General features: G+C 70.3%; 56 protein-coding genes (2 of these 56 cut by a window edge). 31 read left to right on the top strand and 25 right to left on the bottom strand.

The window, feature by feature from the left end:
* The 5 genes from ACIOEW_RS22295 to ccsB all read left to right on the top strand — a co-directional run.
* Window positions 1–577: the 3' end of a hypothetical protein gene (locus tag ACIOEW_RS22295; RefSeq protein ID WP_401965259.1), read on the top strand. It extends 686 nt beyond the left edge of the window; only the last 577 of its 1263 coding nucleotides appear in the window; the start codon falls outside the window, past its left edge; it ends in the stop codon at window positions 575–577.
* A gap of 67 nt (window positions 578–644) precedes the next feature.
* Window positions 645–1253 carry a TlpA family protein disulfide reductase gene (locus tag ACIOEW_RS22300; RefSeq protein ID WP_401965260.1) on the top strand — a complete coding sequence of 203 codons (609 nt, stop codon included), beginning with the start codon at window positions 645–647 and terminating at the stop codon, window positions 1251–1253.
* Between the two features lie 4 nt (window positions 1254–1257).
* Complete coding sequence (locus ACIOEW_RS22305) at window positions 1258–2019, top strand: cytochrome c biogenesis CcdA family protein (protein WP_401965261.1); 762 nt, start codon at window positions 1258–1260, stop codon at window positions 2017–2019.
* 6 nt (window positions 2020–2025) lie between these two features.
* The gene (locus ACIOEW_RS22310; protein ID WP_401965262.1) at window positions 2026–3813 is read left to right on the top strand and encodes a cytochrome c biogenesis protein ResB; all 1788 of its coding nucleotides are present in this window, start codon (window positions 2026–2028) and stop codon (window positions 3811–3813) included.
* Window positions 3810–4889: a c-type cytochrome biogenesis protein CcsB gene (gene ccsB, locus ACIOEW_RS22315; protein ID WP_401965264.1), complete on the top strand. Its 1080-nt coding sequence runs from the start codon at window positions 3810–3812 to the stop codon at window positions 4887–4889. Before ACIOEW_RS22310 ends, ccsB begins: the two co-directional genes overlap by 4 nt.
* Window positions 4890–4957: 68 nt before the next feature.
* Here ccsB and ACIOEW_RS22320 read toward each other — a convergent pair whose 3' ends face one another.
* From ACIOEW_RS22320 to ACIOEW_RS22335, 4 genes are all read right to left on the bottom strand, one after another.
* Window positions 4958–6526, bottom strand: a complete 1569-nt coding sequence (locus ACIOEW_RS22320; RefSeq protein WP_401965265.1) for an ABC transporter substrate-binding protein — start codon at window positions 6524–6526, stop codon at window positions 4958–4960.
* A complete protein-coding gene (locus ACIOEW_RS22325; RefSeq protein WP_401965267.1) occupies window positions 6519–8639 on the bottom strand; it encodes a hypothetical protein in 2121 nt (706 codons plus the stop codon). Before ACIOEW_RS22325 ends, ACIOEW_RS22320 begins: the two co-directional genes overlap by 8 nt.
* A gap of 127 nt (window positions 8640–8766) precedes the next feature.
* Window positions 8767–9222 carry a nucleoside deaminase gene (locus tag ACIOEW_RS22330; RefSeq protein WP_401965268.1) on the bottom strand — a complete coding sequence of 152 codons (456 nt, stop codon included), beginning with the start codon at window positions 9220–9222 and terminating at the stop codon, window positions 8767–8769.
* Window positions 9219–10526 carry an aldehyde dehydrogenase family protein gene (locus tag ACIOEW_RS22335; RefSeq protein ID WP_401965270.1) on the bottom strand — a complete coding sequence of 436 codons (1308 nt, stop codon included), beginning with the start codon at window positions 10524–10526 and terminating at the stop codon, window positions 9219–9221. The genes ACIOEW_RS22330 and ACIOEW_RS22335 overlap by 4 nt, the downstream gene beginning before the upstream one ends.
* 151 nt (window positions 10527–10677) lie before the next feature.
* On the opposite strand from ACIOEW_RS22335, the gene ACIOEW_RS22340 reads away from it, so the two are divergent.
* Complete coding sequence (locus ACIOEW_RS22340) at window positions 10678–11142, top strand: MarR family winged helix-turn-helix transcriptional regulator (RefSeq protein WP_401965271.1); 465 nt, start codon at window positions 10678–10680, stop codon at window positions 11140–11142.
* A 60-nt stretch (window positions 11143–11202) separates the two neighbouring features.
* On the opposite strand, the gene ACIOEW_RS22345 is transcribed toward ACIOEW_RS22340, so the two are convergent.
* Complete coding sequence (locus tag ACIOEW_RS22345; RefSeq protein WP_401965273.1) at window positions 11203–11601, bottom strand: PLD nuclease N-terminal domain-containing protein; 399 nt, start codon at window positions 11599–11601, stop codon at window positions 11203–11205.
* Between the two features lie 88 nt (window positions 11602–11689).
* On the opposite strand from ACIOEW_RS22345, the gene ACIOEW_RS22350 reads away from it, so the two are divergent.
* The 3 genes from ACIOEW_RS22350 (at window position 11690) to ACIOEW_RS22360 (ending at window position 14808) form a co-directional block, all read left to right on the top strand.
* The gene (locus ACIOEW_RS22350) at window positions 11690–13147 is read left to right on the top strand and encodes a menaquinone biosynthesis decarboxylase (RefSeq protein ID WP_401965276.1); all 1458 of its coding nucleotides are present in this window, start codon (window positions 11690–11692) and stop codon (window positions 13145–13147) included.
* Window positions 13144–14061: a menaquinone biosynthesis prenyltransferase MqnP gene (gene mqnP, locus ACIOEW_RS22355; protein ID WP_362553714.1), complete on the top strand. Its 918-nt coding sequence runs from the start codon at window positions 13144–13146 to the stop codon at window positions 14059–14061. Before ACIOEW_RS22350 ends, mqnP begins: the two co-directional genes overlap by 4 nt.
* Before the next feature lie 81 nt (window positions 14062–14142).
* Window positions 14143–14808, top strand: a complete 666-nt coding sequence (locus ACIOEW_RS22360) for a UbiX family flavin prenyltransferase (RefSeq protein WP_350991642.1) — start codon at window positions 14143–14145, stop codon at window positions 14806–14808.
* Between the two features lie 11 nt (window positions 14809–14819).
* Here the strand turns inward: ACIOEW_RS22360 and ACIOEW_RS22365 are convergent, their stop codons facing one another.
* Window positions 14820–14954, bottom strand: coding sequence for a hypothetical protein (locus tag ACIOEW_RS22365; protein ID WP_401965279.1), 135 nt, complete (start codon window positions 14952–14954; stop codon window positions 14820–14822).
* Between the two features lie 132 nt (window positions 14955–15086).
* Between ACIOEW_RS22365 and ACIOEW_RS22370 the strand changes: the two genes are divergently transcribed.
* The 5 genes from ACIOEW_RS22370 (at window position 15087) to ACIOEW_RS22390 (ending at window position 19607) form a co-directional block, all read left to right on the top strand.
* Window positions 15087–15542, top strand: coding sequence for an Lrp/AsnC family transcriptional regulator (locus tag ACIOEW_RS22370; RefSeq protein WP_311311891.1), 456 nt, complete (start codon window positions 15087–15089; stop codon window positions 15540–15542).
* A gap of 49 nt (window positions 15543–15591) precedes the next feature.
* The gene (gene mqnE / locus ACIOEW_RS22375) at window positions 15592–16755 is read left to right on the top strand and encodes an aminofutalosine synthase MqnE (protein ID WP_362553880.1); all 1164 of its coding nucleotides are present in this window, start codon (window positions 15592–15594) and stop codon (window positions 16753–16755) included.
* A 122-nt stretch (window positions 16756–16877) separates the two neighbouring features.
* Window positions 16878–17402: a GNAT family N-acetyltransferase gene (locus tag ACIOEW_RS22380; protein ID WP_401965283.1), complete on the top strand. Its 525-nt coding sequence runs from the start codon at window positions 16878–16880 to the stop codon at window positions 17400–17402.
* A 165-nt stretch (window positions 17403–17567) separates the two neighbouring features.
* A complete protein-coding gene (locus ACIOEW_RS22385; RefSeq protein WP_362553705.1) occupies window positions 17568–17825 on the top strand; it encodes a DUF4229 domain-containing protein in 258 nt (85 codons plus the stop codon).
* Window positions 17826–18260: 435 nt separating this feature from the next.
* The gene (locus ACIOEW_RS22390; protein WP_362553702.1) at window positions 18261–19607 is read left to right on the top strand and encodes a dicarboxylate/amino acid:cation symporter; all 1347 of its coding nucleotides are present in this window, start codon (window positions 18261–18263) and stop codon (window positions 19605–19607) included.
* Window positions 19608–19680: 73 nt separating this feature from the next.
* Here ACIOEW_RS22390 and ACIOEW_RS22395 read toward each other — a convergent pair whose 3' ends face one another.
* Window positions 19681–20880, bottom strand: coding sequence for an alpha/beta hydrolase family protein (locus ACIOEW_RS22395; protein WP_401965286.1), 1200 nt, complete (start codon window positions 20878–20880; stop codon window positions 19681–19683).
* Window positions 20881–21120: 240 nt separating this feature from the next.
* Between ACIOEW_RS22395 and ACIOEW_RS22400 the strand changes: the two genes are divergently transcribed.
* Complete coding sequence (locus ACIOEW_RS22400) at window positions 21121–21756, top strand: TetR/AcrR family transcriptional regulator (RefSeq protein WP_362553877.1); 636 nt, start codon at window positions 21121–21123, stop codon at window positions 21754–21756.
* Here ACIOEW_RS22400 and ACIOEW_RS22405 read toward each other — a convergent pair.
* Window positions 21704–22606: a MaoC/PaaZ C-terminal domain-containing protein gene (locus ACIOEW_RS22405; protein WP_401965289.1), complete on the bottom strand. Its 903-nt coding sequence runs from the start codon at window positions 22604–22606 to the stop codon at window positions 21704–21706. The genes ACIOEW_RS22400 and ACIOEW_RS22405 overlap by 53 nt on opposite strands.
* A gap of 5 nt (window positions 22607–22611) precedes the next feature.
* Window positions 22612–23931: a 3-oxoacyl-ACP reductase gene (locus tag ACIOEW_RS22410; protein WP_401965291.1), complete on the bottom strand. Its 1320-nt coding sequence runs from the start codon at window positions 23929–23931 to the stop codon at window positions 22612–22614.
* 76 nt (window positions 23932–24007) lie between these two features.
* Between ACIOEW_RS22410 and ACIOEW_RS22415 the strand changes: the two genes are divergently transcribed.
* The 8 genes from ACIOEW_RS22415 (at window position 24008) to ACIOEW_RS22450 (ending at window position 35385) form a co-directional block, all read left to right on the top strand.
* Window positions 24008–25285 carry an acetyl-CoA C-acetyltransferase gene (locus ACIOEW_RS22415; protein ID WP_401965293.1) on the top strand — a complete coding sequence of 426 codons (1278 nt, stop codon included), beginning with the start codon at window positions 24008–24010 and terminating at the stop codon, window positions 25283–25285.
* A 100-nt stretch (window positions 25286–25385) separates the two neighbouring features.
* The gene (locus ACIOEW_RS22420) at window positions 25386–27302 is read left to right on the top strand and encodes an AMP-dependent synthetase/ligase (protein WP_401965295.1); all 1917 of its coding nucleotides are present in this window, start codon (window positions 25386–25388) and stop codon (window positions 27300–27302) included.
* A gap of 151 nt (window positions 27303–27453) precedes the next feature.
* Window positions 27454–28416 carry an LLM class F420-dependent oxidoreductase gene (locus ACIOEW_RS22425; RefSeq protein ID WP_401965297.1) on the top strand — a complete coding sequence of 321 codons (963 nt, stop codon included), beginning with the start codon at window positions 27454–27456 and terminating at the stop codon, window positions 28414–28416.
* A 10-nt stretch (window positions 28417–28426) separates the two neighbouring features.
* On the top strand, window positions 28427–29212 hold the full coding sequence (locus tag ACIOEW_RS22430; protein ID WP_401965299.1) for an SDR family NAD(P)-dependent oxidoreductase: 786 nt from the start codon (window positions 28427–28429) through the stop codon (window positions 29210–29212).
* Window positions 29213–29337: 125 nt separating this feature from the next.
* Window positions 29338–30459, top strand: coding sequence for an LLM class flavin-dependent oxidoreductase (locus ACIOEW_RS22435; RefSeq protein ID WP_362553679.1), 1122 nt, complete (start codon window positions 29338–29340; stop codon window positions 30457–30459).
* A gap of 201 nt (window positions 30460–30660) precedes the next feature.
* Entirely contained in the window at window positions 30661–32400 is a 1740-nt protein-coding gene (locus tag ACIOEW_RS22440; RefSeq protein ID WP_362553676.1) for a D-aminoacylase, read from the top strand.
* Window positions 32397–33875 (top strand): aldehyde dehydrogenase family protein, encoded by a 1479-nt coding sequence (locus ACIOEW_RS22445; RefSeq protein ID WP_401965302.1) that lies wholly within the window; start codon window positions 32397–32399, stop codon window positions 33873–33875. Before ACIOEW_RS22440 ends, ACIOEW_RS22445 begins: the two co-directional genes overlap by 4 nt.
* Before the next feature lie 157 nt (window positions 33876–34032).
* On the top strand, window positions 34033–35385 hold the full coding sequence (locus ACIOEW_RS22450) for an MFS transporter (RefSeq protein WP_401965304.1): 1353 nt from the start codon (window positions 34033–34035) through the stop codon (window positions 35383–35385).
* Between the two features lie 213 nt (window positions 35386–35598).
* Here the strand turns inward: ACIOEW_RS22450 and ACIOEW_RS22455 are convergent, their stop codons facing one another.
* Window positions 35599–36534, bottom strand: coding sequence for an NADP-dependent oxidoreductase (locus ACIOEW_RS22455; protein WP_401965306.1), 936 nt, complete (start codon window positions 36532–36534; stop codon window positions 35599–35601).
* A gap of 80 nt (window positions 36535–36614) precedes the next feature.
* Window positions 36615–37529 (bottom strand): DODA-type extradiol aromatic ring-opening family dioxygenase, encoded by a 915-nt coding sequence (locus tag ACIOEW_RS22460; RefSeq protein ID WP_401965309.1) that lies wholly within the window; start codon window positions 37527–37529, stop codon window positions 36615–36617.
* A 105-nt stretch (window positions 37530–37634) separates the two neighbouring features.
* Between ACIOEW_RS22460 and ACIOEW_RS22465 the strand changes: the two genes are divergently transcribed.
* Complete coding sequence (locus ACIOEW_RS22465; RefSeq protein ID WP_401965311.1) at window positions 37635–38108, top strand: MarR family winged helix-turn-helix transcriptional regulator; 474 nt, start codon at window positions 37635–37637, stop codon at window positions 38106–38108.
* Window positions 38109–38143: 35 nt separating this feature from the next.
* Here the strand turns inward: ACIOEW_RS22465 and ACIOEW_RS22470 are convergent, their stop codons facing one another.
* Both ACIOEW_RS22470 and ACIOEW_RS22475 read right to left on the bottom strand, forming a co-directional pair.
* Entirely contained in the window at window positions 38144–38269 is a 126-nt protein-coding gene (locus tag ACIOEW_RS22470) for a hypothetical protein (RefSeq protein WP_401965313.1), read from the bottom strand.
* A 436-nt stretch (window positions 38270–38705) separates the two neighbouring features.
* On the bottom strand, window positions 38706–39056 hold the full coding sequence (locus ACIOEW_RS22475) for a hypothetical protein (RefSeq protein ID WP_401965316.1): 351 nt from the start codon (window positions 39054–39056) through the stop codon (window positions 38706–38708).
* Window positions 39057–39153: 97 nt separating this feature from the next.
* On the opposite strand from ACIOEW_RS22475, the gene ACIOEW_RS22480 reads away from it, so the two are divergent.
* Both ACIOEW_RS22480 and ACIOEW_RS22485 read left to right on the top strand, forming a co-directional pair.
* The gene (locus ACIOEW_RS22480) at window positions 39154–39999 is read left to right on the top strand and encodes an LLM class F420-dependent oxidoreductase (protein ID WP_401965319.1); all 846 of its coding nucleotides are present in this window, start codon (window positions 39154–39156) and stop codon (window positions 39997–39999) included.
* A gap of 180 nt (window positions 40000–40179) precedes the next feature.
* Entirely contained in the window at window positions 40180–43728 is a 3549-nt protein-coding gene (locus ACIOEW_RS22485) for a hypothetical protein (protein WP_401965321.1), read from the top strand.
* 371 nt (window positions 43729–44099) lie between these two features.
* Here the strand turns inward: ACIOEW_RS22485 and ACIOEW_RS22490 are convergent, their stop codons facing one another.
* Window positions 44100–44312 carry a DUF4287 domain-containing protein gene (locus tag ACIOEW_RS22490; RefSeq protein WP_401965323.1) on the bottom strand — a complete coding sequence of 71 codons (213 nt, stop codon included), beginning with the start codon at window positions 44310–44312 and terminating at the stop codon, window positions 44100–44102.
* A gap of 52 nt (window positions 44313–44364) precedes the next feature.
* Complete coding sequence (locus ACIOEW_RS22495; protein WP_401965326.1) at window positions 44365–45045, bottom strand: DUF998 domain-containing protein; 681 nt, start codon at window positions 45043–45045, stop codon at window positions 44365–44367.
* Between the two features lie 125 nt (window positions 45046–45170).
* On the opposite strand from ACIOEW_RS22495, the gene ACIOEW_RS22500 reads away from it, so the two are divergent.
* Window positions 45171–45791 carry a TetR/AcrR family transcriptional regulator gene (locus tag ACIOEW_RS22500; RefSeq protein WP_362557586.1) on the top strand — a complete coding sequence of 207 codons (621 nt, stop codon included), beginning with the start codon at window positions 45171–45173 and terminating at the stop codon, window positions 45789–45791.
* Here ACIOEW_RS22500 and ACIOEW_RS22505 read toward each other — a convergent pair.
* From ACIOEW_RS22505 to ACIOEW_RS22515, 3 genes are all read right to left on the bottom strand, one after another.
* On the bottom strand, window positions 45782–46288 hold the full coding sequence (locus ACIOEW_RS22505; RefSeq protein ID WP_401965329.1) for a cupin domain-containing protein: 507 nt from the start codon (window positions 46286–46288) through the stop codon (window positions 45782–45784). The genes ACIOEW_RS22500 and ACIOEW_RS22505 overlap by 10 nt on opposite strands.
* A 128-nt stretch (window positions 46289–46416) precedes the next feature.
* Complete coding sequence (locus tag ACIOEW_RS22510) at window positions 46417–47001, bottom strand: hypothetical protein (RefSeq protein WP_401965331.1); 585 nt, start codon at window positions 46999–47001, stop codon at window positions 46417–46419.
* Between the two features lie 32 nt (window positions 47002–47033).
* The gene (locus ACIOEW_RS22515; protein ID WP_362557592.1) at window positions 47034–47657 is read right to left on the bottom strand and encodes a hypothetical protein; all 624 of its coding nucleotides are present in this window, start codon (window positions 47655–47657) and stop codon (window positions 47034–47036) included.
* Window positions 47658–47775: 118 nt separating this feature from the next.
* Here ACIOEW_RS22515 and ACIOEW_RS22520 point away from each other — a divergent pair, with 118 nt between their 5' ends.
* Complete coding sequence (locus ACIOEW_RS22520) at window positions 47776–48042, top strand: hypothetical protein (RefSeq protein ID WP_362557593.1); 267 nt, start codon at window positions 47776–47778, stop codon at window positions 48040–48042.
* 121 nt (window positions 48043–48163) lie between these two features.
* Here ACIOEW_RS22520 and ACIOEW_RS22525 read toward each other — a convergent pair whose 3' ends face one another.
* The 4 genes from ACIOEW_RS22525 to ACIOEW_RS22540 all read right to left on the bottom strand — a co-directional run bounded on the left by ACIOEW_RS22525 (window position 48164) and on the right by ACIOEW_RS22540 (window position 50997).
* On the bottom strand, window positions 48164–48547 hold the full coding sequence (locus tag ACIOEW_RS22525; RefSeq protein ID WP_401965335.1) for a hypothetical protein: 384 nt from the start codon (window positions 48545–48547) through the stop codon (window positions 48164–48166).
* 137 nt (window positions 48548–48684) lie between these two features.
* Entirely contained in the window at window positions 48685–49584 is a 900-nt protein-coding gene (locus ACIOEW_RS22530) for a helix-turn-helix domain-containing protein (RefSeq protein WP_401965338.1), read from the bottom strand.
* 304 nt (window positions 49585–49888) lie between these two features.
* Window positions 49889–50134, bottom strand: coding sequence for a DUF397 domain-containing protein (locus ACIOEW_RS22535; protein ID WP_401965340.1), 246 nt, complete (start codon window positions 50132–50134; stop codon window positions 49889–49891).
* The gene (locus tag ACIOEW_RS22540) at window positions 50131–50997 is read right to left on the bottom strand and encodes a Scr1 family TA system antitoxin-like transcriptional regulator (protein ID WP_401965342.1); all 867 of its coding nucleotides are present in this window, start codon (window positions 50995–50997) and stop codon (window positions 50131–50133) included. The genes ACIOEW_RS22535 and ACIOEW_RS22540 overlap by 4 nt, the downstream gene beginning before the upstream one ends.
* 135 nt (window positions 50998–51132) lie before the next feature.
* Here ACIOEW_RS22540 and ACIOEW_RS22545 point away from each other — a divergent pair, with 135 nt between their 5' ends.
* From ACIOEW_RS22545 to ACIOEW_RS22555, 3 genes are all read left to right on the top strand, one after another.
* Window positions 51133–51561: an ATP-binding protein gene (locus tag ACIOEW_RS22545; protein ID WP_401965345.1), complete on the top strand. Its 429-nt coding sequence runs from the start codon at window positions 51133–51135 to the stop codon at window positions 51559–51561.
* A 146-nt stretch (window positions 51562–51707) separates the two neighbouring features.
* Window positions 51708–52748 carry a hypothetical protein gene (locus ACIOEW_RS22550; RefSeq protein ID WP_401965347.1) on the top strand — a complete coding sequence of 347 codons (1041 nt, stop codon included), beginning with the start codon at window positions 51708–51710 and terminating at the stop codon, window positions 52746–52748.
* A 123-nt stretch (window positions 52749–52871) separates the two neighbouring features.
* The gene (locus ACIOEW_RS22555) at window positions 52872–54143 is read left to right on the top strand and encodes a serine/threonine-protein kinase (RefSeq protein WP_401965349.1); all 1272 of its coding nucleotides are present in this window, start codon (window positions 52872–52874) and stop codon (window positions 54141–54143) included.
* A 7-nt stretch (window positions 54144–54150) separates the two neighbouring features.
* Here ACIOEW_RS22555 and ACIOEW_RS22560 read toward each other — a convergent pair whose 3' ends face one another.
* From ACIOEW_RS22560 to ACIOEW_RS22570, 3 genes are all read right to left on the bottom strand, one after another.
* Entirely contained in the window at window positions 54151–54513 is a 363-nt protein-coding gene (locus tag ACIOEW_RS22560) for a hypothetical protein (RefSeq protein WP_401965351.1), read from the bottom strand.
* A gap of 212 nt (window positions 54514–54725) precedes the next feature.
* On the bottom strand, window positions 54726–55124 hold the full coding sequence (locus tag ACIOEW_RS22565; protein ID WP_362557467.1) for a DUF6281 family protein: 399 nt from the start codon (window positions 55122–55124) through the stop codon (window positions 54726–54728).
* Window positions 55125–55344: 220 nt separating this feature from the next.
* Window positions 55345–55767 carry the 3' portion of a GntR family transcriptional regulator gene (locus tag ACIOEW_RS22570; RefSeq protein WP_401965354.1) on the bottom strand. The gene runs 321 nt beyond the window's last position, so the window shows 423 of its 744 coding nt (coding positions 322–744); the start codon falls outside the window, past its right edge; it ends in the stop codon at window positions 55345–55347.

Consider the following 55767-nt stretch of genomic DNA (forward strand, 5'->3'; position numbering starts at 1 on the left):
GCCTTTCGATTACCGCAAGGAACTCGTCGGAAGCCGCACCCCCTGTCTGCTCGGACAGGACAATCTGCTGCCCACCGCGAAGAAGAACGGCTGGCGCTACGACGCCAGCTCGCCCGGCGGCACCCAGGTCTGGCCCACCAAGCGCATGGACGTGTGGGATCTGCCGCTCCAGGGCATCCCGTTCCCCGGGCACACCTTCGAGGTCCTCTCCATGGACTACAACATCCTGGCCAACCAGTCGCAGAATTCGACCAGGGGAATGCCGTCCCGTTATCCGGGCTGGCGCGACCAGGCCACACAGTCGTACATCAGCGGTTTCCAGCGTGCGTACGAGACCAACCGCGCACCCTTCTACATCGGAAACCACTTCGAGGAGTGGAACGGCGGCATCTATATGGATGCGGTCGAGGACGCGCTCAAGCACATCGCGGGGAAGCCGGATGTGCGCCTCGTCTCCTTCCGGCAGTTCGTCGACTGGCTCGACGTCCAGGACCCGGTGGTGCTCGCGAAGCTCCGTACGCTGGAGGTCGGACAGGCACCCGACGGCGGCTGGAACGCCTTCTTTAAACAAGCCTGACAACGGGCTTTACGGGCACCGAGGGGGGGGCCCAAGATCCCCGAAACCGCCATGCGAAACTTTTCACATGAGCTATGGCCGCGCGTTCCGACGCCGCTTCACCCTGCTCGCCGCTCCCGCGGCGGCCGCCGCGCTCGCACTGACGCTGACCGCGTGCGGTTCGGGCAACGAGACCGGTGGCGGCGGTGACACGCACTTCGTCACCGGCAGTGGCGGAATCTCCACCGTCGCCAAGGGTGAGCGCGCAGACGCCCCGAAGCTCGACGGTGAGAGTCTGGACGGCAAGCCGCTCAACCTCGACGACTACAAGGGCAAGGTCGTCGTCCTGAACGCATGGGGCTCGTGGTGCGGCCCCTGCCGCCTGGAGGCCAAGCACTTCGCCAAGGTCGCGAACGAGACCGCCGACCAGGGCGTCCAGTTCCTCGGTATCAACACCAGGGACCCGCAGCGCGGCCCGGCGATCAGCTTCGAGAAGGACTGGAACGTCACCTACCCCAGCTTCTACGACCCGGCCGGAAAGCTGATGCTGCGCTTCCCCAAGGGCACGCTCAACCTCCAGACGATTCCCTCCACGCTCGTCATCGACCGGGACGGAAAGATCGCCGCGCGCTCGCTGGCCGCGCTCGACGCCACCAACCTGCACAAGATGATCGACCCGTTGATCGCGGAGAAGTGATCAGGTGATCACCCTCGCCGCCGCCACCCAGAACGAGACCGTTCTGAGCGGGGCCCTGCTGGTCGCCCTGCCCATCGCCCTGCTCGGCGGACTCGTCTCCTTCTTCTCGCCGTGTGTCCTACCGCTCGTCCCCGGCTACCTCAGTTACGTCACCGGGGTCAGCGGCACCGACCTCGGCGATGCCCGTCGCGGCAGGACCGTCGCGGGTGCCTCGCTCTTCGTGATCGGCTTCACCGCCGTGTTCGTCTCCGGCGGCGCGCTCTTCGGTTACTTCGGCCAGACCCTTCAGGAGTACAGCGGGACCCTCTCCAAGGTCCTCGGCGTGCTGATGATCCTGATGGGCGTCTTCTTCATGGGCCTGATGCCGTGGATGACGCAGCGTGAGTTCCGTATCCACAAGAAGCCGGTCACCGGACTGGTGGGCGCCCCGCTGCTCGGCGCCCTCTTCGGGATCGGCTGGACCCCCTGCCTCGGCCCGACACTCGCCTCGGTCAACGCGCTGGCCTTCACCGAGGCGACCGCCGGACGCGGCGCCATACTGTCCGTCGCCTACTGCCTCGGCCTGGGCGTTCCCTTCGTGCTCGCGGCCGTCGCCTTCCGCAAGGCGCTCGGTGCGTTCAGCTGGGTCAAGCGCCACTACGTCTGGGTCATGCGCGTCGGCGGCGGCATGATGATCGTGACCGGGCTGCTCCTGCTGACCGGCGCGTGGGGCAGCATGATGCAGGAACTGCAGGGCTGGTCCAACGGCTTCACGGTGGGGATCTGAGTACCGATGAGCAACACCAAGTCCAACCCTCCCCAGGAGCGCGAGCGCCCCGATGAGCGGGAGGTGCGCGCGGAGCAGGACAGGGAGACCGCCCGGGAGCTCGGCGCCGCCGGCTCCCAGCTCTCCACCGCGCCGCGCGAGGAGACCCTGGCGAACCTTCCCGCCATGGGCGTCATCGGCTGGGCCCGCTGGTTCTGGCGTCAGCTGACCTCCATGCGGGTCGCGCTGATCCTGCTCTTCCTGCTGTCGCTCGGCGCCATCCCCGGCTCGCTGATCCCGCAGAACAGCGTCGACGAGCTCAAGGTGCAGACCTTCAAGGGGCTCCACACCACCGTCACGCCGATCTACGAGAAGCTCCAGTTCTTCGACGTCTACAGCTCGGTGTGGTTCTCCGCGATCTACATCCTGCTGTTCATTTCGCTCATCGGCTGCATCGTCCCGCGCACCGGCACGTTCATCGGTCAGCTCCGCAGCCGCCCGCCGGGCGCGCCCAAGCGCCTGACACGGCTGCCCGCGTACACCACCTGGCGCACCGAGGCCGAGCCCGAGCAGGTCCGCGAGGCCGCGCTCGCGATGATGCGCAAGCGCCGCTACCGGGCGCATGAGGCCGGTGATGCCGTCGCCGCGGAGAAGGGCTATCTGCGCGAGGCCGGGAACCTGATGTTCCACATCGCGCTCATCGTGATGCTGGTGGCCTTCGCCTGGGGACAGCTCTTCAAGTCCGAGGGCGGCAAGCTGGTCGTCGAGGGCGACGGGTTCTCCAACACGATCACCCAGTACGACGACTTCAAGTCCGGCTCGCTCTACGACAAGGACTCGCTCGCCCCCTTCAGCTTCACCCTCGACGACTTCGTCGGTACGTACGAGCGCAGCGGCCCGCAGATCGGTACGCCCCGCACCTACGAGGCCCGCATCACGTACTCCGAGGGCGCGTACGGCAAGTCGAAGAAGGGCGTCATCAAGGTCAACGAACCCCTTGTCGTGGACGGTACGAAGGTCTATCTCAACGCCCACGGCTATGCGCCCGTCGTCTCCGTCAAGGACGGCCGCGGCAAGGAGGTCTACAAGGCCGCCGTGCCGCTGCTGCCGATCGACAACAACGTCACCTCGTCCGGTGCGATCAAGGTGATGGACGGCTACCGCGACAAGAACGACAAGAAGGAGCAGCTGGGCTTCCAGGCCTTCTTCGTGCCGACCTTCGCGGGCAGCGGCAAGGGGACGATGTTCTCGCAGTTCCCCGCCGCCGACATGCCGGTGCTCGCGCTCAACGGTTTCCACGGCTCGCTCGGCGTCGACTCCGGACTGCCCCAGAACGTCTACCAGCTGAACACGTCCAAGATGAAGGAGTTCAAGGACTCCAAGGGCAAGCAGCTCAAGCAGCGGCTGCTCGTCGGCGAGACGATGAAGCTGCCCGACGGCGCCGGCTCCATCACCTTCGAGGGCCTTCAGGAGTGGGCGAGCTTCCAGATCTCGGAGCAGCCGGCCAGCGGCTGGGCGCTCACCGGGGCCATCGGCGCGATCGCCGGACTCGCCGGCTCCCTGTTCATCCAGCGGCGCCGGGTCTGGATCCGTGCCGTGCGCGGAGCCGACGGCGTCACCGTCGTCGAAATGGCGGGGCTCGGCCGCAGCGAGTCCGCGAAGCTTCCCGAGGAGCTGGCCGATCTCGCGGTCACGCTCAACGCCGTCGCGCCCACGGCGCCCGGCCCAGACACCGACCCCGACACCGATCCGGATTCCGGCACCCACGTCGTCGCCGCGTCCTCCGCAGAACCTTCCGAAGGGGCTGAGAAGTGAATCTCGCCGCCGCAACCAACGAGAATCTGGCACACACCAGCAATGTGCTGATCTATTCGTCGATGGCCGTCTACACCCTGGCCTTCTTCGCGCACATCGCCGAGTGGGTGTTCGGGTCCCGCAGCAAGGTCGGCCGCACCGCCGCCGAGCTGACCGCCGAGGGCGCCGCCGGCACGGTGAAAGTCCAGGTCGCGCAGAAGGGCGGCGCCACCGCCGTCCTGGAACGGCCGAAGATCGTCACCCGCTCCGCGGCCGGATCGCGCGACGTTCCGGACGGGCCCGGCGCCGCTGGAGGCACCTTCAAGGGCGACCTCTACGGGCGGATCGCGGTCTCCATGACCGTGCTCGCCTTCCTCATCCAGGCAGGCGGGGTCATCGCCCGCGCCCTGTCCGTGCAGCGCGCCCCCTGGGGCAACATGTACGAGTTCTCCATCACCTTCTCCACGGTGGCGGTCGGCGCGTACCTGGCCCTGCTCGCCCTGAAGAAGAACGTCCGCTGGATGGGCCTGATCCTGATCACGGCCATCCTGCTGGACCTCGGCCTCGCGACCACGGTCCTCTACACCTCCAGCGACCAGCTGGTGCCCGCACTGCACTCGTACTGGCTGTGGATCCACGTCTCCACCGCCATCATCTGTGGCGCCGTGTTCTTCATCGGCGGTATCGGCACCCTGATCTACCTCTTCCGCGACAGCTACGAGAGCAAGATCGCCAACGGCGGGGAGCCGGGCACGTTCGCCCATTCCGTGCTCTCCCGGATGCCGTCCGCGTCGAGCCTCGACAAGTTCTCGTACCGGATCAACGCCGCCGTCTTCCCGCTGTGGACGTTCACGATCATCGCGGGCGCGATCTGGGCCGGCGACGCCTGGGGCCGCTACTGGGGCTGGGACCCCAAGGAGGTCTGGTCCTTCATCACCTGGGTCGCGTACGCCTGCTACCTGCACGCCCGCGCCACCGCCGGATGGAAGGGCCGCAAGGCCGCCTACCTGGCGCTGATCGCCTTCGGCTGCTGGATCTTCAACTACTACGGCGTCAACATCTTCGTCACCGGCAAGCACTCCTACGCCGGCGTCTGAGCCCCCGCACACCACGGCTGCCCGTCCCCGCTCCGGCGGGGGCGGGCAGCCGCGTTCCGTATCCCGCGTCAGGGCGTGGACGACGGCGGCAGGCACTGCTCCTTCGGCGGCTTCCCCTCCGGCCAGGCCAGCGCCGAGAACCGCTGATGCGGCGGGTCCGGTGCCAGCTCCACCACCGGCACGGCCTTGTTGTACGGGTTGCCGTGGTTGTCCAGGCAGATCCAGCCGCTGGCCCCCCGCACCCGCAGGGAACCCTTCACCCGGGGCCACTGGCCGCCCACGTCCTCCAGGCCGGGCAGCTCCTCCCCGTCGGCGGTCGCCCGCCGGATCCCCGCCACCGCCAGCGTCATCGCGTCATGGGCGATGATCAACTGCCCGTCGGTCAGGTCGTCGTGCGCGGTCGCCCCGATCGGACCGACCGGCTTCTTCCCCACCTCGGCCAGCAGGTCGGTGAACGCCCGGTAGTCCTCGGCCGAGCCTCCCGTCGGCTGCTTCTTCCCTGACGTCACCGCGGGCCAGGCGTCCGGATGCGCCAGCGAGGCGTAGCGGACCGTCACCTTGCGCCGCAGCGCGTTCCGGTCGAGCTTCTTGTCGTCACCCAGGTACGAGCCCTCGTCACCGGTGAGCACCGTGAAGCGGCGGTTCTGACAGCCGCGCGCCCCCAGCGCGTTGACGAACTGGCGCAGCTGGACGTGGCGCCCGGCGAAGAACACCGTGTCCGCGTCCGTGTCACAGATGAGATGGGTGATCTGCTCGAAGGTGTTGGCCGTGGTCCCCTCGTCGTACGGATCCTTTCGCGAGGTGAACAGCTGCGGCTCGTACTTCGACCCCTTCAGCAGCGTGCTGAACGCCGACTTCAGGGTGTCCGTGTAGTGGTCGCCGCTGCGGGTGTCCTGCACCAGCAGCGCCTTGTCCGCCTTCACCTCACCGAACGAGGCGAGGGCGCGGGCCTCGTCCCGGTTGGTCGGCGAGACCCGGGCCAGGCCGGGGAACGGGTCGCCGCCGGGGCCGTTGGCGATGTCGTCGGCGGTGATCGTGGAGCCCACGACCGGAATCCCCGCCCCGGTCAGCTCCTTCACCGCCTCCTTGGACTGCGTACTGCTGATCGCGACCCCGGACACCGCGCGCAGCCGGTCCGGAGCCCCTGTCATCGTGAGCAGCCGGTCCACCACGGGGCGCCACTGCAGGCTGTTGTTCCCGGTGTTGGCGAGCACCACCCGGATCCGCGGGACCTGCCCGTTCGCGTGGTGGTTGGCCCGGTACTGCGCGGCGAACGCCCCCTGGAGCTCATGCAGGACCTTCGTCCGCATGGACGCGTCGGTCGAGGTCAGCGGGAGCAGCAGCGCCACCGTCGCATACGGGGCGTCCTTCTTCAGTGAGCGGTTCTCCCGGCCGATCGCCGCGGCGGCAGACGTCAGCTGCGCCTGCCCGAAGTCGTAGCCGTCCCCGGACACCCCGACGCACTCGTCGCTGCCCTGCGGCCGCTCCACCCCCGCCGCGCAGGAACGGTCCTCGGGTGCGGTGATGCGGCCCACGCCGTACCAGCCGGCCGTGACCAGCAGGGCGGCCACCACCGCCGTCGTGACGATCTTCTGCCGGGTGGTCCACCACAGGCGGTACCGCAGCGGGTTACGCATCCGGACCACCGTCTCCCCGGCCGCCCGATCCGGCCCGGGCCGGATCGGGCGCCCCCGGCGGCATGGACAGCGCCCGCCAGTCCCGCAGGTCGCGAGGCCAGTGTGTCGCCGCGTCCCAGAGCACCGCGTGTCCCGTCGCATGCCTGCCGGACAACTGCCGCAGCTCGTGCGCCATCTTGTCGATCACCTCTTCGTCGGGCAGGGCCAGCGGATCGGACAACAGCCAGACGGCGTGCAGCAACCGCCGCAACTGCAGCTGGAGTTCGGCATCCCGCTCGCCGAGTCCGGCGAGCGCCGCCCAGGCGTCGTCCGACGCGGCCCCCCGCCCGAGCGCGACGGCCCGGCGCGGATCGGGACCGGTGCTGCCCGGCGGCCGCGGGAACGGGGCCGAGGCGATGAACCGCAGCGAGTCGAGCCAGCGCAGCACATCGGGCCGGGCGAACTGCACCCGCAGATGCGTCACACAGTCCTCCGTCCCGCCCAGCACCAGCTCCTGGTGCAGCCGGTGCCGCTCGCTCGGGAACCTGCCCCCGGCGGCGTACGCCGAACGCAGCGTCTCGTGCACCGCGCGCCACACCGCGTAGTACGGCGGGTCGTCGTCCTGGAACCGCAGCCGGTGCAGCAACAGCGCCCGCAGCAGCGGATCGGCGACGAAGTGCTCCGGCCCCACCGGCCAGTCCTCCGACCGCAGCGCGTCCCGCACCCGCAGTGCCACATCCCCGTCCAGCGACTCCCCGCGCAGCCGCGTCGTGGCCAGCAGCCGCGCCGAGTCCTCGCCGTGCGCGGCGGCCAGCACGCTCAGCACGTCCGGGCGCTGCCCCGGCAGCAGCCGCTCCAGCAGCTCGTCGGCCACCCGTACCGGTGGCCGGTCCTCGCGCAGCTCCACCGTGCTGTCCAGCAACGCCCCCGGCACCAGGGCGCCCGGGTCCGGCGACTCGCCCGCCGCCTGCGCGAGCAGGGCCACCCCCAGCGGCCGGCCGCCAGTCAGCCGGTGCACCCCGCGCGCCAGCCCGGCGGGGGTGCGGCCGTGCGGATCGTGCCGGTCGAGCGCGGAGCGCACATGCCCCGCGTCCAGGGCGGTGAGGGCGACCGCCAGGATGCCGGAGGTCACCTCCGTGCCCCGCGTCCAGTGCGAGGCGTGCGCCACCTCGGGCAGCCGCCGGCGCACGGCATGGCTCAGCCCCGCGTGGTCATGGACGCGGGAGGACGCGAACACCGCGATCTGGTCCCGCGCCCCGCTCGCGCGCTGCCGAAGCAGCGGCTCGACCAGCTGCCGGCCCAAGGGGGTGTGCGCGTTGTCGAGGAGCAGCACCGGGCGGCCCCGCCGGGCGCTGCGCGCCATCCCGCGGTAGGCCCGCACCACGTCGGCGACCAGGGCCAGCACCAGATGGTCCTCGGCACGGCGGCGCAGATCGCCGCCGCGCTCGAAGTCGACCGCCAACTGCCGCAGTCCGATACGTCCGTTGCCGCCCGCGTGCGGATACGTTCCGTACCAGTCCGCCGCTCGCCGCTGGAACCGGCTGAACGTCTCCTCCAGCACCGTCTCCACGGTCGCCTCGGCCACCATGCCCGCCATCGGCGCCACCGAGTCGAACGCCCCGGCCGCCAGCTTCGTCAGCACCTTGGTGACCCAGCCCGTCGCGGCGTCGCCCCGGGTGTCGAGGGTCGCCATCACCGGGCCGAGCGACTGCAGATCACGCTGGGCCCGCGACTCGTCCTCCCGCCGCCAGGAAACCGAGGCCACCGCCACCAGCCCCAGACTGAGGCGGGGAAACTGCACCGGACGGGCGGCGTGCACCCGCGCCGTGAGCTGTGTGGCCAGCTCCGGCAGCACCCCGGTCACCGGTGTCCAGCCGGGACCGGGGTCCGCGGGCGGCAGCACGGTCTCGCAGTCCACGAGAGCGACCGGGGTGATCTCCCGGTACAGGGTGCGCAGTTGCTTGAGCACGGCCGTCTTGCCCATGCCGCGGCCGCCCGTCAGCACCGCGACCGGCGGGTCTTCGGCGTGCTCGCAGACGACCCGCCGCGCACCGTGTGGAGTGAGACCGGTCAGGCGCGCCGCAAGTCCGTCGTCACCGAAAACTGCCTCGCGCCCGTACAGATCTCTCTCCACAGCACCCCCAGCGCCGACGCCTGCCCCGATCTGTCACTCCGTCAACATCAGGATATCGGCCGGGTGTTGGAGGAGGGTGAAGAATTTCGAACGATCGGCTCGGGGGCGCGATGCGAGGCAGGGGGGCTCAGTCGTCGCCGATGTCCTCGTTCCACAGCGCCGGGTGCTCAGTTACGAAACCGCGCATGAGCTCCACGCACGCCGCGTCGTCCAGCAGCACGACCTCCACTCCGTGCCGGGCCAGCCAGTCGTGCCCGCCGTGGAAGGTCTCCGCCTCACCGATCACCACCCGCGAGATCCCGAACTGTCGTACCAGGCCTGAGCAGTACCAGCAGGGGGACAGCGTCGTCACCATCGTCGTGCCCCGGTACGAGCGCTGCCGCCCGGCCGCCCGGAAGGCGGCCGTCTCCGCGTGCATCGACGGATCGCCGTCCTGGACCCGGCGGTTGCGGCCGCGGCCGAGCAGCGTGCCGTCCGCCCCGTACAGGGCGGCGCCGATCGGGACACCGCCCTCGGCGAGCCCGGCGCGGGCCTCGTCGAGGGCGGTCGCCAGCCACGCCGCGTCCTGCCCGGCCGCGCTCATGAGGGCATCGGGGTGTCCAGGACCGCCTTACGGTGACTGAACGTCTCCAGTGAGTAGCGGCCGTGGTAACTCCCCATCCCGCTCTCGCCGACCCCGCCGAACGGCAGGTCCGACACCGTGAGATGGGCCAGCGGCAGCCCGATGCCGACCGCGCCCGACGACGTCTCGCCGATCAGCCGCTCACGTACGGCGTCCGAATCGGTGAACGCGTACAGGGCCAGCGGCTTGTCGCGTTCGTTGATGAACGTGATCGCCTCGTCCAGACCGCCGACCGTCACGATCGGGAGCACCGGGCCGAAGATCTCCTCCCGCATCACGGGCGCGTCCGGCGCCACGTCGGCCAGCACGGTCGGGGCGATGTACTTGCTGTCGCGGTCATACGTCCCGCCGGTCACCGCGCGACCGGAGTCCAGCAGAGCCGTCAGCCGGTCGAAGTGGCGGTGGTTCACGATCCGCCCGTACTCCGGGTGGGCCGAGGCATCCGCCCCGAACAGCCCCTCGACCGCGGCGGCGAGCGCCTCCGCGAGGGCCGCGCCGGTCTCCGGGTCGGTCAGCACGTAGTCGGGGGCCACGCACGTCTGGCCCGCGTTCAGGAACTTGCCGGCCGCCAGCCGGCCCGCCACCGCCTTCAGGTCAGTGTCCCGGTCCACGAAGACCGGTGACTTGCCGCCCAGTTCGAGCGTCACGGGAGTGAGGTGCTTCGCCGCGGCGGCCATCACGATCCGGCCCACCGTGCCGTTGCCGGTGTAGAAGATGTGGTCGAAGCGCTCCGCGAGCAGTGCGGTGGTCTCGGGGACCGCCCCCTCCACGACGGCGACCGCGTCCGTGTCCAGATACCGCGGCAGCAGCCGCGCGACGGCGGCGGAGGTCGCGGGCGCCATCTCGCTCGGCTTGACCACCACCGCGTTGCCCCCGGCCAGCGCGCCGACGACCGGGGCGAGCAGCAGCTGCGCCGGGTAGTTCCAGGGCGCGATGACCAGGACGACACCGAGCGGGTCCTGCACGGTGTGCGCCTTCGCCCCGCCCAGCGAGGCCGGTACGGGAGCGGGCTCGGGCCGCAGCCAGTCGGCCAGGTGCTCCAGCGTGTGGTCGATCTCGCGGATCGTGAAGTCGATCTCGGTGCGGTACGCCTCCTTGCGGCTCTTGCCGAGGTCGGCGTTGAGCGCGTCGGCGAGTTCGTCACCGCGCTCGGTGAGCAGCGCGCGCAGCTGCCGGAGCTGTCCCGTGCGCCAGTCGAGGCTCTTGGTGCGCCCGGTGCGGAAGGTGGCGCGGAGGTGGGCGACGGTCTCGGGAACGGAGGGCATGGGGGTACTCCCTGCGGTGAGCGGAATGCGGCTGAACACCGGCGAGGCCGGCATGGAACTTGATATGCTCAAGCAATACAGTTCATGTAACTGCCAAAAGTTGAGCATGTCAAATAAATGTCGGCGGACGCCGATCGAAGAATGGCCGACCATGACCACCGAACCGACGCCCCGCGCCGCCACTGCTCCGGACGATCGCCCCGTGCCGACCCCGGAGGACCTCCTGGAGCCCCTGGCCCTCGTCGTCCGCGGCCACCACGACGACCTCACCGCCGTCGCCGCCCGTCACGGCCTGTCGACCTCGCAGGCCCGTGCGCTGATCGCGCTCAACGAGCCCATGCCGATGAGCGCCCTCGCCGCCCACCTGGTCTGCGACGCGTCCAATGCCACCGGTCTCGTCGGCCGCATGGAGACCCGCGGCCTGGTCCGCCGGACCCCGGCCCCCGACGACCGCCGCTCCAAGGTCGCGAGCCGTACCGCCGAAGGCACGGAGCTCGCCCACACCATCCGCGCCGAGATGCGCGCCGTGCACGCCGCACTCGAAGCGCTCACCCCCGAGGAGCGCACAGCACTGCTGCCCCTGCTCGACAAGCTGGGGCAGCAGCTGTACGCGTGATCCGGTCCCGGGCCCGGAAGCGGGCGGGGCCGACGGTCGGGAAGCGGGCGGGAGTGACGGTCAGGAAGCGGGCGGGGTCGAACCCTCAGGCCCGTTCTCCCGCCGCTTGAGCTCGTCCTCGCGGCGGCGCAGGTCCGCCTCCCAGTCCTTGAGGACGGCCTCGTCCTTCTCGTTCTCGTCCTTCAGCGACTTCAGGAAGTCCGGATTGTCGTCGGGCGCCACCCACCGCTGACGGTGGTTGCGGTGCCATTCGGACGGCGTACGGCCTCCGGCGGGCACCTCGCGCATCTTGCCCGCGGCCAGCCACACGATCGGGCCGACGATCCAGAACAGCAGGATGATGAAGACCCAGGCGATCTTCGGCAGGTGCTTGGCCTCGTCCTCCGGGGTGTTCAGGCAGTCGATGAACGCGTAGATCGTCAGCGCCAGAGGCAGGAGATAGATCAGAGCCCGGAACATGGCGGAAGGTCCCCCCGAGGAGAGTTGGCGGGGCAATGTCCCGCCCCGGTGACGGGCCCAGGGTAGCGGGTGGCCGATACTTGACCGCATGGCTTACGACGATCTTCGATCCCTCCTCCGGGCTCTGGAGCGCGAGGGCGAGCTCAAGCGCATCAAGGCCGAGGTCGACCCCTACCTGGAGGTCGGCGAGATCGTCGACCGGGTGAACAAGGCCGGCGGACCCGCGCTGCTCTTCGAGAATGTCAAGGGCTCCTCGATGCCCCTGGCCATGAACGTGTTCGGCACCGACAAGCGCCTCCTCAAGGCGCTCGGGCTGAAGTCCTACGCTGACATCAGCGACAAGATCGGCGGGCTCCTCAAGCCCGAGCTGCCGCACGGCTTCGTCGGCGTACGGGAGGCCTTCGGCAAGCTCGGCACGATGGTGCACGTACCGCCGAAGAAGGTGAAGTCCGAGAACGCCCCCGTCCAGGAGGTCGTCCTCACCGGCGACGACGTGGACCTGGACCAGCTGCCCGCGCTGTTCACCTGGCCCAAGGACGGCGGTTCGTTCTTCAACCTGGGGCTCACGCACACCAAGCACCCCGAGACCGGCGTCCGGAACCTGGGGCTCTACCGCCTCCAGCGCCACGACCGTCGCACCATCGGGATGCACTGGCAGATCCACAAGGACAGCCGCAACCACTACCAGGTCGCCGCCAAGCGCGGTGAGCGGCTGCCGGTCGCCATCGCCTTCGGGGCGCCGCCCGCGGTCACGTACGCCTCCACCGCGCCGCTGCCCGGGGACATCGACGAGTACCTCTTCGCCGGGTTCATCCAGGGCAAGCGCATCGAGATGGTCGACTGCAAGACCGTTCCGCTCCAGGTCCCGGCCAACGCCGAGGTCGTCATCGAGGGGTGGCTGGAGCCCGGGGAGATGCTTCCCGAGGGGCCGTTCGGCGACCACACCGGTTTCTACACGCCGCAGGAGCCGTTCCCCGCGCTGACCATCGACTGCGTGACCATGCGGAAGCGGCCGCTGCTCCAGTCCATCGTGGTCGGCCGGCCGCCGACCGAGGACGGTCCGCTGGGGCGGGCCACCGAGCGGTTCTTCCTGCCGCTGCTCAAGATCATCGTCCCGGACATCGTGGACTACCACCTGCCCGAGTCCGGCGGATTCCACAACTGCGCGATCGTCTCGATCGACAAGAAGTACCCGAAGCACGCCCAGAAGGTGATGAGCGCGATCTGGGGCGCGCACATGATGTCGCTGACGAAGCTGATCGTCGTCGTGGACTCCGACTGCGACGTCCACGATCTGCACGAGGTGTCCTGGCGGGCGCTCGGCAACACCGACTACGCGCGTGACCTCACCGTCGCCGAGGGCCCCGTCGACCATCTCGACCACGCCTCCTACCAGCAGTTCTGGGGCGGCAAGGCGGGCATCGACGCGACGAAGAAGTGGCCCGAGGAGGGCTACACCCGGGACGGGGGCTGGCCGGACATGGTCGAGTCCGACCCGGACACGGCGGCGAAGGTCGACCGCCGGTGGAAGGAATACGGACTGTGAGCGCTGCCGAAGCGACCCTGGGCTCCGGGCCCGCGCAACCGAGCAGCAAGGTCAAGGCGTTCCTGCGGCTCGTGATGATCGAGCACTCGGTCTTCGCGCTGCCCTTCGCGTACATCGCCGCCCTGACCGCGATGTTCCTGGACGACGGGTCGATCCAGTGGGTGACGCTGCTGCTGGTCACCGTCGCGATGGTCGGGCTGCGCACGTTCGCGATGGCCGCGAACCGGATCATCGACCGGGAGATCGACGCCCGTAATCCGCGCACCGCCGGCCGTGAACTGGTGACCGGAGCGGTGTCGGTGAGGTCGGCGTGGACTGGCGCGCTCGTCGCCGTCGTCGTGTTCCTCGGGGCGGCTGCCCTGCTGAACCCGCTCTGTCTGGCGCTGGCGCCGATCGCCGTGATCCCGATGGTCGTCTACCCGTACGGCAAGCGGTTCACGACCTACCCGCACGCGATTCTGGGCATCGCCCAGGCCATGGGGCCGGTCGGTGCCTGGCTGGCGGTGACGGGCACCTGGTCGTGGGACGCGGTGATCCTGGGTCTCGCCGTCGGCGTCTGGATCGGTGGCTTCGATCTGATCTTCGCCTGCCAGGACGTGCAGGCCGACCGCGCCCACGGGGTGCTGTCCGTCCCGGCGCGCTTCGGTGTCCCGGCGGCGCTGTGGGGCGCGCGGGTCTGCCACGTGGTGACGACGGGCCTGCTGGTCTGGTTCGGTCTGGCCACGGAGGCCGGGCTCTTCTACTGGATCGGCATGGTGATCGTCGCCGTGGCGTTCGTGTACGAGCACCGGGTGGTGCGGCCGCACGATCTGTCGCGGCTGAACCGGGCGTTCTTCCAGGTCAACGGATTCATCGGGATCGCGCTGTTCGCGTGCGCGCTGCTGGACCTGCTGGTGCGGGGTCTGGCCGCGTAGCACCGCGGCGGGCCCGAACTCCTGAGGCATCGGTGGAGCGGGGCGCCGGATAGGCTCGGGGGTGTGGATTCCGGGACTTCAGTGAGTCAGCAGCAGCGAAAGCCTTGGATTGTCGGGGTTTCGGGCGCTTCGGGCACCCCATTCGCCGCCTCCGTGCTGCGCGGTCTGCTGGCCGCGGGCGAGAGCGTCGATCTGGTGGTGAGCCGGGCCTCGCGGCTGACGCTGCTGGACGAGACGGGGATCGCGTTCCGCGACGCGCACTGGCAGGAGGACCTGGCCGGCTGGCTGGCGCGGGGTGCGGACGGGAAGCCGCACACCTTCGATGTGGACGTGTCCGGTGTACGGCACTGGGCGGCCGGCGATCTGGCCGCGGGGCCGTCCTCGGGGTCGTACCCGGCGAAGGGGATGCTGATCGTGCCCGCGTCGACGGCGTGTGTGGCCGGGGTGGCGCTCGGGCTTTCGAAGGATCTGCTGCAGCGGGCCGCGAGCGTGACGCTCAAGGAGCGGCGGAAGCTGGTCGTCGCGGTGCGCGAGACGCCGCTGAACGGTCAGACGCTGAAGCACATGGTGACCCTGGACGAGGCGGGCGCGGTCGTGCTGCCCGCCTCTCCGGCGTTCTACGCGGGGGCGACGCATATCCAGGATCTGGTGGATTTCGTCGCGGGGCGGGTGCTGGACGCGGCGGGGGTGCCGCACCGGCTGTACCGCCGCTGGGAGGGAGAGCTCGGTGGCGGCTCTCGCGGCTGATCCGGGTGGGGTCAGCGCTTCTTGGGGGTCCGCGGGCTGCGGCTCTTGTCGACCCGGTGGGCCGCGGCGGGCTGGTGGGCACGCGAGCGGTTGGCCAGGTCCTGCAGCTCGCGCATCCGGGCGTAGGCCATCTCGATCGTGTACACGGTGTATCCACTCCTGAAGATTCGAAAGCATTTTTTGGAAGTTCGGAAAGATTTGCAGGCTGCCAAGCCTGCATGCCTTAGATTCTACACATAGACTCGCGATACTGCTGAACAATGGAAGGTTTCAGTCACATGGACGCGGTGGACAGGCAGCTCATCCAGGCCCTCAGGGAGAACGGCAGGGCCTCGTACGCCGAGCTGGGACGGCTCGTGGGGCTCTCCGGGCCCAGCGTCACCGACCGCATCAACCGGCTGGAAACCGCCGGTGTCATCACCGGCTACCGCGCCACCGTCGACGCCGCCTCGCTCGGCCTCGGGGTCACGGCACTGATCGGCATCTCGCTCTCGGACGCCGCCGACCACGAGGACGTGGCGCGCCGGCTGAAGGACCTCGCCGAGATCGAGGACGCCTGGTTCATCGCGGGCGACGACTCCTACATGCTCAAGGTCCGGGTCGGTGACGTGGACGGCCTGGAGAAGACCATCCGCCGGCTTAGCGGGACCAAGGGTGTCTCGCGGACGCGTACGACGATCGTGCTCTCCACCAAGTGGGAGAACCGGGTCGGGGACCTTCCCGAAGAGGGCTAGGCGTACGGTGAGCTGAAGTCTGTTACGGAGAGATATGGGAGGCGCCCTAGTGGACGCGGGACTCAAGCGCGAGCTGGAGCAGAAGGTCCGGGACGGTGAGCGGCTGACCCGCGAGGACGGGATCGCGCTCTACGAGTCCGACGACCTGGCCTGGCTGGGCGGTCTGGCCCATGAGGTGCGTACGCGCAAGAACGGCGACGTCGTCCACTTCAACGTCAACCGTCACCTCAACATGACCAACGTGTGCACCGCCTCGTGCGCGTACTGCTCCTTCCAGCGCAAGCCGGGGGAGAAGGACGCGTACACGATGCGCATCGAGGAGGCCGTCCGTCTCGCGAAGGCGATGGAGGGCGAGAGCCTCACCGAGCTGCACATCGTCAACGGGCTGCACCCCACCCTGCCGTGGCGCTACTACCCGCGTTCGCTGAGCGCGCTGAAGGAAGCGCTGCCGGAGGTCTCCCTCAAGGCGTTCACCGCCACCGAGATCCACCACTTCGAGACCATCTCGGGGCTTTCCGCCTCCGAGATCCTCGACGAGCTCATCGAGGCCGGTCTGGAGTCGCTGACCGGCGGCGGTGCGGAGATCTTCGACTGGGAGGTCCGCCAGCACATCGTCGACCACGCCACCCACTGGGAGGACTGGTCGCGCATCCACCGGCTCGCGCACGAGAAGGGTCTCAAGACCCCGGCGACGATGCTGTACGGGCACATCGAGGAGCCCCGTCACCGCGTCGACCACGTGCTGCGGCTGCGTGAGCTGCAGGACGAGACCGGCGGCTTCCAGGTCTTCATCCCGCTGCGCTACCAGCACGACTTCGTGGACATGAAGGACGGCAAGGTCCGCAACAAGCTCCAGGCGCGGACGACGATGGCGACGGGTGCGGAGGCGCTGAAGACCTTCGCGGTCTCCCGGCTGCTGTTCGACAACGTTCCGCACGTCAAGGTCTTCTGGGTGATGCACGGTGTGCAGACCGCCCAGCTGGCGCTCCAGCACGGCGCGGACGACATGGACGGCTCGGTCGTCGAGTACAAGATCACGCACGACGCGGACAACTACGGCACGCCGAACAAGCTCGGCCGTGAGGATCTGCTGGACCTGATCCGCGACGCGGGCTTCCGGCCCGTGGAGCGCAACACCCGGTACGAGATCATCCGCGAGTACCCGGGCCCGGACGCGGAGCGGCGCGAGTCGCCGCAGCCGATGCGGGTCTGACCCGGCGCGCGCCCCGTCGCGCGCAGCACTGTACGAAAGCTCCGGCCGCCGTCCCCGGCCGGAGCTTTCTCGCGTTCCGGACGGTGGTTGAGTCGACGGTGAGTAATGGTTAATCTGCGGCTATGGCGCTTACGTTTGAGCTGGATCCCAAGTTCGACCGGTCCGTTCGGGACGGTATAGCCGCGCTCTGGGCGGACGTGTCCAACGCGGGGGGCGCGGTGGGATTCGTGCCGCCCGTGACGGACCAGGACGTCCGGCCCGAGCTCGTCAAGCACCTGGTCGCGATGGCCGAGGGCCGTACGCGGCTGCTGGTCGGCTACGACGAGGACGGCACCATCGCCGCCACGGCCTTCCTCGCACACAACACGCACCGGCTGATGTCGCACTGGCTCTGGATCTACACCGTGATGGTCCACCCCCGTCACCAGGGCCGCGGCTACGGGCGCGACCTGATGACCGCGGCCGCCGACGCCGCCCGCACCCTCGACGGCATCGAGGCCATCCGGCTCACCTGCCGCGGCGGCACCGGCGCCGACCGTTTCTACGCCGCCTGCGGGTACAAGGAGGTCGGAAGGGTGCCGGGGGCGATCCGGGTGGCCGAGGGTGACGACCGCGACGACATCATCATGCTGCTGCCGCTCGGCTGAGTGCGGGCGCCGGGGCTCGAAGGGGTGCCTGGCGTGCCCTTGGAGCAGCCCTCCGAACTGATCGATTGTGGGGCATGCTTCACTGGTCGGGCAGGACTGTCGTACGTAGAGAGAGGGCCAGCTGTGTCCGCTGCCAAGCCGAGCGCAACGATCCGGTACACCGCGATGCGTCTCAGCATCTTCGTCGGCTGCCTCGTCGTTGCCGCCATCGCCGTCAACTTCGGGGTCATCCCCTCCGGCGCCGGGGGCTCCAACATCGTCTGGGTCGTCCTGCTCGCGCTGGTGCTCTCCGCGCCGCTCAGCTACGTACTGCTGCGCAAGCAGCGCGACGAGATGTCCGAGCAGATCGTGTCCTCGGTCGACCGCGCCAAGGCCCGCCTCGAAGCGAACCGCACCCGCGAGGACGGCGTCGCCCAGCAGTGATTCGGTGAGGGTGGAGTAAGGGATTTGTAAGCCTCCTCACACCCGCGCCCTTTCTTTTCGAAACCCCAGCACCGGAGCAAGCGCTCCTGTACTGGGGTTTTCGCGTTCCCGGGGGCAGGGGGCGGGGCGTGGCCCATCCCTCGGGACCAAAGAAGACCTTTGAGGTTCTCAAAGTTCAAGTGTTAACGTGTTCGACATGAAGACAGCTGTGCGCCTCCGTCCTGCCGCGAGCATCCCGCTCGTGGAGCGCCTGCATGTCGATCTCTGCCGCTGTATGTCCGCGGTCTGTTGCCGCAACGTCTGATACCGGCATCATGCAGCGGCGCCGCCCTGTCCGACCCTGATCCACCGGACAGACCCTGACGCGGGCGCCGCACCCCCGTCCCCCCCGCACCGTCCCCGTGCGTCCCGATGCGTCACATCTGGAGTGTGTCCGTGTCCGCGAACCCCGCGTCCGCCACCACCGATGAGCCCTCCGGCTCCGGTTTCCGCATACCCAAGGTCCCGTTCTGGGCCCAGATCGTCGCCGGTCTCGTCCTCGGCGTCCTGCTCGGCTGGCTCACCCGCAGCTACGACATCGAGTGGCTCTACACCACGCTCGACAAGGTCGGCCACATCTTCGTCCAGCTGCTGAAGCTGGCCGTCGCGCCCCTCGTCTTCTTCGCGATCCTGGTGTCGATCACCAACCTGCGCAAGGTCAACAACGCCGCCAGGCTGGCCACCCGCACGCTGCTCTGGTTCATGATCACCTCGCTCATCGCGGTCGCCATCGGCCTCGCGATCGGCCTGATCACCAACCCGGGCTCCGGCACCGGCCTCACCCCGAAGGACGGCAAGCTCCCGGAGCACGCGGGCTCCTGGCTCGACTTCCTGACCGGCATCATCCCGGACAACGTGATCACGCCGTTCACCGAGCTGAACGTCCTGCAGATCGTCTTCATGGCCGCCGTCGCCGGTATCGCCGCGCTCAAGCTCGGCGAGAAGGCCCAGCCGATCCTCACCCTCAGCGAGTCGATCCTGGAGCTCCTCCAGAAGGCCCTGTGGTGGGTCATCCGCCTCGCCCCCCTCGGCACCGTCGGCCTCATCGGCTACGCCATCGCCGACTACGGCTGGGACCTGATCGGCAAGTACGCGACGTTCACCGCCGACGTCTACATCGGCTGCGCCCTGGTGATGTTCGGCGTCTACCCGCTGTTGCTCGCCACCGTCGCCAAGGTCAGCCCGCTCCAGTTCTTCAAGGGTGCCTGGCCCGCGATCCAGCTGGCCTTCGTCTCCCGCTCGTCGGTCGGCACGATGCCGGTCACCCAGAAGGTCACCGAGCGCCTCGGCGTCCCGAAGGAGTACGCCTCCTTCGCCGTCCCGTTCGGCGCGACGACCAAGATGGACGGCTGCGCCGCGATCTACCCGGCGCTCGCCGCGATCTTCATCGCGCAGATCTTCGACGTGCAGCTGGGTATCGGTGACTACATCCTCATCGCGTTCGTCTCGGTGATCGGCTCGGCGGCCACCGCCGGCCTCACCGGCGCCACGGTCATGCTGACCCTGACGCTGTCGACGCTGGGTCTCCCGCTGGAGGGTGTCGGCCTGCTGATGGCGATCGACCCGATCCTGGACATGATGCGGACGGCGACGAACGTGGCCGGCCAGGCGCTCGTCCCGGTGATCGTCTCGGCCCGCGAGAAGATCCTCGACCACGACGCGTACAACTCGGCCTCGGCCTCCCCGGTCGACGACGTCGAGGTGCAGGACGTCGAGCCGGAGCGGGTGGCTGTCGCCGCGTAACCCGCACGCACGATCCTCCGGAGCGCCCCCGGTCCCACTGGACCGGGGGCGCTCCGATGCGTGGCGGGCGCCGTCAGGGCTGCTGGAAGACGACCTCGGGGTTGCCCGGTGTGGGGCCGTCCAGCAGGGGCTGAGGCCGGTCCCGCAGATGCTGGTCGAGGAAGGCCGCCACGTAGTCACGGGTGATCCGTGTCGACCGGTCGGCGGAGAGGCTGGCCGCCGGGTCCACCGGCAGGCCGAGCTGTTCGGCGAGTTCCGGGTTGTCCGTGAAGGTGAAGTGGCCCGAGTCCTTGACGGTCAGCCAGCGCTTCCAGCCGTCCAGGCGCTGCCAGCCCTCGTCCCAGGACCCGTCGAGGCTGCTGGGGTGGTGGCCCGCGTCGGTGCCGAGCATCAGGAACGGACGGTTCCCGATGCCCGAGCGGGGGACCGGCTCGAAGAAGGTGCCGTCCATGTTGACCCCGGCATCGAAGCGAGGATCGGCAAGCATCGCTGAGGCGGCCGCGCTGCCGCCGATGGAGTGGCCGGCCACGGCGACCCGGCGCCTGTCGATCATGCGGGAGTTCTTCCAGGCCGGACGGATGCCGGTCAGCCGGTCGAGCACGAAGGAGAGGTCGGCGGCCCGTCCGGTGGAGACCGTCCTCAGCACCTCCCGTTCGGCCTCGTCGTCCGGTGCCGCCTCGGCCGCGTCGCAGGCCGCGCACGTGAGGACCCGTCCGTCGGGGAACGTCGTTCCGGTGGACTCGTAGGCGTGATCGACGCTCGCCACGACATAGCCGCGGCTCGCCAGGTCCTCGGCGAGGGAGGTCAGAGTGGCGCGGGGCGTGCCGAAGCCGGGGGAGAGCAGCACGAGGGGGAACCGGCCCCGGGCGGCGAGAGCGTCCGTACGGGCGTGGGTGGAGGTGGAGCTGACGACGGAGGCGGGCACGATGCCGTCCAGTCCGCGCGCCGCCAGCATCAGCCGGGCCTCTTCGGCGCTCATGTACGGGGCGGCGGTGCTCCCGCCCGCGGTACGGGCCGGGTAGTGGACGGACACCATCAGTTCACGGTCCCCGGCTTCGGGCACCCAGGGGTCGGTGCGTTCGTGGTCGGTGAGGTGCAGGACCTCGGCGCCGACGGCGTACGGGCCGGTTGGGCGGGGCAGTTCGAGCGTGGTGGTGGCTGAGGCCGACGGTGCCGGTTTCGGTAAGGCCTGGGCGGTGGCGACGGGTGCGGCCAGCAGGAGTGTGGCGGAGAGGAAGGCGATGGTCGTCCGACTGCGGAGTCTCATGGTCATGCCGGGACGCTAGGCGGCGGTACAGGTCGAAAGCATCGGTCCCAGGGGTGACCCCGGGTGGGACCAGGGTCGTACAGGGGTCATCCCACAGGGGTGCACACCGGTGGACGGCTACCGGCCATAGTGGCCCAGCGGCTTCCGTTCCGTACGACGGCCGGGGGACCCGCGCCGTAGTCTTACCGCGGAGTAGCGCAGCGGGGGTGGGAGGAAGTCGACGTGGGTGCTGTGAAGAGCAAACGGATGCCGCGCGCGGTGCGTGAGCAGCAGATGATGGATGCCGCGGTCCGGATCTTCGGGCAGCGCGGATTCCGTGCGGCCTCGATGGACGAGATCGCCGAGCTGGCCGGCGTGTCCAAGCCGTTGGTCTATCTCTACCTGAATTCCAAGGACGAACTCTTCTCCGCGTGCATCGGGCGCGAGGCGAAAGCGCTGGTCGCGGCGGTGCAGGCGGGTGTGCAGCCCGGGCTGCCGGCGGACCGGCAACTCTGGGAGGGGCTCCGGGCGTTCTTCACGCACACCGCGGAGAACCCGGACGGCTGGGCGGTGCTGTACCGGCAGGCGCGGACGCACGGGGAGCCGTTCGCCACCGAGGTGAACGTGATGCGCGAGGAGATCGTTGCGTTCGTGACGGGTCTGATCGGCGCCGCGGCACGCGAGGCGCACCATGATCCGGCGCTCCCCGACCGCGATGTGACGGGGCTGGCGCAGGCGTTGGTGGGCGCCGCGGAGTCGCTCGCCGGATGGGCGAACGAGACTCCGGGCGTCTCCGCCAAGGAGGCGGCGGCCACCTTGATGAACTTCTCCTGGGCCGGTCTGGAGAACCTTATGAACGGCCGTCCCTGGCAGCCTCCGGGTCAGTCCGCGGGCCGGGCGTAGCGTCCCGGCCGGGCGTCGCGGTACCGGTGAGGTGAACGCGGTCGCCGTTGGGGTCGCGGAGCTGGAAGGCGGCGCCGTCCGCTGCGTAGGTGACGGTGCCGGGCAGCAGGACGGGTGCCTTGAAGTCGGCCCGCACCGAGCGGATCAGGTGGGGCTGCGGGGCTTCGGCGAGGCAGCGGGCGACGGTCCACATGCCGTGGGCGATGGCGCGGGGGAAGCCGAACAGCCGGGCGGTCAGCGGGTGGAGGTGGATCGGGTTGCGGTCGCCGGAGGCGGCTCCGTAGCGCCGGCCGAGGCCGGCGGGCAGCTGCCACTCGGTGACGGCGGGGAGTGCCGGTTCGGGAGCGGCGGGAGCCGGGGCCGGGGCCGTGGTCGTATCCGTACCCGTACCCGTACGTGTCGCGTGGCGTGACAGATAGCCGCTGCGGGACTCCCACACCAGCTCGCCCCCCAGCCGCGCCTCGGTCACCACGGTGACCTCGGTGCCCCGGCGGTGCGGCGTCAGCTCCTTCGCGTACACCGTGAGTTCAAGGTGGTCACCGGGGCGGAGCGTTCGGTGTGCGGTGATCTCGATCCAGGTGTGGACGAGCCCGGTGACCGGCAGCGGGAAGCGCCCTCGGGCCATCAGCCGCATGGCGAGCGGGAAGGCCAGGACATGCGGGTACGTCACCGGCAGGGCGTCCGGCTCGGTGAAGCCGCAGATCGCGCGGTACGCGGCCAGAGGCCCGGGGGCGACGGCTGCGGCGGGGAGGTGGGCCCGGCCGGCAGGCAGCGCGGCGCCCGGCCTGCCCGCCCGTTTGAACGGGGAGGTGACAGCGCCGCGGACCAGGGAGAGGGTCAGGCTCGGCATCCGGTTCACGCTCCCAGCAGGCTCTGGCCGCAGACCCGGACGATCTGGCCGTTGACGGCGCTCGACGCGGGCTGGGCGAACCAGGCGGTCGTCTCGGCGACGTCGACCGGGAGGCCGCCCTGCGAGAGGGAGTTCATCCGGCGCCCGGCCTCCCGGATGAAGAGCGGGACGGCCGCGGTCATCTTCGTCTCGATGAAGCCGGGGGCCACCGCGTTGACCGTGACGCCGTGGTCGGCGGCGGCGCGCGGGGCGAGGGAGCGGACGAGGCCGATGATGCCGGCTTTGCTGGCCGCGTAGTTCGTCTGGCCGTTGTTGCCCGCGATGCCGGCGATGGAGGCGGTGGCGACGATCCGGCCGCCGCGGTTGACCGTGCCGGCTTTCAGCAAGGCGTCCGTGGTGCGCAGGACGCTGTCGAGGTTGACGTCGATGACCGAGGCCCAGCGGTCGGCGGCCATGTTGGCGAGCCGCCGGTCGCGGGTGATGCCGGCGTTGTGGACGAGGATGTCGAGGCCGTCCGGGGCCGCGGCTGCGATCCGCTCGGCCGCGTCGCCGGCGGTGATGTCCAGCGGCAGGGCGGTGGCGCCGAGCCGGTCCGCGGTGCGCACCAGGTCCTCCTGGGCCTGCGGGATGTCCAGGCAGATGACGTGGGCGCCGTCCCGGGCGAGGACCGAGGCGACCGAGGCGCCGATGCCGCGGGCGGCGCCGGTGACCAGTGCGGTGCGGCCGGCGAGCGGGGCGGCCCAGTCGGCGACGGGGTCGGGGGCGGCGTCGCTCACCTCGATGACCTGGCCGCTGATGTACGCGGACCGGGGGGAGAGCAGGAAGCGCAGGGTGGATTCGGCGCCGGTGACCGAGCCGGGTGCGATGCGCAGCAGCTGTACGGTGGCGCCCCTGCCGATCTCCTTGCCGAGTGAGCGCACGAACCCTTCGAGGGCCTGTTGGGCGGCGGCCTGGTGGTGGTCGTCCGGGGACGGGTGTGTCCCGAGGACGACGATGCGGCCGCCCGGTGCGAGCGAGCGGACGACGGGGTGGAGTGCGGCGTGCACGGCTCCGAGTCCGGCTGCGGTGTCGACGGCCGTCGCGTCCAGGACGATTCCGGCGGGCCGGTCGGCGCGTGCCACGACCTCCTGGCCGCAGGCGGCGAGGACGGTGCCGAGCTCGTCCGTGACGGCGGAGTCCCCGGCGGTGAGGTGGAGGACCGGACCGGTGAGGGTCCGGGTCTCCAGGGTCCAGCGGCGCAGCTGTGCGGGCTGGGGCAGGCCGAGCTTCCGGGTCAGAAATCGGCCGGTTGCTGTGCCGGTGAGGTGCAGATAGCGGTCGGCCATTGTCCAGACTCCCTGCGCGGTCGTAGATTTACTCTGGAGTAAGGTTACTCAAGAGTCAGGAGTTGGTCGAGATGAGTTGGTCGAGTTGATCCCCCTCGCACTCCCGCAGCCCCGCAGGGTCGCGGTCATCGGCGGCAGCCGTATCCCCTTCGCGCGCTCCGACGGGCCTTACGCGCAGGCCTCCAACCAGCAGATGCTCACTGCCGCGCTGAACGGTCTGGTCGAGCGGTTCGGGCTCCAGGGGCAGCGGGTCGGCGAGTTCGCCGCGGGCGCGGTCCTCAAGCACAGCCGGGACTTCAACCTGGCCCGGGAGACCGTGCTCGGCTCGCGCCTCGATGCCCGCACTCCCGCGTACGACATCCAGCAGGCCTGCGGCACCGGTCTCCAGGCCGTGATCGCCGCCGCGAACAAGATCATGCTCGGGGCGATCGACTCCGCGATCGCGGGCGGCGCGGACACCACGAGCGACGCGCCGCTCGGCGTCAACGACGAACTGCGCCGGCTGCTGCTGTCCGCCCGGCGCGCGAAGTCGACGGGCGGCAGGGTCAGGGCCCTTGCGGGCGTACGTCCCCGGCACCTCATCCCGGACATCCCGCGCAACGCCGAACCGCGCACCGGTCTCTCGATGGGCGACCACGCGGCCATCACCGCGCGTCAGTGGGACATCGGCCGCGCGGAGCAGGACCTCCTCGCCGCCACCAGCCATCAGCGGCTCGCCGCGGCGTACGACCGGGGCTTCCTGGACGACCTCGTCGTCCCGTATCTCGGTCTGGACCGTGACCAGAACCTGCGGCCGGGCTCCACCGTGGAGAAACTCGCCACGCTGAAGCCGGTGTTCGGCGCGGACCACCCGGACGCGACGATGACCGCGGGCAACTCCACCCCGCTCACGGACGGCGCCGCGACGGTGCTGCTGGCGAGCGAGGAGTGGGCCGAGCGGCACGGTCTGGAACCGCTTGCGTACCTCTCCCTGTACGAGACCGCCGCGGTCGACTACGTGGGCGGTGAGGACGGGCTGCTGATGGCGCCCGCGTACGCGGTGCCGCGGATGCTGGAGCGGGCCGGGCTGGGCGTCGAGGACTTCGACCTCTTCGAGGTGCACGAGGCCTTCGCCTCCCAGGTGCTCGCCACACTGGCGGCCTGGGAGAAGCAGGGGCTCGCGCCCGTCGACAGGGAGAAGCTCAACGTGGCAGGGTCCTCCCTCGCGACCGGGCACCCGTTCGCCGCGACGGGCGCACGGATCGTCGCCACCCTCGCCGAGCTCCTCGCGGAACGCGACGCCCCGGGACGCGGGCTGATCTCGATCTGCGCGGCGGGCGGCCAGGGCGTCACGGCCATCCTCGAACGCGCCTGATCCGCACCACAGCCACGCACGGTTCGACGCAGTCCTCAGGGCGAACCGGCCACTGACCGGACCAGGTGAACCGCCCGACCCCGATGTTGAGGAGCCGCACGTGTCCACGCGATCAGCCCCTTCCACCACCGCCCCCGCCGCCCCCGTCCTGGTCGAGCCGACGAAGGTCAGGGCCGCCGACGGCAGCGTCCAGCAGGTCTCCGTACCGGCGTTCGCCCGGCCCGTGCGCCGCGGCTCACTCGCCGAGATCCCGTTCGACAACGCCCGCGAGGCGCCCGCCGACGCCGTTCTCAGCCGCAAGCAGCCGGACGGCAGCTGGCACGACGTGACGGCGGAGGAGTTCGCCGCCGAGGTCCTCGCCGTCGCCAAGGGCCTGATCGCGGAGGGTCTGCGGGCCGGTGAACGCATCGCGATCATGGCGCGCACGACCTACGAGTGGACGCTGCTCGACTTCGCGTCCTGGGCCGCCGGCCTGGTCACCGTCCCCATCTACCCGACCTCCTCCGCCTTCCAGGCCCGCTGGATCCTCCAGGACTCGGGCGCGGTCGCCTGCGCCGTCGAGACGGCCGAACAGGGCCGCATCATCAGCCAGGAACGCAAACAGCTCGGCGACCTCACCCACCTCTGGCAGTTCGACACGGGCGCACTGGGCCGGCTGAAGAAGCTCGGCAAGGACGTCCCCGACGACGCCGTCGCCGCCCGTCGCGCCACCCTGGAGCCGGAGGCCCCGGCCACCCTCATCTACACCTCCGGCACCACCGGCCGCCCCAAGGGCTGCGTCCTGACGCACGGCAACTTCTTCGCCGAGGTCGACAACGCCATCGAGCTGCTGCACCCGGTCTTCAAGTCCGTCAGCAAGTACCCGGCGTCCACGCTGCTGTTCCTGCCGCTGTCGCACGTCTTCGGCCGCATGGTCGCGATCGGCTGTCTGCGCGCCCGGGTCCGCCTCGGCCACGCCCCGTCGATCCGGACCGAGGACCTGCTCGCCGACCTGGCCGGTTTCAAGCCGTCGTTCCTGCTGGCGATCCCGTACGTCCTGGAGAAGGTCTACAACACCGGCCGGGCCACCGCCGAGAAGATGGGCCGCGCCTCGTCCTTCGACCGGGCGGCGCGGATCGCCCAGCGCTACGGGCAGGCCGTGGAGGCCGCCGAACACGGCACGGGCCCCGGCCCGGGGCTCGGCCTGCGGGCGGCCCGTGCGCTGTACGACCCGCTGGTCTACCGCCGTATCCGGGCCGCGCTCGGCGGCCAGGTCCGCTACGCGATCTGCGGCGGTTCCCCGCTGGGCCGCCGGCTCGCCGCCTTCTACGCGGGCGCGGGCATCGAGATCTTCGAGGGCTACGGGCTGACGGAGACCACGGCGGCCGCCACCGTCACCCCGCCCCTCAGGCCGCGCCTGGGCACGGTCGGCTGGCCGATGCCGGGTACCGCCGTCCGCATCGCCGAGGACGGCGAGGTGCTGCTCAGCGGCGGGCAGGTGTTCCAGGGCTACTGGGACACCGAGCGCGGTGAGGCCGTCCCCGCGCTGGACGGCGGCTGGTTCGCCACCGGCGACCTGGGCGCGCTCGACGAGGACGGCTACCTCACCATCACCGGCCGCAAGAAGGACATCATCATCACCTCGGGCGGCAAGAACGTCACCCCGGCCCCGCTGGAGGACTGGCTGCGCGCGCACCCGCTGGTCAGCCAGTGCATGGTGGTCGGCGACAACCGCTCCTTCGTCACCGCGCTGATCACCCTGGAGCCGGACGGGCTGTCCCACTGGCGGCAGATGAAGAAGAAGCAGGGCGTCCCGATCCGTGAACTCATCCACGACGAGGAGCTGCGCTCGGCGCTCCAGCGCGCGGTGGACGAGGCCAACCGGCTCGTGTCACGGGCCGAGTCCATCCGTAAGTTCACGGTCCTGCCGGTGGACTTCACCGAGGAGGGCGGGCATCTGACGCCGTCGCTGAAGCTGAAGCGGGATGCGATCGCGCGGGACTTCGAGGCGGAGATCGAGGAGCTCTACCGCAAGTAGGGGCCGCCCACGGTTCTCCTTCCCCCACCACCCCTTGCCTGATGATGCGTCAGGTACGACGATGACTGCGCTCGCGATATGACGAGCCGTCAGATTCGTGTCAGGGCATCCGCCCCAGTGCCGGATGTTCTCAGGGGAAGGAGGCCGTTCGGTGCCGATACTGCCCGCCGGACCGCTGTCGTACGGGATGCAGCTCCCGATCCAGTCGCAGAGCGCCATCTACGCAGAGCCGTGGGAGTCCGGGGCCACCCCGGCCGACCTCGCCGAGATCGCCCGCACCGCCGACCGCACCGGCTTCACCTATCTGGCGAGCTGTGACCATGTCGCCATTCCGCGGAGGCTCGCCGGGGCGATGCGCACCGTCTGGTACGACCCGGTGGCCACGCTCTCCTTCCTCGCGGGGATCACCGAGCGCGTGCTGCTGATGAGCCATGTCGCCGTCCTCGGGCTGCGGCACCCGCTGGCCACGGCCAAGCAGTACGCCACCCTCGACCACCTCAGTGGCGGCCGGCTGATCCTCGGGGTCGGGGCCGGTCATGTGCGCGAGGAGTTCGAGGCGCTCGGGGCGGACTTCGACGGGCGGGGCGCCGTGCTCGACGAGAGCATCGACGCGCTCAAGGCCGCGCTCGGGCCCGAGGAGTACCCGGAGTTCGCGGGGGAGCGGTTCGCCTTCAGCGGGCTCGGGCAGCTGCCCCGGCCGGCCCAGGAGCGGGTGCCGGTCTGGGTGGGCGGCTCCTCGCCCGCGGCGGTGCGCCGGGCCGCCGTGCGCGGTGACGGCTGGCTGCCGCAGGGAGACCCGCGCGAGAAGCTGCCCGCGCAGATCGGCCGCCTGTACGCGCTGCGCGAGGCGGCGGGGGTGGACAGGCCGATCGTCGTCGGAGCCATCACCGAGCCGCTGTACGTGGGGGAGCCGGACTGGCCCGTGGGGCGCCGCACGCTCAGCGGGAAGCCGGAGGCCCTCGCGGAGTCGCTGCGGGAGTACGGCGCGATGGGCGTGCACCAGATACAGGTGCGCTTCCGCAGCCGCAGCAGAAGTGAACTGACCGATCAGATGGCGGCGTTCGCCGCCGATGTCGCACCGCACCTCGGAAACCTCGACAACCTCGACAGGTAGGAGTCAGGCCATGGGCAAGCTGGACGGGCGGGTCGTACTGATCAGCGGCGCGGCGCGCGGACAGGGTGAGCAGGAGGCGCGGCTCTTCGCCGCCGAGGGCGCGCGGGTGGTGATCGCCGATGTGCTCGACGAGCAGGGCGAGGCGCTCGCGAAGGAGCTGGGGGAGGACACCGCGCTCTTCGTGCACCTGGACGTGAGCCGGGAGGAGGACTGGCAGGCCGCCGTCGGCGCGGCGAAGGGCGCCTTCGGGAAGATCGACGGGCTGGTCAACAACGCGGGGATCCTGCGTTTCAACGAGCTGGTGAGCACGCCGCTGGAGGAGTTCCAGCAGGTGGTGCAGGTCAACCAGGTGGGGGCATTCCTGGGGATCAGGAACGTCGCGCCCGAGATCGAGGCGGCGGGCGGCGGGACCATCGTCAACACCTCCTCGTACACCGGGCTCACCGGCATGGCGTTCGTCGGCGCGTACGCCGCGACCAAGCACGCCGTGCTGGGGCTGACCAGGGTGGCGGCGGTGGAGCTGGCCGCGAAGGGCATCCGGGTCAACGCCATGTGCCCCGGCGCCGTGGACACCCCGATGACCAATCCGGCGGCGCTGGACCCGGACGCGGACCCGGAGGAGACGGCGGAGGCCGTGGGTGCCCTGTACAAGAAGCTCGTGCCGCTCGGGCGGATCGGCCGGCCCGAGGAGGTGGCGGCGCTCGCGCTCTTCCTGACCTCGGACGACTCCTCGTACATCACCGGGCAGCCGTTCGTCATCGACGGCGGATGGCTGGCGGGCGTCAGTCTCTTCTGACCGTGCCGCCCACCCCACCCGGTCTGACGAAGCGTCAGGTATTGACGGGTCGGGGTGTCGGTGGAACAGTCGGACACATCAGAATCTGACGATGCGTCAGAAACAATTGAGGACGGTGAACCCCCTTGGAATTCGGGCTCTTTGTACAGGGGTACGTGCCCGCCGCGCGGGCCAAGGCCGACCCCGGGGCAGAGCACAAGGCGCTGATCGAGGAGACCGAGTACGTCATCCAGGCGGACAAGTCCGGCTTCAAGTACGCCTGGGCCTCCGAGCACCACTTCCTGGAGGAGTACTCGCATCTCTCGGCCAACGACGTGTACCTGGGCTATCTCGCACACGCCACGGAGCGCATCCACCTCGGATCCGGCATCTTCAACCCGCTCGCCCCGGTCAACCACCCGGTGAAGGTGGCCGAGAAGGTCGCCATGATGGACCACCTCTCGGAGGGGCGCTTCGAGTTCGGCTCCGGCCGCGGGGCGGGCACTCACGAGATCCTCGGGTTCATGCCGGGCATCACCGACATGAACCACACCAAGGAACTCTGGGAAGAGACCATCGCCGAGTTCCCCAAGATGTGGCTCCAGGACGAGTACGTCGGTTTCCAGGGCAAGCACTGGTCGCTGCCGCCGCGCAAGATCCTGCCCAAGCCGTACGGGAAGTCGCACCCGGCGATGTGGTACGCGGCCGGCTCGCCGCCCTCGTACGCCATGGCCGGGAAGAAGGGCCTCGGCGTGCTGGGCTTCAGCGTGCAGAAGGTCTCCGACATGGAGTGGGTCGTCGAGTCCTACAAGAACGCAGTCAAGGACGCCGAGCCGGTCGGTGACTTCGTCAACGACAACGTGATGGTGACCTCGACGGCGATCTGCGCCGAGACCCACAAGAAGGCCGTCGAGATCGCGGTGGGCGGCGGGCTGAACTACCTCCAGTCGCTGCTGTTCCGCTACCACGACACGTTCCCCCGGCCGGAGGGGATCCCGGAGTGGCCGGAGCTGCTGCCGGAGTACTCGGAGGAGATCATCGAGCTGCTGATCGCCGAGGAGCTCATGATCTGCGGCGACCCGGACGAGGTGCTGGGACAGTGCCGGCGGTGGGAGCAGGCCGGGGCGGACCAGCTGAGCTTCGGACTGCCGATCGGGCTCAGTCCCGAGGACACGTTGAACTCGATCAAGCTGATCGGTGAGCACGTGATCCCGAAGATCGACACGGACCCGGTGCACCGGACGACCCGGTTCCGCGACGCGGCGTAGCAGGTTCCCGGGGCGGGGCTTTCGGGGCGCCGCCCCCGTACCCCCGCTCCTCGATCGCCGGAGGGGCTTGATCTGGCCCCCAGGGGCTTTCCCCCACACACGGGCGGCGTCTTCCCGGACCGCCGCTCCGCGAGCCGGGGTGCGTACCGCGGCCGTACGCACCCCGGCGCAACAGACCACCAAGAAGAAAGGGACCCCGTCATGCTCGACCACCTCATCCGCGGAGCGACCGTCGTGGACGGCACCGGCGGACCCTCCTACCTCGCGGACATCGGTATCCGGGCCGGCCGGATCGCCGTCATCGCGGAGCCCGGCACCGTCGCCGAGGAGGCGGTGACCTCCGAGGACGCCACCGGCCTCGTCCTCGCGCCCGGCTTCGTCGACCCGCACACCCACTACGACGCCCAGCTCTTCTGGGACCCGTACGCCACCCCGTCGATGAACCACGGTGTCACCACCGTCGCGGGCGGCAACTGCGGGTTCACCCTCGCCCCGCTTCATCCGGACCGCCCCGAGGACGCCGACTACACCCGGCGCATGATGTCCCGGGTCGAGGGCATGGCCCTCAAGGCTCTGGAGGAGGGCGTCGACTGGAGCTGGTCCAGCTTCCGCGAGTATCTCGACGCGCTCGACGGGCGGATCGCCGTGAACGCCGGCTTCATGGTCGGCCACTGCGCCCTGCGCCGGCACGTGATGGGCGCCGACGCGGTCGGCGGCCAGCCCACCCCCGCCCAACTCGACGCCATGCTCGCCCTCTTCCACGACGCGATGGACGCCGGGGCGTGGGGCCTGTCCACCACGCAGTCCTCCACACACTCCGACGGCGACGGACAGCCGGTCGCCTCCCGGCACGCACTCCCCGAGGAGCTCCTCGCGCTGTCCCGTGCCGTCGGCGAGCACGAGGGCACACAGATCGAGGCGATCGTGGCCGGCTGTCTCGATCAGTTCTCGGACGACGAGATCGAGCTCTTCGTCGACATGACGGCCGCCGCCGGGCGCCCGCTCAACTGGAACGTCCTGACCATCGATGCCGCCGTCCCCGAACGCGTACCGCGCCAGCTGATCGCCAGCGAGCGCGCCCGTCGCGCGGGCGGCCGTGTCGTCGCGCTGACCATGCCGATCCTCACCCCGATGAACATGTCGCTCGGCACGTTCTGCGCCCTCAACCTGATCCCCGGCTGGGGCGACATTCTCGCCCTCCCCGTCCCCGAACGCATTGAGCGGCTCCGGGACGCGGACACCCGCGCCGAGATGCTGCGCCGCGCCGACAGCAAGGAGGCGGGCGTCTTCCGCCGCCTCGCGAACTTCGGCCGGTACGTCATCGGGGACACGTACAGCGAGGCGAACGAGGGGCTCAGCGGCCGCGTCGTCAAGGACATCGCGGCCGAGCGCGGCCAGGACGCCTTCCACTGCCTGGTCGAGATCTGCGCGGCCGACGACCTGCGTACCGTCCTGTGGCCGATGCCCACCGACAACGACCCCGACTCCTGGGCGTTGCGGCAGCGCACCTGGGAGCACGAGGACGTCCTGCTCGGCGGCTCCGACGCGGGCGCCCATCTGGACCGGATGTGCGGCGCCCCGTACACGACCCGCTTTCTCGGCGACTGTCTGCGCGGCCGCAAGCTCGTCCCGCTGGAGAGGGCCGTCAGGATGCTGACCGACGACCCGGCCCGGCTCTTCGGCCTGCGCGACCGAGGACGCGTCGAGGAGGGCTTCCACGCCGACCTCGTGCTCTTCGACCCCGAACGCATCGACGCGGGTCCCGCCACCCTCGTCCGCGATCTGCCGGGCGACAGTCCCCGGCTCGACTCCAAGGCGCTGGGCATCGTGTCGGTCCGCGTCAACGGGGTGGAGACCCTGCGCGACGACAAGGTGACCGGCGCGGTGCCCGGGACGGTGCTCCGTTCCGGCCGCGACACCCGGACGGTGAGCACGGTATGAGTGAGCACGCTTCGACCACCGCACCCCAGCGCCTCTTCATCAACGGCGAGTGGACCGAACCCGCCGACGGCCACTACGAGGTGGTCGATCCGGCCACCGAGGAGACCGTCGGCCTCGCCCCCGAGGCGAGCCGCGCGCAGGTGTACGAGGCGGCGGCCGCGGCCCGTGACGCCTTCGCCACCTGGTCCCGTACCCGCCCCGAGGAACGTGCCGCGATCCTCGACCGCGCCGCCGACCTGATGCAGCGCGACTTCCTCGCCAACGCCGCCCTCGCGCAGGCGGAGAGCGGCGCCACCACCGGTACGGCCCGGGGCATGCAGGTCGCCGTGGGCGCGGCCCGCTTCCGGCGGTACGCGAAGGGTGCGCTGGAACCGGTCGAGGAAGCCATCGCGCCGCAGATCAACGAGGCGGGCCCGATGGGCCGGGCCGGGATCTTCGGGGCGCTCGCCGTCCGCCAGCCGGTCGGTGTCGTCACCTGCATCACCTCGTACAACAACCCCTGGGCCAACCCGGCCGGCAAGATCGCCCCCGCGCTCGCGATGGGCAACACGGTCGTGGTGAAACCGGCCCCGCAGGACCCGCTCTCCGTCTACCGGATGGCCGAGGCCCTCGCGGAGGCGGGTGTGCCGGCCGGGGTCGTCAACGTCGTCAGCGGTTCCGGCCCGGTCGTGGGCGAGGCCGCCGTCGACTCGCCCGACGTCGACATGGTCAGTTTCACCGGCTCCACATCGGTCGGGCAGCGCATCGCCGAGGTCTGCGGCCGGAGCATGAAACGGCAGCTGATGGAGCTGGGTGGGAAGGGTGCCGCCGTCGTACTCGACGACGCGGACCTCGACTCGGCGGTCGCGGGCATCGGGACGACGTTCTCCTTCTACAGCGGACAGATCTGTACGGCTCCGACCCGCGTCCTGGTCCAACGGGGCGTGCACGACGCGCTGATCGAGAAGCTCGCCGCGTACGCCGGGTATCTGAAGGTCGGCGACCCGACGGCGAAGGGCACGGTCGTCGGCCCGGTCATCTCCGCCGCCCACCGCGACCGCATCGAGTCGTACGTCGAGCTGGGACGCAAGGAAGGGGCCCGGGTCGTCACGGGCGGCGAGCGCCCGGACCCGACCGGCCGGGGCTTCTACGTCGCGCCGACGCTGCTGGCCGACTGCACCAACGACATGCGGGTGGTGCGCGAGGAGATCTTCGGCCCCGTCGTGGTCGTCGTCCCCTTCGACGACGAGGAGGAGGGCATCGCGCTGGCCAACGACAGCGACTACGGACTGATCGACTACGTCTGGTCGGGCGACGTGGCCCGCGCCTTCCGTGTCGCCCGGCGGCTGCGCGCGGGCGGGGTCGGGGTGAACACCATCGGCCGCAACATGGAGGCACCGTTCGGCGGGTTCAAGCGGAGCGGTGTCGGGCGGGATGTCGGCTCGTACGCGCTGCACGCGTACAGCGAACTCCAGGCGATCGTCTGGCCGGGCTGAGCCGGGGCCGTACGCAGTCGGCTGAGTGCCGCACCGCACCGCGAGGTCACTGCGACCCAGCTATCTCGCTATCAAGTATCTTGACATCAAGAGAAACTCCGGGCAGGCTTCCCCCGGTCTGTTGATCTCTTGATGTCGAGATAACCGGAGGCGGGCGGTGCGCGGCACGGCGGGGAGCGGGAGCGGAAGCGGGAGCTCGGGGAAGCGGAAGTCCCAGGGTGGGGGCGGGCAGGGGCTGTTGGTCCAGCTGCGCAATCCGCCGGGCGGCCGGGACGCCCGGATCATGCTGCTCGCCCTGGCCGTGGACCGCACCGGTTCCGGCCTGTGGGCCGCCTCCTCGGTCCTCTACCTCACCTTCGTCACGCATCTGAGCCCTCAGCAGATCGGCGTGCTGCTGGGGGCGGCCGGGGTGGCGGGCATCGCCGGTTCACCCCTGGCCGGACGCCTCGCCGGCCGCTTCCCGGTACGCCCGCTGCTGATCGGCTGCCACCTGCTCCGGCTGGTGACGCTCGTCCTGCTGTTGACGTGCACCGACTTCGAGGCACTGCTGCCCGTCATCGCGGTCACCTACCTGGCGGACCGGGCGGCGAAGACGCTGGAGATGCTCTTCGCCACCCGCGCGGCGGGCGAACGGCGGGCGGCCTACCAGGCGTTGTCCCGCAGCGCGGCCAACGCCGGTTACGGCGTCGGTGCCGGGCTGGCCGCCATCGGGCTGGCCGCGGGCACCACGGACGCCTACCGGGCCATGATCCTGGCCAACGCGCTGTCCTTCGCCGTCGCCGCGCTCCTGGTCCGCCGAACCCGCGAGCAGCGCGACACCGTGACGGTGGAAGCGGCGAAGAGCGAGGCGCCCGGCACCACCCCGGCGGCCCCCCGCGAGCCCGCCCGTCCGAGAAGTCCGTGGCGGGACCGCGGCTACCTCCGCTTCGTCCTCCTCGACATCCCGATGAACCTCGACGACTCGGTCCTCGGCGTCGGCCTGCCGCTGTGGCTGGTGAGCAGCACATCGGCGCCCCACGCCCTCGTACCGGCCGTCCTGGTCATCAACACCGTGCTCGTCGTGACGCTGCAACTGACCGTCTCCAAGCGGGCGGAGGGCCCGCGCCGCGTGCTGCGGACGCTGCTTCTGTGCGGGGTTCTGATGTGCGCGGGCTGCGCCCTGCTTGCCGCGGCCGCCCTGTGCGGGACCTGGACGGCCGCGGCTGTCCTGCTGGCGGCGGCGGTGCTGGTCACCCTGGCGGAGCTGATGCGCTCGGTGAGTTCGTGGGAGCTGGCCGTCCTGCTCGCACCTCCGGACGCGCGGGCCGCGTACCTGGGAGTGGCCGGGATGTCCCAGTCCATCCAGAAGTCCGCAGGGCCGCCGCTGCTGACCGGGGTGGTGATGGCGGCCGGCCCGGCGGGCTGGCTGGTGCTCGGGACGGTGGTCGCCGCGCTGGCGGCTGTACAACAACGGTCCTGCGCCCAGCGGTTGCACACCACCGCACCGACGGCCCCGACGGTGTTCTCGTAGTTCCCGGCAACGTGCGTGAGGGGCGGCGGCAGCGACAGGCCCGGGTGCAGGGCGGGAGGGCAGCGGCAGCGCCAGGCGCAGGTGCGGGGCGACCCGTCGGCTACGCCTACGCCTACGGGTCACGGGTCACGGGGCGCGGGTGCGGGCTGCCGTCGAACCTCCGGGCCGCCCACCGGCGGGAGAGCCGACGGCGGGCGGCCCGGTCGGGCGTGATCAGGGAGCGAGCACGACCGTCTTGCCGAGCAGCCGTCCGGCGCCGGCGTCCTCATGCACGGCGGCCAGCTCGGCCACCGGACGGCGGGCGGCGACGTGGATCCGGAGCTTGCCCGCATCCACCTTGGTGACCAGCCGGCTCAACTGGGCACCGTCGCTGCGAACCCACAGGCTCGCACTGCGCACCCCCCGGGCGGGATCCTCGGGAACCAGGCCGGCGGTGCTGGCCGCGACCCCGCCGTCGGCGACGTAGCCCGTCAGCTGCGCGAGCTCCTCCGGGGAAACGCGCACATGGTTCACCACGGCCTGGAACGGACCGCCCACGGCGGCAGGGCCCGCGGCGAGGTCGAGGGGCTCGACGACCCGGTCGACGCCGTAGCCCCGAAGGCGGTCGGCGTGCTGCGGCGCGTCCACCGCGGTCACGTGCGCTCCCGCGTCGACGGCGAGCTGCACCACGAGGCTGCCCACCGCGCCCCCCGCCCCATTGATCAGGACGGTCTGACCGGGCTTGAGCTCGGCGAGCTCGAACGTCGTCTGCCAGGCCGCCAGGCCGGTCAGCGGCAGCGCCGCGGCATCGGCCAGCTCGATCGTCCGGGGCGCCGGGGCCAGGGACTCGGCCGGGGCGAGCACGTACTCGGCGGCGCCGCCGGCGGAGTCGAGGGGAAGCATCGCCACGACCCGGTCGCCGACCTCCAGGCCGGTCACGCCGGCGCCGAGGTCAGCGACGGTGCCCGCCAGGTCGATGCCCGGCACGTACGGGAGGGTGATCGGGAGCATCTCGGCCATGACACCGGCGCGGATGTGGTCGTCGACCGGGTTGAACGATGTGGCCGCCACCCGCACCAGCACCTGCCCGGCGCCGGGGACCGGACGCTCGATGTCCTCGTAGCGCAGGACCTTGCTGCTGCCGAACTCGTGGAAACGTACTGCCTTCATGGCACTTTCCTCCGGGGTGTACTGATGTCGTCGCCAAGGGGCAAGGCGATCGCACGGGTAGGTGGAGCGCATCGAGGCGCTCAGGTCAGCTGCATCGACCGGGTCGAGTTGCCCATGACCATGCGGTCGATGGCGCTCACGGCGCCGGCGGGGTCATCGGCGGCGCCGACGGCGAGCAGCAGCGGGACGAAGTGGTCGGCCGTCGGATGGGCGACTTCGGCGCCGGGTGCCTTGCTGCGGTAGTCGGTGAGGGCGTCGACGTCGCCCCGGGCGAGGGCGTCGACGGCCCATTCGTCGAAGGCCGTGGTCTCGGCGGCGAGCTCCGGCCGGCGGAAGACGGCGAAGCTGTGGGTCATGAATCCCGAGCCGAGAACGAGGATGCCTTCGTCACGCAGCGGCCGCAGGCGTGCCCCGAGTTCGAGCAGAGCGCCGGGGTCGAGGCTGGGCATCGACAGCTGCACGACCGGGACGTCCGCCGCGGGGTACATGGCCATGAGCGGGATGAAGGCGCCGTGGTCGAGACCGCGGTCGGCGAACTCGTGCACCGGCGTCCGGCCCAGCAGGCCCGTGAGCCGCCGAGCCAGGTCGGTGGCGTCCGGGGTCGCGTAGGGAAGGGTCTTGTAGCGGGGATGGAAGCCGCTGAAATCGTAGTGCAGCGGGGTGCCGGCCGCGGCTCCGGATATTGCGACCGGCGCCCGCTCCCAATGGGCCGAGACGACCACGACGGCCCGGGGTTTGGGCATCGACCGGGCCCAGCCGTAGAAGTCGCCGAGCCACTGCGGATCATCGAGGGTGAACGGGGCGCCGTGGCTGACGAAGAGGCTGGGCGTGGGCCCGTCGGAGGGGTTCCACATCTGCTGCTCGCGTGCCTGTGGCAGGACCCGGGCAAGGAGGTCGTCGTATGCCGCGGCCGGTATGCGTGACGGGAAGGGGGAAGTCGGGCCGTTCGGGGAGTCCATGCTGCTCGTGGTGGTGATCGAAATCAGCTCCTTCACTTGCCCAGGCAAGCACTTTCACTTGCCGAGGCAAGTTGAAAGCTAGCGCATGAAGACTTGCCCAGGCAAGTGATGCAAGTTGCCTGGGCAAGTAGGATGGGGCCCATGGACACCCAGTCACCTTGGCTCGACGACGAACAGCAGGACCTGTGGCAGGCGCTGCTCACGGTCGTCATCGCCCTCCCGGCCGCCCTCGACCGCCAGCTGCAGCGAGATGCGGGCATCTCCAACTTCGAGTACGGGGTGCTGGCTCAGCTGTCCATGGCCGACGAGGCCACGATGCGACTCAGTGACCTGGCCCGGGTCTGCGACAGCACCCAGCCCCGCCTGTCGAAGGTGATGGACCGCTTCGAAACCCGCGACTGGGTCGCCCGCCGGCCCGACCCGGGCGACGGCCGGTACACCCTCGCCACCCTGACCGACGCCGGCCGGCAGAAACTCGTCGAGAGCGCACCGGAACACGTCGCGCAGGTGAAGCGGCTCGTGTTCGATCCGCTCAGCACTGCGCAGCGGCGCCACCTCGGGCCCGCGCTCGCCCGTATCGCCGCCACCCTGCGCCGGGAAGCCGAAGGAGGCTGAGCGCCGTAATCCACCCGGACCGGGACGGTCGGGAGTCAGCCCTCCAGGAACACCGGATTGGTGAGCGCCGCAAGTGCTCCGGGCAGGCCCGGCACCGAGGCCGGGTGGCGGACCTCGGCGCGCACATAGGCGGCGTAGGCAGGCGTCGTACGCCACTGCACCGTCCCCGTGTCCGACTCCGGGAGAGTGGACGTGAACGTAGACGTAGTCGGGCGACCCGGTGGGCGGGACGCCGCGCAAGGTGCGGGTCCTGGTCGCCCCTTCCGGGGAGTCTGCGGCGTCGGCGAAGCTCACGGTGCCCAACGTGAGGGCGGTGGCGGCCGTTCCGACGAGAAGGCCGCGCCTGGCGATCGGGCGGTGCGCGGGATGCGTTGCGCATGCGGGGGCTCCCGGGGCATCGTGGGCCGAGACGAGGTCTGCGTATCCGACACCGTGAAGGTGCCCCGTGAACGCCGCGTGAACTACGGGCGAGCCGGGCGAATTTGCCTGAAACCAGATGGAGTTGAAGGGAGCGGGCTGGAGCCGGCCACCGTCGCGAAACCTGCGGAACCCGCGAAACCCGCGAAGCCGATCACGACCCCGGACCCGGCGCGGAGACTAGGAGGTGCGCCGTGAGCGCGAGACGAGCACGAACGCGATGATGCCGACGGCGATCACGGCGAGCACGATCCCCACGATCAGACCGCCGCCGAACCCGCCCGAGCCGTGCTTCCGCCGCTTCTTGCTCTTGCTCTTACTTTTGCTCTTGTACGTGTGCGCGGCCTCCCGCACACCGGCGTGGGCGGGTGCCGCCCCGTGCAGGTGTCCCGCGCCCTGGCCCGACGCGGTACGGGACACGGTGGGTGCGGAGGCGGGCGCGGCGGCCGATGCCGCAGCGGGTGCGCCGCCGACGAGTACGCCCGTCAGGAACAGCGCGGTGAGAACGGTGCGCGTACGTGTACGAACCATGGTGGTTGACCTCCCCCGAAGTCGCCGAAAGCTCGGCTTTGCGCACCGTACGGCATACGTTTGAGCCGCCACCAGACAACGACGGAGGTGTCCTCGTATGCGGATCGCCACAACGATCTTCCTCACCGACGAAACGATCACCCCGGTGCGGCTGGCGCACCAGCTTGAGCAGCGGGGATTTGCCGGGCTCTATCTCCCGGAGCACACGCACATCCCGGTGAGCAGGGAAACTCTTTACCCGGCGGGCGGCGACCTGCCGCCCGAGTACGGCCGCACCCTGGACCCGTTCGTCGCCCTGGGACAGGCGGCCGCGGTGACCGAACGGCTGACGCTCGGCACCGGCATCACGCTGATCGCCCAGCACGACCCGATCGACCTGGCCAAGCAGATCGCCACGCTCGACCACCTCTCCGGCGGCCGTTTCACGCTGGGCCTCGGCTTCGGCTGGAACGTGGAGGAGGCTGCGGACCACGGCGTGGAATGGCGCACCCGCCGAGAGCTCGGGCGCGACCGCATGGCATTGATGCGCGCCCTCTGGTCCGAGGAACCGATTGCGTACGAGGGCGAGTTCGGCTCGGTCCGGGCCAGCTACGCCTACCCGAAGCCGGTCCAGAAGCCCCGCGGCCCGGTGGTCGGCCCGCGCACCCTGATCGGCGGCGCGGCGGGCCCGAAGCTGTTCGCGCACATCGCGGAGTACGCGGACGGCTGGATGCCGATCGGCGGCCGGGGCCTGACGGAGTCGGTGCCGGTGCTCCGTACGGCGTGGGAGTCGGCGGGCCGCGACCCGAAGGACCTCCAGGTGATCCCGTACGCGGTCCTGCCGAGCCCGGGCAAGCTGGCGTACTACGCGGACCTGGGCATCGAGGAGGTCGTCCTCCAACTTCCCCCGGCTGCCGAACCGGAGGTCCTGCGGACGCTGGACGCGTACGCCGAGTACCTCTAGGAGTTTCACGAGGACCGGGCCGGAATCCGGGTGCGATCAAGTGTGCGTCAAGTGTGCGATCATCTCGTTCACTCTTTACATCTCGCACACATCGCTGGTGTCCCCGTTGTCGGCCGCCCACGCACCTCGCGGGCGACATCCCGGCGCGCTCCGGCCATGGCCCGGTCCGGGGGGAACGGAATGTCTCATCACTCGTACGCGCCCATGAGAAGGGCCGCGTGTACGGCCCTTCTGCTCGCGTTGACGGTTCTGCTGTCGTTGATACTTCCGGCGGCCAACGCCCGGGCGTACGCCGCAGGCGCGGTCTCACCCGCGGCGGCCGCGCACGGTCCGGTCACCGCGGCCGCGCACGCGCCGGCGGCCGCGTCGTCGGCGGAGGACTGTGCCGAGCTCCCGCTGTCCCGATTCGGGGAAGCGGCCTCGAAGGCGGGGACGTTGGCCCTGCCAGGGAACACCACGGTCTGCCTCACCTTCACGGCGGAGAGCGCGGGGCTGCACCGCCTCCTCCTCGTCGACGGCACGACCAGCAGCACCTACCTCACGGTCTACGACGGTGAGACTCAGGTCGAGTGTTACGACCACGAGTGGGGTGCCGGCTGGTGCGAACTTCCCCGGGCGGGCGTCTACACGCTCACCCTGGAGAACAACGGGGTCGACCCCGGCGCGCCGACCGTGGCGATCATTCCCCTGGGAACCCTCGAAGGGTGCGCTCCGGAGACCGGCACCGCGTGGGACACCGCACCGGTCACCGGCTCCGCCACCGGCCCCACGGCCGTCCAGTGCCAGCCGTTCACCGGCCGGGCCGGTGAACGCATCAGCAACGAGATCACCACGACCGGGTACGGCACGGGTCTTTCCTGGATCACCGACGAGACCGGCGCGCACATCTGCCCGCGCTTCAACGAGGACGACAGCGAGGGCTGCGTGCTGCCGGGCGACGGCCCGTACCGGGTGCTGTCGCAGGTCCCGTACGCGGAGCACGGCTTCCCCGTCGCGTACGAGTTGAAGATACGCAGGCTCTCCGACCCGGTCGGCTGCGCGCACGTCGAGCTCAACACCTACGACTCCGCAGCCACCACGACCGAGCCCGCCACCGGCTGTAAGACCTTCACCGCACCGGCGGCCGGCCGCTACGACGCGTACGCGGTCGGCTCCGTCGCCCGCACCGCGCTCCCGGTGTACGACCGGGCGGGCCGGCCCGTGTGCGGCGCCGGGCCGGGATGCAAGCTGCCTGCCGCCGGTGACTACCTCGTCCTCACCGACGACGCGACGCTCATCTTCGACCGGACCGCCACGGCCGGCTGTGTGCCGGTGGAACCCGGCCGGTACACAGCCGCGTTCACCGAGGTGGGCGAGATCGACTGTCTCTCCCTGTCGCTGCCGGCCGACGCCGCCATGGCGATCCTGGAACCGCTCAACGCCGGCGGCCCGGAGACGGACGTCATCGTGATCGACGCCGACGGCACCCAGCTGTGCGACTGGAACACCCTCCCGACCGGCACGTGTGTGCTGTCCGGCAAGGCACCGTTCAGGGCGCTGGTCTCCACCACCACCGAAGAACCGCCGACCGGTGCGTACACCCTCGCGCTGCACCGCACGGACGTGACCACCGGCTGCCAGGCGGTTCCGTCGGGCGACTTCACCGCCACGAGCCCCACGGCCCGGATCACCACCGGGGACGGCGTGTTCTCGCAGTGCCTGACCATTCCGGCCGACGACCACAGCGCGTGGGAGAACCTGCAGTTCCAGCCCGAGCCCGGCACCACTTCCGCGGCTCATGTCACCGTGCTCGACCCGAAGGGTGTCCAGGTCTGCGTGGTGTATTCCCCGTACTCCGCCTGGACCACCTGCGCGCTCGCCCCGGGCGTCGCCTACACCGTGTTGTTCTCCGGCGGTGACACGCCCGGCTCCTACACCCTGGCCCGCCGCGACGTCACCGCCTCCGCCTCCGCGAAGGGCTGCACGGCCAACCCGGTCACCGGGCCGGGCGGCGCGTCCGCGGGCGGGCAGTTGGGCGTCCCGGGCACCCTCCAGTGCCGGCAGGTCACGACCGCCGATGCCCGCGACACCGTGCACCTGAACGTCCGCGACGCCCTCGGGACCGCATACCTCGTGGTGTACGACGCCTCCGGCAAGGCGATCTGCAACAGCGCCGTGGCGTGCGCGGTCACCGGCTCCACCCACTACCAGGTGCTCGTCACGGTCCGCCCGGCGCACAAGACAGCCCCCTCGTACCGCTTCGACGCGGTACGCATCGCGACCGCGGCCGGCCCGGCTCCTGAGTGCGCGAAGGTCCCCAACGTCAGTTATGGCTATGGCCCGTTCACCGGAGTCCTCGACGAGCAGCACGCCACGGTGTGCGCGGTGCTGCCCACCGCCGGCCTGGACAGGTTCGCGATGAACATCGGCGACACCGCCGGAGGAACCGCCACCGCCGTGCCCGCGCTCTACGACCCGAACCGCGCCAACGGCTGCACGCGTTTCTCCTCCGACAGCTACGAGTGCACGGTGCTCACCGGGACAGGTGCCAGGACCCCCGCCCCGAGCACGCTGGTCCTGTCCCTGCCGGAGACAGCCGCGCGGACGGACTTCACGACCGAACTCGTCTGCAAGTCGGGCCTGTGCGGGACGGAGGCCGTGACCGTCGGTGCGCTGACCCCGACCACCGGCGCATCCGGCACCAAAGCCACCGTTCAGCTCACCGGCACCGCCCTCCACGAGACCGACCGGGTACGGATCACCCTGGACGGCAAGAACATCGAGTCGACCACCAAGGCCGTGTCCGCCGACCGCAGGACACTCACGGCCGTCCTCGACCTGACCGGGGCGGCAGCCGGCACCTGGTCCGCCTCCGTCATCACGCACAACGGGTGGCAGTACGGACGAGACTCGTTCACCGTCACACCGGCGCCCCTCGTCAGCGGCACTCCGCCGGTCATCAGCGGTACCCCCAGGGTCGGTGCCAAGCTCACCGCCTCCACCGGCACCTGGTCGGGTGCGCCGACGTCCTACGCCTACCAGTGGTACGCCGACGGCAAGGCGGTCTCCGGGGCCACCGCGTCCACGTACACACCGACGGCCTCCCTGCTGGGCAGGAAGCTGTCCGTCAACGTCACGGCCCGCAAGTCCGGCATCCCTGACACGGTGCGGGGCTCGGCCTCGCTCACCGTGACCGTGGGCGCGGCGCCGAAGGTCACGACGGCACCGAAGGTCACCGGCACGGTGAGGGTGGGAACCAAGCTGACCGCGGCACACGGCACGTGGACCCCTGCCCCCACGTCGTACGCGTACCAGTGGAAGGCGGACGGCAAGGCCGTCAAGGGAGCGACCGCGTCCACGTACACGCCGGCGTCCTCCCTGCTGGGCAAGAAGCTGTCCGTCACGGTCACGGCCCGTCGCACGGGACACACCAGCGGCACGGCGACGACCACCGCCGTGAAGGTGGCAGCGGGCAGCGCCCCGAAGGCGAGCAAGGCGCCCACCGTATCGGGCACCGCCAAGGTGGGCCGCACGCTCAAGGCCGCGCACGGCACCTGGTCGCCCGCCCCGACGTCGTACACCTACCAGTGGTACGCGAACGGCAAGGCGATCAAGGGGGCGACGAAGACCTCACTGCTCCTGAAGACGGCCGTGCGGGGCAAGAAGATCACCGTGAAGGTGACCGCCCGCCGCACCGGACACACGAGTGGCGCGGCCGTCAGCAAGGCGACGAAGGCCGTCGCTCGCTGACGCGGTGCCGCATGGACCTCGTCGCCGGACGGGACCTACGGCGGCGGAGAGGCTGCGTGTGTACGGGTCCGGGTGGGCCTCGACCGCGTTCACCACAGGGTCGAGGAGCACCCGGTCCCGGCACAGCGCCATTCGTACGGCAGCGGACTCGCTCGCGAGCACCCCGCAGCAGGACGTCGACGGGTGCGGCCGGGTTGAGTGCCACACCGACCAGCCGGCGCTCGGCCGGACCGGCGGCTTCCCCTGTCGCGTCAGAAGTCACGGACGGATGTTCCCACTTCGCGGCGGCGACCACTGCCGAGGGAACCGGGATCAAATGCGGCTGCAGCGCGCACGCGTGGCGCCGGACGCCCACCCGCGAGGCGGGACGGCTATCCGGCGTTGTCCTCGGCGAGGGTGTGGACGACGAGTGCGTTGGCGTGGCCGTGGCCCATGCCGTGCTCCGTCTTGAGCCAGGAGACGAGCTCCATGTGCTTGGTCAGGGGCGAGGAGCGGATGAGCTCCTTCCACTCCGTGATCGGGCGGCCGTACTTCTTCTCGATCGAGGGGAAGTAGCTCGCGGGGCCCTTTACCGGTTCGGTCATGTCGTTCGTTTTCCGTTCTTCCGCGTTCTGGTGGTGGTGGACTTCCGGACGGTCAGTGCTGCGCCGCAGGGGCCGTCGTGGCCAGCCGGGCCGTCACCGCGGTGAGCCACAGGAGGCCGAGTGCCGCTCCGAGGGTGAAAGCCAGGACGCTGGCGGACGAGGCCGCGGAGCCGGCCAGGACGCCCACCGGTACGAGGCGGGAGGCGATGGCCCATCCGCGTTCTCCCCGGGCGGCGAAGTACCGGGCCAGCACGAGGAAAGCGGCGCACAGCGCGAGGAAGCCCACGGTGGCGCCGCCCAGGTGGACGGCTCCGTGCGCGCTGACCGAGCCGGTGGCCTCCTCCGGGGTTCCAGCGGGGAATCCGGCGCCGGGGTCGGCGGTGAACACCCCGGCGAGAAGGAACGAGGCACCGAAGACGCCGACCAGGCGCGGGGCCCAGACCCCGCCGGGCGCATCACGCAGTGTGCGGCGCATCCCGATCGCACCGGCGATGGCCAGCAGCCCGGTGAGCAGGAAGACGGTCACCTGGATCCAGCCCAGGTCGCCGAGGCTGAGCTGGCTGAAGGCGTTGCGGGTGAAGTCGAAGCCCTCGCGGGTCAGGGCCTGGATCAGGCTCGCCACGAGGAACAGCGGGCCCGCGACGATACCGCCGGCCAGCAGGGCCCGGGTCGCCGGACGGATGGCGGGGCTCGCGGCACCGGTGGTGACCGGGGTGCTGATGGTTCTGGTCATGGAGATCCTCCTCGGTCGCCCATGCCCCTGACGGGAACTAGACGGTGTAGTACCGACTGGAACTGGACGGTACAGTACCCATAAGAGAACTGGACTGTCCAGTACTGTCAGCTTGAGGAGGCGGCGTGGAAGCAGCCGAGCAGGGCCGGTCGGAGCGCAAGCGGCAGGCCATCATGGAGGCCGGGACCAGCGCGTTCATGGAGAAGGGCTACTCCGGCACCAGCATGGACGACATCGCGAAACTGGCGGCGGTGTCCAAGCAGACGGTCTACAAGCACTTCTCCGACAAGGAGAAGCTGTTCGCCGAGATCGTGCTGGCCACGACCGACCGCATCGACGGCATGGTCGACCTGGTGGCCGACATCCCGTCCGACGCCGACACCCTGGACGAGAACCTGGCCCGGCTCGCCGGCCAGTTCCTCGTCGCGCTCACACAGCCCCAGGTGCTTCAGCTGCGCCGCCTGGTCATCGCCAACGCCGACGCCTTCCCCGAGCTGGGCGCGGCTTGGTACGAGCAGGGATTCGAGCGGGTCCTGGCCACCCTGGCGGCCACCTTCGAGCGGCTCGCCGACGACGGACTGCTCCGGATCGACGAACCGCTCCTGGCCGCCCACCACTTCTCGGGCCTGCTGTTGTGGGTCCCGGTGAACAAGGCCATGTTCCACGGCGGCCCCCGGCACACCGAGGCGGAACTCGACCACTACGCCACCGCGGGCGTCCGCGCCTTCCTCGCCGCCTACCGCTGACGTCCGGCCCTCGCCCCGTCCCACGCCTCGCTCCCGAGGAAGTAGGTGTCGTACACCTCCTGCACCTCCAGCAGGCTCTCCGGAGTGACCTCACCCAGGGCGATGCGCTTCAAGTGGCGGAAGTACTCGAAGCGTTCGACGCCCGGAGTGATGACGATGAGGATGTCTGCGTCGCACCCGGGAGCCGCGGCGAAGGCGTGCGGAAGGCCTGGAGGGACGACGACCAGATCGCCGGGCTCCGCGGTGACGACCTCGTCACCGGAGAGGAACTGGGCGGCGCCGTCCAGCATGTAGAACATCTCGGCGGAGTTGTCGTGACGGTGCGGACGCGCACCGTCGGCGCCGCCCGCGAGGGTGACCCGCTGGGTGGACAGCGCCCCGCCGGTCTCGCTGCTGTCGGCCAGCAGGCGGATCGTGGTGGGTGCGCCACCGACCACTTCGGCGTCGGCCGAGCGGACGATCACGGATGAGGAGAAGTCGGGCAGGACGAGTGACATGAGAACTCCTGTGGCCTGTTGATGCCCATTCGGGCCCGGGTGACTCAGACGGCGAAGAGCAGGGCCGCCCAGACTCCCACCCCGACCCCGCAGGCGAAGGCGGCCAACCGCCACTGCCAGTGCGCTCCTCAGGGGCGGAAGGCCTCAAGTTCGTCCGCGCGACGGAGATCCTTCGGTCGGCTGAGAGAGCGCCTCATACGGATCAGATCATCCAAGTCGACGTACCTGATATCGAATCCCGCCGGGTCACGGGTGCTCACGGCCCGGGCGAGGCAGGGCATGACGTCCATGTCACCCCAGGGGAGAGCGGGCGTGCACAGATCGCCGCTGACGCCGGTCACCTGGTATGTCACCTGCGGCCGGTCCAGCTCGGGCAGGGCCGTGCAGCCTGTGGCGGCCAGGGCATCATGCAGGGCGCGCCCCTGTTCGGGCGAGCCGTCCCACAGCAGGTCGAGGTCACCCGTCAGCTCTGTCGAGCCGTGCATGATGCCGGCGACCTGACCTATGACCACAGCGCGCGACCCGGCGTCATGCAGAGCCTGAAGAAGGGGCAGCGGATCGAAGCCGAGCGCACCATCTGTGGAGAACGTGCCGACAACGTCATCGGCCTCCTCTGGGCCGCGCCCTGTGGCGACACGTTCGCGGGTGGCCTCCTGAAGACGATGGACGGCCTGACGAAGTCGTAGCGCAGCGCTCTCATTCACCCGGCCCATTCAACCGCAGTGGCCGGCCAGTAAACGATCTCTCAGTATCCCCAGCTGGCGTAGACGGTGACGTTCCTGCCATTGTCCCTGGCTCCGACGCACACGTCACGCCAGTCGAGCAGCCAGCCGCTGGAGCGGCAGCTCTCCTGCTGGAGGCCCAGTTCGCGGATGATCTCCGGGCGGGACATGCCGTCCTCGCCACTGACCGTCGCGACGCGCCAGCAGCCGCCGGAACCGCAGCTGGTGCCTTCGTCAACCATGCTGATGCCTGGCGGCAATGAGGGGAGGGCCTTGGACGGCGGGGCGTCCGAGCCTTCGCTGATCATCAGCGCGTACAGGAGGCCGACCACGAGAGTGAGGGCGAACTGCACCCCCAGGAAGCCGATCGCTCCGTTGCGGCGGGAGGTCCATTGCGGGGGAGGAGAGCTCTCGTGCCGTCCTTCCAGTCTCGCGCCGCAGGCGATGAGCAGGGGCGCGAGAGCCGTGAACACGAGATGGGCGTCGGGTCTGGGGGCGTCGATCCAGCCCTGCTGGACACTGATCAGCAGACTGGCTCCGGCGAGCAGCATGCCGCCAATCGCGAAGCCGACGGGGCGAGTGCGGGCGATCGTCATCCAGACGACGGCGGGCGCGACGGCGAAGAGTATCCCCAGGACGATCAGCATGTACTGGGGGACGTGGGGCCCCGAGCACCCGGTTCCCGGTGGTCGGTGCCTCCCTCACCAACTCTTCCTCGAAAATCCGATGACCGCATCGTGCACGTCGACCTACACTCCGGCCATCATGAAGCGCCGTGTTGAGTTCACCGAGCGAGCGGCCCGGCTCCGCGACTACCTCCCGCCCGATGATCGCCGGACCCTGAAACGCCTCGTGGATCGGGTCGCCGATGATCCCTACGGCCCCGACACCCACCTCGCCTTCACGAACGACGACCTCACGCGTGGCAGCTGGCTGGACGGAGCCATGGTCCATTTCATCGTGACCACACGAGTCATCTACGTCGTGGACGCCGACATCTATGACGCCGCCCGAGGCTTCAACGTCATCTGACCGACTGGCCCGACCGGTCCCCATGGAACATCACCGCACGACCTTGATCCACTTCTGCAACACGTCCCGGCCCCGCACTTCGCAGGTCACCGTTTCAGCTGTGGTGACCGGGACCGACCGGTTACGGGGCTGCCTCGCGGAAGAGGGCCAGGAGGGCGTGCGCCTGCGGGGCGCCCGCGTCGAAGAACTGCGTGGCCAGTGCGGGTGGCACGGCGGGTCCATGCATGCGGACTTCATGGCAGTTGAAGCAGAACGCCGCCTCGAACAGCGTTAGGTCGAGAGTGTCCGCGTACGCCCGGACACTCCAGCCCGGCGAAAAGCCGCAGCGGTGCTGCTCGCTGCCGGGCAGGCTCTCGATCAAGGCAAGGACGCCGGCTGCCTCGCTCCCGGTCAAGTGGGCGCCCGCCCTGCCCGGATACGGGGCGCCACGCTCTGTCGGGAGTCCGGAGATCCTCACGACCTCCAGCAACACAGCGGTGGTTACGGCTTCGGCGGGAATCTGCACGTGCGTAGTCTGCCCGCGCCCGGTACCGGGGCGTGCACCTGCCTCTGATGACGGTGATGCCTGTGGCGCAGGGCGTTTCGTCATCGCCGACCGGGCGCGGATGCGCCGGGGCCCGCAGCCTCTGCGCAAGTACAGGCCTAGCTGTGGTCCACTTCGCCCGCACAGTCGTCACAACGTCCCGGAGCCGACGCTCTGAACGCCCGGTCGCAGCCATCGCAGTTCTGCATGGGCACCGGACGATAGGCGGCAGGGAGGGAGCGCCCGGACGGCAGGGAAACGGTGAGCCGGTGCCTCAGCAACTGCGCCGGGAACCGCACGGGCCGGGGCAGATCCTCGGTCAGCGCCTTGCGTACGGTGTCGGGCGAGGCATCCCGCTCGAACCAGGCGGCCACACCGGGAGCGAGGAAGTCGATCTGCTCCTCTTTCAGGCGGAGTTCGGGGTCCTGGTTCTGCAACCCGACGAGGAGGAGCGCGGCAGCCTGGAGGAGCTTCGGCGTGGGGTTGAGCGGCTGCGGGAGCGGGGGGCGCGGGGGCTTCTTGGCGGTGGGGGCGGGGACGAGGGGGAGCGGGGCGGGTTCCGCGGGCGGCGGGAGCGGCAGCGGTACGGGGGGTGCTGGCTGCGGGGCCGGGCGGGGCTTGGGGGCCTTGGTCATCCGGGGGCGGGCCTGCGTCTGCGCCTTGTCGAGGGCGGCGGGCTCCGGGTGGTTGTACGACACCGTGCGCGTGTAGACCCGGCCCTCTGGTGAACGTTCCCGGGTGCGCTTCAGGTAGCCGTGCTGCTCCAGCTCCCGCAGGGCTCCGGCGATGCGGTGCTCGCTGTCGGCGGGCAGGCGGGCGGCGAGGACCTTGATGCCGATCCTGGCGCCGGGCGGCAGCGACTGGATGTGCAGGGCGAGACCACGGGCGGCAAGCGAGAGTTCGGGGTGCTGGCTGAGGTGGTTGCCCACGACGGTGAAGCGTTCGGTGTGGCGGACGTTGACATGCTCGACGCCAGAGGGCGGGGCATAGGGGGGCGCGATAACCTGCGAGGTAGCCATCAGGAAGGTGTCACTTCCGCGTTGGTCAGGCCCCCGCTCGGGATTGTCGTCCCGGCGGGGGCCGTCAGAGGTCTGAAGTTTGGTGCGGCGAGCATATGCCAGGCAACCAGGTCGAAATCCAGCCCAGTTGGCGAACCTCACCCGTGCGGGTGACGAGGCCGCAAGGGGGTTGGGTGGGTTTTTAGTTCTCTTCCAAGAGCCTTTAAAAGCCTTTACGTCGCGGCGCACCGGGACGCGGGAATCCACGACGTGGTGGACCGGGTCGTGGATTTCCGCGACCCGGTGGCGCGCGATCCGATCCGGGTCAGCCTCGGCAGGCGTACGCGACGAAGGCGGACCAGGCGGCGGGGGCCACGTCGAGGTGGGGGGCCTGGAGGTTCTTGGAGTCGCGGATGTGGACGGTGGTGGGGGAGGCGGCTACCTCGATGCAGTTGCCGCCTTCGCCAGTGCTGTAGCTGGACTTGCGCCAGTCGTGGGCGACCTCGATGCAGGTCCCGCCCTCGCCGCCGCTGTAGCTGCTCTTGAACCAGTGCAGTTGCTCGGTGTTCATCGCTCTCCCAGCATCTTCTCGATCAGCGTCAGGGACTCCCTCGGGGTGAGAGCCTGCGCTCGGATGATCCCATAGCGCTCGCTGAAGACTCGGACTGCTTCCGGATCGGTGATCAGTCGCGGGTTTCCGTACAGCTCTGTGTAGGCGGCCTGTGGTCGCCCTTTGGGAGTGATCAAGGTGAACGTGCCGTCGATGGCCGGGTGTTCATCACGGTCTGTCGGCATCACCTGGATCTCCACGGTGCGCAGGCGCCCAACGCGCAGGAGCTGGCCCAACTGATCCGCGTGCACCGCCCTTCCTCCGATAGGGCGACGTAAGGCAGTTTCCTCCAGTACGTAGCTGAAGGTCGGTGGGGGCCAGCGCTCGAAAATTTGCTGCCTAGCAAGCCGATCAACGACGCGTTTCTCGATGGTCTCCTCGTTCAGCAGCGGCCGTCTCTGCGTGAATACGGCGCGCGCGTAGGACTCCGTTTGGAGCAGGCCTGGAACGACCTGGGCGCTGTACTCGTGCAGCGCAACGGCCTCCGCCTCCGTTCGCGCGTAGTCCCGGAACCAGTCCGGATGCCGGGTCCGCGACCGCGCCAACGCCTCCCGCACCTCATCCGCCGCCGCGACCAGCACCCCGCCCGCGCCGACCACTCGGTCCACACGCTCAAGAAAGTCCGGCTGAGGCGTACGCACCCCCCGCTCCACCGCCGACACCAGGTCCTCCCCGCAGTGCGCGGCCAGCCCCAGGTCTCTCTGGCTCATGCCCGCGCGTTCGCGCAGGACCTTGATCTGTTTGCCCAGCGCCCTGAACAGGTGCGCCGTACCGTCCGACTCGGCCGGCCGCTCCGGCCGTTCTTCGCGTTCCGCGTTCGCCATCTGCCCCGTACCGCCTCTGTCCGTCCGGTCACGGCCCGACAAGCCCGTACAGCCGGCAGGGAGGTCCCGTACAGCTTCACGGCGTCGTGGTGTCACTGCTGGTCAGCGTACGAGTACGCGGACACGCTGAGTCACATGAACGCCGAAATCACCCTTGTGGGCGCCGAGTTCGTCCAACGCTTCACCGCCACCCGCCGAGGCGCCCGGCTCGCGCGCCGACTCGCCGTGCATCAGCTGGACGAGTGGGGAGTGCCGTACGGGAGCGAGCTGTCCGACGACGTGGCGGTGATCGTGGCCGAGCTGGCGGCGAACGCGGTGGTGCACGGGTACGTAGCGGGGCGCGACTTCGAGTTGCGGCTGACGTTCGGCGCGGCCGGGCTCCGTATCGAGGTGTCGGACGCGCGAGGGGAGCGGCGGCCGGAGGTGTGCGAACCGGAGGCCGGCGCGGAAGTGGGCTACGGCCTGCACCTGGTCGGGGCGCTGGCGGCGAAGTGGGGCGTGGCCGAGCGGGTGGTCGGGAAGACGGTGTGGGCGGAGTGCCGGACGGGGGGCTCGGCTCCGTAGAGCGTCGGGACCCCCGGGTTGCCCCGGGGCTGCCGCGCGGAGTCAGGAGAGGCGCCCCGAGCGGAGTCCCGGAGCGGGCGTCGTGTGCCGGGATCGTCCTGGTGCACAGGCCGGCAGGTTGAGGGGCGACCGTAGACTCGCGCGCCATGGAAGAGATCTTCAGGCTCGGAGAGATCAGCTGCCCATCAGGGGTGCTGGTCGTCGTCGACGGCGGTCATCTGGGGTTGTGGAGCGGAGAGCGGTCGCCGGCAGAGATCGATCCGGCCCTGCTGGGCGTCGACGACCCGGCGACGGCTACCGAAGTGCGCAACGCGGTCGACTTCGCCGTGGTCGGGCCGGATGCCCCGGCAGCGGCCCGCAGCTTCGACCGGCAGCCGGGTTCCATGCTCCACGACATCCCGGCCTCCCGGGCGGTGGAGTTGGGGAGGATGTTCGACGAGCACTGTCTGGCCGTTGGTCTGGACGCCCGCCTGGAGGCGTTGCCGAACCGTGAATCGCATGCCCGACGCGCGCGCCGTACTGCCGTCGAAGGCGGTGGAGGTTTCCTGATGTTCGGGGTGCCTGTCGTTGTGGTGGGAGGGGTGCCCAGCGATGTTCATCTGCCGGTTCTCGCTTCGCGGGCCGACTTCGGAGACGGTGCCGGACCGCGCTGGTCCGAGATCGCGGTTCGCATGAGTGCGGCCGAAGTGGAGTCGTCCGTGCTGCTGGGTGACATCGGCGTCGACTGGGCCCGGGTGCTCTTCGGTGATGCCGATGCCCTGAACGCCTGGCAGCACGACGAGCCTGTGGACGGCTTGGCCGACGTCGCGTTCTGGGGTGCTGCCGCAGAGGAGGCCGCCGTGACGTTCGCAGCATCGGAACTGGGTGAACCCGGTGAGGACGGTGTCCGCGGGTGGACCGGGCTGGCCGTGGCGGAGGCGATGGAGAAGGTTCTCGCCTTGCAGAACTGGAAGGAGGAGACCGGGCGCCGCATGGCGGTGGACTTCCGGCCCCATTCCCATCACTGGCAGGTCATGCGACAGGTTCGCGCCTCCGAGGTCGAGTCCGGAACCGTGGAGGTCGGCGACGCCCGGCTGCTGTGCGCGATGACGAGCTGGGGTGACGGGTACTTTCCCGTGTCGGCCGACCTGGATGCGTCTGGCGCAGTGGTCGCGGTGCGGGTGAACTTCTCCGACGCGGCCGCGTAGCCGTTCTGCCTCCGTGGAGGCCGGGGTGAGGCCTGTCCGGTCCATCAGAGAGGCGGGGCAGCTGTGGCCCATCACGCCTGCGTCATACTGATGCGCTGAAGCACTCGGGGAGGCGTACAACGCATGGGTTACGGGGCGGACGGTGCGGGCCTGCCGGAGAGTATCGGCGGGTATGCCGTGGAGCGGCAGTTGGGCGCCGGCGGAATGGGCGTCGTCTATCTGGCGCGTTCGCGCGGCGGGCGTGCGGTGGCCGTGAAGGTGGCGCGCTCGGAGCTCGCGACCGACCCGCACTTCCGGGAGCGGTTCCGCGCCGAGGTCGACGCCGCACGCAGTGTGGGAGGCTTCCATACGGCGCAGGTGGTGGACGCGGACCCGGCGGCAGCGGCGCCGTGGCTGGCCACGGCGTATGTTCCCGGGCCCACGCTCTCCGCGCTGATCGAGGCCGAGGGGCCGATGGGCGAGGCCCGGCTACGGCTGCTGGGCGCGGCCCTCGCCGAGGCGCTGGCGGCGATCCATCGCTGCGGCCTGGTGCACCGTGACCTGAAGCCGGGGAACATCATCATGGCCTCGGACGGGCCACGGGTCCTGGACTTCGGCATCGCGCGGGCCCTGGAGTCGACCCGGCTGACGGCCACGGGTATGGCCTTCGGCACGCCGGGGTTCCTGGCACCCGAGCAGGCGCAGGGGCTGCAAGTCGACGGTGCGGCGGACGTGTTCGCGCTCGGGGCGGTGCTCGTCGCCGCGGCGGGCGGCAGCGCTTTCGGGGCGGGGACGCCGATGGGCCTGATGTACCGGTCGGTGCACGAGACGCCGGATCTGGCTGCGGTGCCGGAGGGCCTGCGCCCGATCATCGCGTCGTGCCTGGCCAAGGAACCCGGACAACGGCCCACACCTGACGGGCTGTTGGATCTGTTCGTGCCGGGCGGTGCGGCGCACCCCCCGACGGCTGTTTCTCCTCCGCCACCTTCCTACGCGCCGTCCAATGCCGCTCCGGAGCAGTGGCATCAGGCTCCGGCCGATGCCGTTCCCGCGGCTGCCCCTGGGTTCGGCCCCGGGTATGCTCCCGCGTTCGGCCCTGCGGACCCTGCGACGCCCGGTGCGGAGAGCGACATCGCCTTCATCGCGGTCGCCTCGGACAGGCACCTCCTGATCGACTCCGTGGGCGTCGAGTTCGGAACGCCGGCAGGTGATGTGCAGTTCACCTGGGCCCAGATCAGCGCGGTCGATTACGCGGCCTGGGGCACCAAGCACCTCAGCGTCACCGTCCGCTTCCACAACGGCACCGTGTATCCGTGCATGATCGCCGCCCGTAGGCGGGCCCGTCTCCAGGAATGGCTGGCGGATCTGCCGCTGATCCTGGAGGTCTTCAGGCAGCCGCCGCATCCCTCGCGGTAGCCGTATCTCAGAACCCGGGAGCCGGGACGAAGTCCGGCCACCACGGCGGCACACCGCTGGGGCAGTAGTAGGTGGCGTCTCCCAAGAAGAGCGAGAGAGCGCACCAGGAAACGGTGAGGACGAGCGCCCCGCCGACCACGGCGCAGACCAGAGGGCGCTTTCCCAGGACGGCCGACGTCCCCAGCCAGACGATCAGCAGGACGATCGCGAGAACGGGGATGAAGACCCAGAGGAGAAAGCCGCCGTTGGCCGAGTTGTTCACGCCTGCGTCGCAGGCGCTCCATGCCCTCCCCAGGAGCGTGGCCGTCAGCAGGGCCACCGCCGTCACGCTCACCGATCCGACCCATCCGGATATCCGTCGGTCACTCATCCCGTACGCCCGCGAAGCCCCGCCCCGGCCCATTGATCCCATGGGTGGTCACCCTGGCCTGCGCGGACCTTCCCGTCAATGATCCATTGCGGGAAGCCGGACCGTGACGAGGAGGCCGCCTGCGGGGCGCGGGACGAGGCCGAGGCTTCCGTCGTGGGCGCGGACGATGCTCCGCACGATGGCCAGGCCGCATCAGCCCGTCATCGACTGCGTCACTTGGCGTCGTCGATGAACTTCTTCACCTCGGGGGGAATGTCCGCACCGGTGTGAGCGGCGAAGAGCAGCGCCTCCTCGGGTGTGTCTCCCACGGCGACGGCCGCCTCCCACGGAAGGCCGGCCACCTCGTACGCGTTAGTCGTCGTGGCCGGTTCGTTGTCCGTGTCGCTTTGACCGGTGTCGTTGCAGGGGGGCTGGGTGGCGATGCCGAGCTTCTTCCCGACCGTGAAGTCCACTTGTGGCGCGTCCAGGTACGAGCGGTCGTCATAGGTGAACAGGTTGGCGCAGGAAGCGGATGGGCTTCCCCCGTTGTCCCCATCGGCCGTGCACGCGGCTGCTGCCATCAGCAAGGCCGCCGACAGCAGCGTGCCTGCTGATCTTCCGGTGCGGTTCATGTGGGCCCCCTCAGTGGATGCGTCGAAGAGCGACGCCCGGTAGACGTGGGCAACCCGGGACCGGTTCCCCTCGCCTCCCGCCACCCGCCTCCCGCCGCCCGTCCCACCCCGCCTCGAACGGCCCGGGGCCGGTCAACGGGTCATGGCAGCGGCCCGTCCAGGATCCGCCCGACCAGGTCGGCCACCGCACCCTCGGAGCGGGCTGCTGCCCGCCGGCCGTTCAGTGCGCGGTCAGCGTCATCTCGAAGGAGTACCGGGATGCCCGGTAAAGGTGGGACCCGAATTCCACCGGGCGCCCCGCGTCGCCCTGGACCGTACGTTCCATGGTGAGCAGGGTGCCGCCGCGGCCCTCACCCAGCAGGCGGGCCTCCGCCGCCGTGGCCCGGCGTGCCCCGACGGTCTGACGGGCGGTGCGCAGGGAGACGCCTGCCCGCTTGAGCAGTTCGTAGAGCCCGTACTGGGTGAGGTCGTCCGCGGTCAGCGTCAGCAGATCGGCCGGCAGGTGGTTCTGCATGACGGCTATGGGTTCGTCGTTCGCGTAACGCAGTCTGCGCAGCGCCACGGTGGGTGTCCCGGGTTCGAGTTCGAGTGCGACCGCGACGGTTCCCGCGGCGGGCACGGTCTCCATGGACAGCACCTCGGT

It is taken from the genome of Streptomyces sp. NPDC087901, assembly GCF_044742205.1.
Lineage (GTDB): Bacteria > Actinomycetota > Actinomycetes > Streptomycetales > Streptomycetaceae > Streptomyces.

Coding starts and splice junctions, on each gene's coding strand:
- ACIOEW_RS22505 (WP_401965329.1), bottom strand. CDS start 46,288: ATGTCACTCGTCCTGCCCGACTTCTCCTCATCCGTGATCGTCCGCTCG.
- ACIOEW_RS22405 (WP_401965289.1), bottom strand. CDS start 22,606: ATGCCGAGCCTGACCCTCTCCCTGGTCCGCGGCGCTGTCACCTCCCCG.
- ACIOEW_RS22495 (WP_401965326.1), bottom strand. CDS start 45,045: ATGACCAGAACCATCAGCACCCCGGTCACCACCGGTGCCGCGAGCCCC.
- ACIOEW_RS22465 (WP_401965311.1), top strand. CDS start 37,635: ATGGACACCCAGTCACCTTGGCTCGACGACGAACAGCAGGACCTGTGG.
- ACIOEW_RS22475 (WP_401965316.1), bottom strand. CDS start 39,056: ATGGTTCGTACACGTACGCGCACCGTTCTCACCGCGCTGTTCCTGACG.
- ACIOEW_RS22310 (WP_401965262.1), top strand. CDS start 2,026: ATGAGCAACACCAAGTCCAACCCTCCCCAGGAGCGCGAGCGCCCCGAT.
- ACIOEW_RS22380 (WP_401965283.1), top strand. CDS start 16,878: ATGGCGCTTACGTTTGAGCTGGATCCCAAGTTCGACCGGTCCGTTCGG.
- ACIOEW_RS22490 (WP_401965323.1), bottom strand. CDS start 44,312: ATGACCGAACCGGTAAAGGGCCCCGCGAGCTACTTCCCCTCGATCGAG.
- ACIOEW_RS22560 (WP_401965351.1), bottom strand. CDS start 54,513: ATGAGTGACCGACGGATATCCGGATGGGTCGGATCGGTGAGCGTGACG.
- ACIOEW_RS22480 (WP_401965319.1), top strand. CDS start 39,154: ATGCGGATCGCCACAACGATCTTCCTCACCGACGAAACGATCACCCCG.
- ACIOEW_RS22515 (WP_362557592.1), bottom strand. CDS start 47,657: ATGCTGATCGTCCTGGGGATACTCTTCGCCGTCGCGCCCGCCGTCGTC.
- ACIOEW_RS22485 (WP_401965321.1), top strand. CDS start 40,180: ATGTCTCATCACTCGTACGCGCCCATGAGAAGGGCCGCGTGTACGGCC.
- ACIOEW_RS22440 (WP_362553676.1), top strand. CDS start 30,661: ATGCTCGACCACCTCATCCGCGGAGCGACCGTCGTGGACGGCACCGGC.
- ACIOEW_RS22400 (WP_362553877.1), top strand. CDS start 21,121: ATGCCGCGCGCGGTGCGTGAGCAGCAGATGATGGATGCCGCGGTCCGG.
- ACIOEW_RS22520 (WP_362557593.1), top strand. CDS start 47,776: ATGAAGCGCCGTGTTGAGTTCACCGAGCGAGCGGCCCGGCTCCGCGAC.
- ACIOEW_RS22385 (WP_362553705.1), top strand. CDS start 17,568: ATGCGTCTCAGCATCTTCGTCGGCTGCCTCGTCGTTGCCGCCATCGCC.
- ACIOEW_RS22340 (WP_401965271.1), top strand. CDS start 10,678: ATGACCACCGAACCGACGCCCCGCGCCGCCACTGCTCCGGACGATCGC.
- ACIOEW_RS22565 (WP_362557467.1), bottom strand. CDS start 55,124: ATGAACCGCACCGGAAGATCAGCAGGCACGCTGCTGTCGGCGGCCTTG.
- ACIOEW_RS22410 (WP_401965291.1), bottom strand. CDS start 23,931: ATGGCCGACCGCTATCTGCACCTCACCGGCACAGCAACCGGCCGATTT.
- ACIOEW_RS22430 (WP_401965299.1), top strand. CDS start 28,427: ATGGGCAAGCTGGACGGGCGGGTCGTACTGATCAGCGGCGCGGCGCGC.
- ACIOEW_RS22545 (WP_401965345.1), top strand. CDS start 51,133: ATGAACGCCGAAATCACCCTTGTGGGCGCCGAGTTCGTCCAACGCTTC.
- ACIOEW_RS22540 (WP_401965342.1), bottom strand. CDS start 50,997: ATGGCGAACGCGGAACGCGAAGAACGGCCGGAGCGGCCGGCCGAGTCG.
- ACIOEW_RS22335 (WP_401965270.1), bottom strand. CDS start 10,526: ATGCCCTCCGTTCCCGAGACCGTCGCCCACCTCCGCGCCACCTTCCGC.
- ACIOEW_RS22395 (WP_401965286.1), bottom strand. CDS start 20,880: ATGACCATGAGACTCCGCAGTCGGACGACCATCGCCTTCCTCTCCGCC.
- ACIOEW_RS22330 (WP_401965268.1), bottom strand. CDS start 9,222: ATGAGCGCGGCCGGGCAGGACGCGGCGTGGCTGGCGACCGCCCTCGAC.
- ACIOEW_RS22535 (WP_401965340.1), bottom strand. CDS start 50,134: ATGAACACCGAGCAACTGCACTGGTTCAAGAGCAGCTACAGCGGCGGC.
- ACIOEW_RS22550 (WP_401965347.1), top strand. CDS start 51,708: ATGGAAGAGATCTTCAGGCTCGGAGAGATCAGCTGCCCATCAGGGGTG.
- ACIOEW_RS22510 (WP_401965331.1), bottom strand. CDS start 47,001: ATGGGCCGGGTGAATGAGAGCGCTGCGCTACGACTTCGTCAGGCCGTC.
- ACIOEW_RS22345 (WP_401965273.1), bottom strand. CDS start 11,601: ATGTTCCGGGCTCTGATCTATCTCCTGCCTCTGGCGCTGACGATCTAC.
- ACIOEW_RS22445 (WP_401965302.1), top strand. CDS start 32,397: ATGAGTGAGCACGCTTCGACCACCGCACCCCAGCGCCTCTTCATCAAC.
- ACIOEW_RS22455 (WP_401965306.1), bottom strand. CDS start 36,534: ATGAAGGCAGTACGTTTCCACGAGTTCGGCAGCAGCAAGGTCCTGCGC.
- ACIOEW_RS22300 (WP_401965260.1), top strand. CDS start 645: ATGAGCTATGGCCGCGCGTTCCGACGCCGCTTCACCCTGCTCGCCGCT.
- ACIOEW_RS22555 (WP_401965349.1), top strand. CDS start 52,872: ATGGGTTACGGGGCGGACGGTGCGGGCCTGCCGGAGAGTATCGGCGGG.
- ACIOEW_RS22350 (WP_401965276.1), top strand. CDS start 11,690: ATGGCTTACGACGATCTTCGATCCCTCCTCCGGGCTCTGGAGCGCGAG.
- ACIOEW_RS22320 (WP_401965265.1), bottom strand. CDS start 6,526: ATGCGTAACCCGCTGCGGTACCGCCTGTGGTGGACCACCCGGCAGAAG.
- ACIOEW_RS22530 (WP_401965338.1), bottom strand. CDS start 49,584: ATGGCTACCTCGCAGGTTATCGCGCCCCCCTATGCCCCGCCCTCTGGC.
- ACIOEW_RS22370 (WP_311311891.1), top strand. CDS start 15,087: ATGGACGCGGTGGACAGGCAGCTCATCCAGGCCCTCAGGGAGAACGGC.